At 72.1% G+C, this 57,671-nt stretch carries 49 protein-coding genes (1 of these 49 running past the window's edge); 27 read left to right on the top strand and 22 right to left on the bottom strand.

Features of this window, described 5'->3' with window-relative positions:
- Positions 1–375: the 3' portion of an SDR family oxidoreductase gene (locus tag ABZT12_RS32415; protein ID WP_356391200.1), read on the top strand. 510 nt of this gene lie to the left of the window's left edge; only the last 375 of its 885 coding nucleotides appear in the window; its start codon lies beyond the left edge, outside the window; it ends in the stop codon at positions 373–375.
- Positions 376–499: 124 nt separating this feature from the next.
- On the opposite strand, the gene ABZT12_RS32410 is transcribed toward ABZT12_RS32415, so the two are convergent.
- On the bottom strand, positions 500–1,462 hold the full coding sequence (locus ABZT12_RS32410) for a zinc-binding dehydrogenase (RefSeq protein WP_356391198.1): 963 nt from the start codon (positions 1,460–1,462) through the stop codon (positions 500–502).
- A 117-nt stretch (positions 1,463–1,579) separates the two neighbouring features.
- On the opposite strand from ABZT12_RS32410, the gene ABZT12_RS32405 reads away from it, so the two are divergent.
- Positions 1,580–2,209 carry a helix-turn-helix domain-containing protein gene (locus ABZT12_RS32405; RefSeq protein ID WP_356391196.1) on the top strand — a complete coding sequence of 210 codons (630 nt, stop codon included), beginning with the start codon at positions 1,580–1,582 and terminating at the stop codon, positions 2,207–2,209.
- A gap of 67 nt (positions 2,210–2,276) precedes the next feature.
- Here the strand turns inward: ABZT12_RS32405 and ABZT12_RS32400 are convergent, their stop codons facing one another.
- Complete coding sequence (locus ABZT12_RS32400) at positions 2,277–2,861, bottom strand: TetR family transcriptional regulator (protein ID WP_356391194.1); 585 nt, start codon at positions 2,859–2,861, stop codon at positions 2,277–2,279.
- A 105-nt stretch (positions 2,862–2,966) separates the two neighbouring features.
- Between ABZT12_RS32400 and ABZT12_RS32395 the strand changes: the two genes are divergently transcribed.
- Positions 2,967–4,163 carry an MFS transporter gene (locus tag ABZT12_RS32395; protein ID WP_356391192.1) on the top strand — a complete coding sequence of 399 codons (1,197 nt, stop codon included), beginning with the start codon at positions 2,967–2,969 and terminating at the stop codon, positions 4,161–4,163.
- A 29-nt stretch (positions 4,164–4,192) separates the two neighbouring features.
- On the opposite strand, the gene ABZT12_RS32390 is transcribed toward ABZT12_RS32395, so the two are convergent.
- Positions 4,193–6,121, bottom strand: a complete 1,929-nt coding sequence (locus tag ABZT12_RS32390; RefSeq protein WP_356391189.1) for a PAS domain S-box protein — start codon at positions 6,119–6,121, stop codon at positions 4,193–4,195.
- Between the two features lie 255 nt (positions 6,122–6,376).
- On the bottom strand, positions 6,377–7,006 hold the full coding sequence (locus ABZT12_RS32385; RefSeq protein ID WP_356391188.1) for a TetR/AcrR family transcriptional regulator: 630 nt from the start codon (positions 7,004–7,006) through the stop codon (positions 6,377–6,379).
- 105 nt (positions 7,007–7,111) lie between these two features.
- Here ABZT12_RS32385 and ABZT12_RS32380 point away from each other — a divergent pair, with 105 nt between their 5' ends.
- The 4 genes from ABZT12_RS32380 to ABZT12_RS32365 are packed head-to-tail and all read left to right on the top strand — an operon-like array spanning position 7,112 to position 11,152.
- Entirely contained in the window at positions 7,112–7,924 is an 813-nt protein-coding gene (locus ABZT12_RS32380; protein WP_356391186.1) for a sugar phosphate isomerase/epimerase, read from the top strand.
- The gene (locus ABZT12_RS32375; protein WP_356391184.1) at positions 7,924–9,042 is read left to right on the top strand and encodes a Gfo/Idh/MocA family oxidoreductase; all 1,119 of its coding nucleotides are present in this window, start codon (positions 7,924–7,926) and stop codon (positions 9,040–9,042) included. Before ABZT12_RS32380 ends, ABZT12_RS32375 begins: the two co-directional genes overlap by 1 nt.
- Positions 9,039–10,142, top strand: a complete 1,104-nt coding sequence (locus tag ABZT12_RS32370; protein ID WP_356391182.1) for a Gfo/Idh/MocA family oxidoreductase — start codon at positions 9,039–9,041, stop codon at positions 10,140–10,142. Before ABZT12_RS32375 ends, ABZT12_RS32370 begins: the two co-directional genes overlap by 4 nt.
- Positions 10,139–11,152: a sugar phosphate isomerase/epimerase gene (locus tag ABZT12_RS32365; RefSeq protein WP_356391180.1), complete on the top strand. Its 1,014-nt coding sequence runs from the start codon at positions 10,139–10,141 to the stop codon at positions 11,150–11,152. Before ABZT12_RS32370 ends, ABZT12_RS32365 begins: the two co-directional genes overlap by 4 nt.
- A 54-nt stretch (positions 11,153–11,206) precedes the next feature.
- Here ABZT12_RS32365 and ABZT12_RS32360 read toward each other — a convergent pair whose 3' ends face one another.
- The 10 genes from ABZT12_RS32360 to ABZT12_RS32315 form a co-directional block, all read right to left on the bottom strand.
- Positions 11,207–13,075: an arabinofuranosidase catalytic domain-containing protein gene (locus ABZT12_RS32360; RefSeq protein ID WP_356391178.1), complete on the bottom strand. Its 1,869-nt coding sequence runs from the start codon at positions 13,073–13,075 to the stop codon at positions 11,207–11,209.
- A gap of 251 nt (positions 13,076–13,326) precedes the next feature.
- Complete coding sequence (locus ABZT12_RS32355) at positions 13,327–14,664, bottom strand: condensation domain-containing protein (protein WP_356391176.1); 1,338 nt, start codon at positions 14,662–14,664, stop codon at positions 13,327–13,329.
- 58 nt (positions 14,665–14,722) lie between these two features.
- Entirely contained in the window at positions 14,723–15,739 is a 1,017-nt protein-coding gene (locus ABZT12_RS32350; RefSeq protein WP_356391174.1) for an aldo/keto reductase, read from the bottom strand.
- Positions 15,732–17,606, bottom strand: a complete 1,875-nt coding sequence (locus tag ABZT12_RS32345; RefSeq protein ID WP_356391172.1) for a thiamine pyrophosphate-dependent enzyme — start codon at positions 17,604–17,606, stop codon at positions 15,732–15,734. The genes ABZT12_RS32350 and ABZT12_RS32345 overlap by 8 nt, the downstream gene beginning before the upstream one ends.
- Before the next feature lie 40 nt (positions 17,607–17,646).
- Entirely contained in the window at positions 17,647–18,579 is a 933-nt protein-coding gene (locus tag ABZT12_RS32340; protein WP_356391170.1) for an isocitrate lyase/phosphoenolpyruvate mutase family protein, read from the bottom strand.
- 25 nt (positions 18,580–18,604) lie between these two features.
- A complete protein-coding gene (locus ABZT12_RS32335; protein ID WP_356391168.1) occupies positions 18,605–19,780 on the bottom strand; it encodes an aminotransferase class I/II-fold pyridoxal phosphate-dependent enzyme in 1,176 nt (391 codons plus the stop codon).
- Positions 19,777–20,910 (bottom strand): aminotransferase class V-fold PLP-dependent enzyme, encoded by a 1,134-nt coding sequence (locus ABZT12_RS32330; RefSeq protein ID WP_356391166.1) that lies wholly within the window; start codon positions 20,908–20,910, stop codon positions 19,777–19,779. Before ABZT12_RS32330 ends, ABZT12_RS32335 begins: the two co-directional genes overlap by 4 nt.
- The gene (gene asnB / locus ABZT12_RS32325; protein ID WP_356391164.1) at positions 20,907–22,835 is read right to left on the bottom strand and encodes an asparagine synthase (glutamine-hydrolyzing); all 1,929 of its coding nucleotides are present in this window, start codon (positions 22,833–22,835) and stop codon (positions 20,907–20,909) included. Before asnB ends, ABZT12_RS32330 begins: the two co-directional genes overlap by 4 nt.
- A gap of 3 nt (positions 22,836–22,838) precedes the next feature.
- Positions 22,839–24,047: an NTP transferase domain-containing protein gene (locus ABZT12_RS32320; protein WP_356391162.1), complete on the bottom strand. Its 1,209-nt coding sequence runs from the start codon at positions 24,045–24,047 to the stop codon at positions 22,839–22,841.
- Complete coding sequence (locus ABZT12_RS32315) at positions 24,044–24,961, bottom strand: phytanoyl-CoA dioxygenase family protein (protein ID WP_356391160.1); 918 nt, start codon at positions 24,959–24,961, stop codon at positions 24,044–24,046. Before ABZT12_RS32315 ends, ABZT12_RS32320 begins: the two co-directional genes overlap by 4 nt.
- Positions 24,962–25,364: 403 nt before the next feature.
- Between ABZT12_RS32315 and ABZT12_RS32310 the strand changes: the two genes are divergently transcribed.
- Positions 25,365–25,634: an acyl carrier protein gene (locus ABZT12_RS32310; RefSeq protein WP_356391158.1), complete on the top strand. Its 270-nt coding sequence runs from the start codon at positions 25,365–25,367 to the stop codon at positions 25,632–25,634.
- Between the two features lie 42 nt (positions 25,635–25,676).
- Here ABZT12_RS32310 and ABZT12_RS32305 read toward each other — a convergent pair whose 3' ends face one another.
- On the bottom strand, positions 25,677–26,966 hold the full coding sequence (locus ABZT12_RS32305) for an MFS transporter (RefSeq protein ID WP_356391156.1): 1,290 nt from the start codon (positions 26,964–26,966) through the stop codon (positions 25,677–25,679).
- Positions 26,947–28,551: an amino acid adenylation domain-containing protein gene (locus tag ABZT12_RS32300; protein WP_356391154.1), complete on the bottom strand. Its 1,605-nt coding sequence runs from the start codon at positions 28,549–28,551 to the stop codon at positions 26,947–26,949. The genes ABZT12_RS32305 and ABZT12_RS32300 overlap by 20 nt, the downstream gene beginning before the upstream one ends.
- Positions 28,552–28,859: 308 nt before the next feature.
- Between ABZT12_RS32300 and ABZT12_RS32295 the strand changes: the two genes are divergently transcribed.
- Positions 28,860–29,459, top strand: coding sequence for a GNAT family N-acetyltransferase (locus ABZT12_RS32295; RefSeq protein WP_356391151.1), 600 nt, complete (start codon positions 28,860–28,862; stop codon positions 29,457–29,459).
- A 25-nt stretch (positions 29,460–29,484) separates the two neighbouring features.
- Positions 29,485–30,492 (top strand): hypothetical protein, encoded by a 1,008-nt coding sequence (locus ABZT12_RS32290; protein ID WP_356391149.1) that lies wholly within the window; start codon positions 29,485–29,487, stop codon positions 30,490–30,492.
- Positions 30,493–30,552: 60 nt separating this feature from the next.
- On the opposite strand, the gene ABZT12_RS32285 is transcribed toward ABZT12_RS32290, so the two are convergent.
- From ABZT12_RS32285 to ribA, 6 genes are read right to left on the bottom strand one after another with little or no spacing between them, the layout of a single operon-like run.
- On the bottom strand, positions 30,553–31,071 hold the full coding sequence (locus ABZT12_RS32285; RefSeq protein WP_356391147.1) for a hypothetical protein: 519 nt from the start codon (positions 31,069–31,071) through the stop codon (positions 30,553–30,555).
- Positions 31,072–31,082: 11 nt separating this feature from the next.
- Positions 31,083–32,264: a galactosyltransferase-related protein gene (locus tag ABZT12_RS32280; protein ID WP_356391146.1), complete on the bottom strand. Its 1,182-nt coding sequence runs from the start codon at positions 32,262–32,264 to the stop codon at positions 31,083–31,085.
- 12 nt (positions 32,265–32,276) lie between these two features.
- Positions 32,277–33,584 carry an MFS transporter gene (locus tag ABZT12_RS32275; protein ID WP_356391144.1) on the bottom strand — a complete coding sequence of 436 codons (1,308 nt, stop codon included), beginning with the start codon at positions 33,582–33,584 and terminating at the stop codon, positions 32,277–32,279.
- Positions 33,585–33,589: 5 nt separating this feature from the next.
- Positions 33,590–34,450, bottom strand: a complete 861-nt coding sequence (locus ABZT12_RS32270; protein ID WP_356391142.1) for a class I SAM-dependent methyltransferase — start codon at positions 34,448–34,450, stop codon at positions 33,590–33,592.
- Complete coding sequence (locus tag ABZT12_RS32265) at positions 34,447–35,301, bottom strand: 3-keto-5-aminohexanoate cleavage protein (protein ID WP_356391140.1); 855 nt, start codon at positions 35,299–35,301, stop codon at positions 34,447–34,449. The genes ABZT12_RS32270 and ABZT12_RS32265 overlap by 4 nt, the downstream gene beginning before the upstream one ends.
- 46 nt (positions 35,302–35,347) lie before the next feature.
- A complete protein-coding gene (gene ribA / locus ABZT12_RS32260; RefSeq protein ID WP_356391138.1) occupies positions 35,348–35,989 on the bottom strand; it encodes a GTP cyclohydrolase II RibA in 642 nt (213 codons plus the stop codon).
- Positions 35,990–36,397: 408 nt separating this feature from the next.
- Between ribA and ABZT12_RS32255 the strand changes: the two genes are divergently transcribed.
- The 17 genes from ABZT12_RS32255 (at position 36,398) to ABZT12_RS32175 (ending at position 57,545) form a co-directional block, all read left to right on the top strand.
- On the top strand, positions 36,398–37,999 hold the full coding sequence (locus tag ABZT12_RS32255; RefSeq protein ID WP_356391136.1) for a gamma-glutamyltransferase: 1,602 nt from the start codon (positions 36,398–36,400) through the stop codon (positions 37,997–37,999).
- Between the two features lie 63 nt (positions 38,000–38,062).
- Positions 38,063–38,539 (top strand): riboflavin synthase, encoded by a 477-nt coding sequence (ribC, locus tag ABZT12_RS32250; RefSeq protein WP_356391134.1) that lies wholly within the window; start codon positions 38,063–38,065, stop codon positions 38,537–38,539.
- A gap of 646 nt (positions 38,540–39,185) precedes the next feature.
- Positions 39,186–39,746, top strand: coding sequence for a riboflavin ABC transporter permease RibX (ribX, locus tag ABZT12_RS32245; RefSeq protein WP_356391226.1), 561 nt, complete (start codon positions 39,186–39,188; stop codon positions 39,744–39,746).
- A gap of 103 nt (positions 39,747–39,849) precedes the next feature.
- Entirely contained in the window at positions 39,850–40,899 is a 1,050-nt protein-coding gene (locus ABZT12_RS32240; protein WP_356391132.1) for an ABC transporter substrate-binding protein, read from the top strand.
- A gap of 534 nt (positions 40,900–41,433) precedes the next feature.
- A complete protein-coding gene (locus ABZT12_RS32235) occupies positions 41,434–42,741 on the top strand; it encodes a radical SAM protein (protein WP_356391129.1) in 1,308 nt (435 codons plus the stop codon).
- On the top strand, positions 42,738–44,264 hold the full coding sequence (locus ABZT12_RS32230) for a radical SAM protein (protein ID WP_356391127.1): 1,527 nt from the start codon (positions 42,738–42,740) through the stop codon (positions 44,262–44,264). Before ABZT12_RS32235 ends, ABZT12_RS32230 begins: the two co-directional genes overlap by 4 nt.
- Positions 44,261–46,036: an AMP-binding protein gene (locus ABZT12_RS32225; RefSeq protein WP_356391125.1), complete on the top strand. Its 1,776-nt coding sequence runs from the start codon at positions 44,261–44,263 to the stop codon at positions 46,034–46,036. The genes ABZT12_RS32230 and ABZT12_RS32225 overlap by 4 nt, the downstream gene beginning before the upstream one ends.
- 25 nt (positions 46,037–46,061) lie before the next feature.
- Positions 46,062–46,337: an acyl carrier protein gene (locus ABZT12_RS32220; RefSeq protein ID WP_356391123.1), complete on the top strand. Its 276-nt coding sequence runs from the start codon at positions 46,062–46,064 to the stop codon at positions 46,335–46,337.
- A gap of 13 nt (positions 46,338–46,350) precedes the next feature.
- Positions 46,351–47,634, top strand: coding sequence for a beta-ketoacyl-[acyl-carrier-protein] synthase family protein (locus ABZT12_RS32215; RefSeq protein WP_356391121.1), 1,284 nt, complete (start codon positions 46,351–46,353; stop codon positions 47,632–47,634).
- 40 nt (positions 47,635–47,674) lie between these two features.
- Positions 47,675–48,118: a PaaI family thioesterase gene (locus ABZT12_RS32210; RefSeq protein ID WP_356391119.1), complete on the top strand. Its 444-nt coding sequence runs from the start codon at positions 47,675–47,677 to the stop codon at positions 48,116–48,118.
- Positions 48,119–48,262: 144 nt separating this feature from the next.
- Positions 48,263–49,438, top strand: a complete 1,176-nt coding sequence (locus tag ABZT12_RS32205) for a GNAT family N-acetyltransferase (protein ID WP_356391117.1) — start codon at positions 48,263–48,265, stop codon at positions 49,436–49,438.
- A complete protein-coding gene (locus ABZT12_RS32200; protein ID WP_356391115.1) occupies positions 49,423–50,658 on the top strand; it encodes an ATP-grasp domain-containing protein in 1,236 nt (411 codons plus the stop codon). The genes ABZT12_RS32205 and ABZT12_RS32200 overlap by 16 nt, the downstream gene beginning before the upstream one ends.
- A 91-nt stretch (positions 50,659–50,749) precedes the next feature.
- Positions 50,750–52,099 carry a hypothetical protein gene (locus tag ABZT12_RS32195; RefSeq protein WP_356391112.1) on the top strand — a complete coding sequence of 450 codons (1,350 nt, stop codon included), beginning with the start codon at positions 50,750–50,752 and terminating at the stop codon, positions 52,097–52,099.
- Between the two features lie 187 nt (positions 52,100–52,286).
- The gene (locus ABZT12_RS32190; protein ID WP_356391110.1) at positions 52,287–53,588 is read left to right on the top strand and encodes an MFS transporter; all 1,302 of its coding nucleotides are present in this window, start codon (positions 52,287–52,289) and stop codon (positions 53,586–53,588) included.
- Entirely contained in the window at positions 53,581–54,774 is a 1,194-nt protein-coding gene (locus tag ABZT12_RS32185) for an ATP-grasp domain-containing protein (RefSeq protein ID WP_356391108.1), read from the top strand. The genes ABZT12_RS32190 and ABZT12_RS32185 overlap by 8 nt, the downstream gene beginning before the upstream one ends.
- Before the next feature lie 27 nt (positions 54,775–54,801).
- Positions 54,802–56,217, top strand: coding sequence for a TldD/PmbA family protein (locus ABZT12_RS32180; RefSeq protein ID WP_356391106.1), 1,416 nt, complete (start codon positions 54,802–54,804; stop codon positions 56,215–56,217).
- The gene (locus ABZT12_RS32175) at positions 56,214–57,545 is read left to right on the top strand and encodes a metallopeptidase TldD-related protein (protein ID WP_356391104.1); all 1,332 of its coding nucleotides are present in this window, start codon (positions 56,214–56,216) and stop codon (positions 57,543–57,545) included. The genes ABZT12_RS32180 and ABZT12_RS32175 overlap by 4 nt, the downstream gene beginning before the upstream one ends.
- Positions 57,546–57,671 lie beyond the last annotated feature (126 nt).

The following is a 57,671-nucleotide window of genomic DNA, read 5'->3' as shown; positions in this document are numbered from 1 at the left end:
AGGATCGCCCGCGACACCGGCGTCTCCGGCTACCTCGGCGACGGCGCCAACCGCTGGCCCGCCGGTCACGTCCTTGACGTCGGCCGCCTCTACCGACTGGCGCTGGAGAAGGCCCCGGCCGGCTCCCAGCTCTGCGCGGCGGCGGAAGAGGGCGTCACGGTGCGCGAGATCGCCGAGACCATCGGCCGCCGACTCGGCCTCCCGGCCGTCAGCGTCCCGGCGGAACGGGCGGCGGAGCACTTCAAGGGCTTCCCGTTCATAGGGCTCGACATCACCATGTCCAGCGCCGACACCCGGCGGTCGCTGGGCTGGGAGCCGGTCCGTCCCGGCCTGGTCGCGGACCTGGAGGACGGCCACTACTTCACCACGGGCTGACCCGGAGCGGTTCCGCGGGCAGAGGTCGGTGCCCCGGCCGTCGCGCTCGCCCGCCTCCCGGGCTCGACCCGCTGCCCCGGGAGGCCCCGTACGTCAGGGCGCGATCTCCGGCGGGGAGCGCGGGCTACGGTGTCAGCACGATCCTGCCGAACACCTCACCCGCGTCCATCTTCCGGTGCGCCAGCACGGCCGCGTCCAGCGGCAGCAGCTCGTGCACCACCGTCTCGATCTCGCCGCGACCGGCCGCCGCGAACTGCTCCTCGCGCACGGCGCGCCGGTCGGCCGGGGCGACGGTGGCCGCGCTGAAAGTGGCGAAGGACAGCGACTTCTGGAACGCCGCCATGATCTTCGCGCCGAAGTCGGCGGGCGGCTGCCCCGCGACAGCGCCCACGGCCACCAGACGGCCGTTGGGGTCGAGCCTGTCGAAGAACGACGGCATGTCCGCACCGGCCACGACGTCGATGATGACGTCGTAGCCCGCGGGAGCACCGTCCCCTCCCTCGCCGGAGCGGTCCAGCACGTGGGTCGCGCCGAGACGGCGCAGCCGCTCGCCGCGCTCGGCCGACGAGGTCGTGACCGCCACGGCGGCGGCACCGCCGCGAGCCGCGAGCTGCACCGCCATGATCCCGATGCTGCCGGCCGCGCCACGCACCAACACCCGTTCCCCGGAGGCGAATTGGGCGTGGCGGAGTCCGAAGTGGGCCACCGTACCGGAACTGCCGAGCGTCACCGCGTCGACGGCGGACAGGCCACTGGGCAGGGGGAGGATCTCCTCGACCGGCACGACGGCCTGTTCGACGTAGCCCCCGCCGGTGCCGGTGAAGCCCCACACCCGCCGGCCGATCCACGACGCGTCGACGCCGTCACCGACCGCGGTCACGGTGCCCGACACCTCGCTGCCCGGGATGAAGCCCTCTTTGAAGCCGTAGGCGGCCAGCGCCCCGCTGCGGATCACGGTGTCGACGCCGCCGACGCCCACCGCCTCGGTGGCGACCAGCACCTGCCCGGCGGCGGGTACGGGAGTCGGCAGGTCGACGACGGCCAGGCCCTCAGGGCCTCCGTACGTCCTGATCGCGATTGCCTTCATGGTCGTCTCCACGTTCTCGGACCGATCGAGCACGATCCTGCTGCCGAGGGTCTCGGTGACCTTCGATCGTGCTGGACGGTAACGGACGCCCCCGTCCACTTGAGTAAAGTGAGAGTGGTGACCGACCCTTTGCCTCGTACGCTGCGTTCCGACGCGCTGGACAACCGCGAACGCATCCTCGACGCGGCCCGGGCGCTGTTCTCCGCCCGTGGCCTGGACGTGCCGATGCGGGAGATCGCGCGCCATGCCGGGGTCGGACCCGCCACCCTGTACCGCCGCTTCCCGACCAAGCAGGCGCTGGTCGCCGACGCCTTCGCGGACCAGCTGCACGCCTGTCGCGCCATCGTCGACGAGGGATGCGCGGACCCTGATCCATGGCGCGGCCTCTGTCTGGTGATCGAGAGGATCTGCGAACTGCACGCGCGTGACCGGGGCTTCACCGAAGCCTTCCTGTCGGCCTTCCCGGGGGTGACCGACGTCGCCGAGGGACGTGAGTACACGCTGGGAGCGGTCGCCGAACTGGCCCGGCGGGCCAAGGAAGCGGGGCACCTGCGGCCCGACTTCGTCCTCGACGACCTGATTCTCGTACTCATGGCCAACAAGGGGGTCCGCGCCACGGCCGCCGCCACCCAGGTCATGGCATCGCGACGCTTCGCGGGGCTGGTCATCCAGGCGTTCGCGGCCTGCCCGCACCACGCACCCCTGCCGCCGGCCCCACGCCTGGCCACCGCGGCACCGCACAGCTGACCGAGTCAAGTACCAGCGGCCGTACGGCAGTTGAAGCCGGACGGCGTGCAGCGCACGGCCGACGGTCTCAGGACTCCCCGCCGCCGGGAAGGTGCGCCGAAGCGCTGACGATCGCGTGCACGGTCCCGGCGACGAGCCGCCGGTCCAGCGGGGCGTCGGCGAAGGCACGGTGCATGGGCCAGCCCTCGATCAGCGCGTCGAGGGCGCGGGAGACACCGGGCGTGAAGTGCAGGGTGAGGCTGTCCCGGCTCCGTTCGAGCCAGCTTCGCGTGGTGGCCGACACCGCCGCGTTGTGGTTGGCGTAGGCGTACATCTCGAAGATGAGCGTCATGTCGCGGTCGGTGGCGTAGGCGGGTCCGCAGATCAGGTCGACGACCGCCTCCTCGGCCTCGGCCCGCGACCCGGCGGCCTGTACGGTCTGCCGGTACAGCAGGGACATCGTGTCCGCCAGCCGCGCGAAGGCCTGGGCGAGCAGGTCGTCCATGCCGTCGAAGTAGTACGTCAGGGAGCCGAGGGGTACTTCGGCGCGGGCCGCGATCTTGCGATGGGTGGTGCTGTGCACACCACCCTCCGCGATCACGTCGAGGGCGGCGTCAAGGATGCGCTCCTTGCGGCCGGGGTCGTTCGGGATCTCGCGCCGGGTGCCACTCACGCCCCCAAATGTGTCACGGGGCGGGCCACCCCGAGTGTGTACACACGTACATTCTAGTGTGTACGCTCGTACTCACTCGTACGAACGGACTTGGAGCCACCCCCTGTGACCGCCCGACCCACCCAGCGCCGCACCGCCGTCTTCGCCCTGTTCTTCGCGCCGGGGCTGACCATGTCCTCCTGGGTGACCCGCACCCCCGACGTACGCGACCTGCTCGCGGCCTCCACGGCGCGGATGGGTCTCATCCTCTTCGGGCTCTCGGTCGGCTCGATGATCGGCATCCTGTGTTCCGGCGCCCTCGTGGCCCGCTGGGGCGTCCGCCGCGTGATCATGCTCGGCACGGCCTCCGTGGCGACCGCCGCCGCGGTGATCGGAGTCGGAGCGGGCGTCGGCTCCGGGGCGGTGGTGGCCCTGGGGCTGGCCGTCTTCGGCTTCGGGATGGGCGGCGGCGAGGTGGCCCTCAACGTCGAGGGCGCGGAGGTGGAACGGCTGCTGGGCCGCTCCACCCTGCCCGCCATGCACGGCTTCTTCAGCCTCGGCACCGTCATCGGGGCGATCGGCGGCATGGTCCTGACGGCCGTCGAGGTCCCGGTGCTCGTGCACCTCGCCGTCGTCGCCGTCCTGGTGCTGGCGATGCTCTGTCTGGTCATCCGGTACGTCCCCTCGGGGGGCGGCCGGCGGACGGTCACCGAGCGGCGGGAGACCGGCGGTGCGCGCGCCACGGTCTGGAAGGACCCGATGCTGCTGCTCATCGGCTGTGTCATCCTCGCCCTCGCCATGGCGGAGGGGACCGCCAACGACTGGCTCCCGCTGGTCATGGTCGACGGCCACGGCTTCGACCCGGCCCTCGGCTCGGCGGTGTACGCCGTGTTCGCCGCGGCGATGACCGTCGGCCGTTTCGCGGGCGGTCGCTTCGTCGACCGTTTCGGGCGGGCGGCCGTGCTCTGCGCCAGCGCGCTCGTCGGGGCGGCCGGACTGGCGCTCGTGATCTTCGTGGACAACCAGGTCGTCGCGGCCCTCGCCGCGATCCTGTGGGGACTCGGGGCGTCCCTGGGGTTCCCCGTCGCGCTCTCCGCGGCGAGCGACTCCGGCGGAGACCCGGCCGCACGCGTCGCGTTGGCCGCGACCGTCGGCTATGTCGCCTTCCTCGTCGGTCCGCCCGCGCTCGGCTACCTGGGCCAGCACTTCGGGCTGCGCCATGCCCTGATCCTGGTGCTCGTCCTGGTGGTGGCGGCCTCTTTCGCCACCTCCGGCGCCCGCTCGCCCCGGACGGAACACGAGGTCACCTCGGTCCATGGGTGAGGAGGCGCGCCGGGTGAGCGGGGCCGCTCTCACCCCGGGGAGCGGGCCGCGGGGTGCCGGGCGGCGTCGGGCAGAGTGAGGGAGAACCACACGGCCTTGCCCTCCCGGGTGAGCAACGTGCCCCAAGTGGAAGCCAGTTGGTCGAGAAGGACCAGTCCGCGGCCCGACTCCTCATCGGGGCCCGCGGCTCTGGCGTGCGGCAGGACCGGACTGCCGTCACAGACCTCGACATGCAGTTCGCTCCTGGTGAGGCGCAGCCGCAGCCGCAGCGGATCGCAGGCGTGGCGGACCGAGTTGGAGAGCAGCTCGGAGGCCAACAGGCAGGCCGTGTCGGTGAGTTCACCGCACTGCCAGTCCCGCAGCGTGCGGCGCAGGAAGCGGCGCCCCTCGCCCACACTGACCGGCCGCGCCGACAGCCGTGCGGACACGGCGGTCACCGGAGCGGGTGGGATACGGGCCAGCAGCAACGTCACGTCGTCGGTGTAGTCCTGCGGGTCGGGCAGCAGGGCGGCGAGGACCGCGTCGGCGGCCCGCTCCAGGCACAGGGCCGAGGCGACCGCCTTCTCCAGCGCGACGGCCAGGGCGTCGATCTGCAACTCGATGTCACTGGTGGGAGTCTCCACCAGGCCGTCGGTGTACAGGGCCAGCACCGACGCGGGCGGCACGGTCAGCCGGGTCTCCTGGTGGGGCACCTCACCGACACCGAGGGGCACGCTCACCGCGACGGGCAGTCGGTGGACCTGCCCGGTGGGGTCGACCAGCAGGACGGGCAGGTGCCCGGCGGAGCACACCGTCACGGCGCTTTCGTCGGGGTCCAGCACCAGGTAGCAGCAGGTGACCAGTTGGTCGGGCAGCTCGCTGACGACCGCGTCCAGTGCCCGCATGAGCTGCCAGGGCGGCATCCCGGTCTTCGCCAACGCGTGGGAGGCGGAGCGCAGTTGGCCCATGACGGCGGCGGCCTCCAGGCCCCGGCCCATGACGTCGCCTATCAGGACGCCCATACGGCCGCCGCCCAGCGCGATCAGGTCGAACCAGTCCCCGCCCACCCCGGGTCCCTGCCGCGCCGGGAAGTAACGGCTGGAGGTGTCCATGCCGGGGAGGGGGCTGGGGGAGCCCATCAGACTGCGTTGCAGCGTCAGGGCGACATGGCGCTGCTGTTCGTAGAGTTCGGCGAGCTTGGCCTCGGCCTCCTTGCGCTCGCTGACGTCACGGACGGCGGCGGAGACCAGCGTGCCTTCCGGGGTCTCCAGCGGGCTCAGGCTGATCTCGACCGGGAACTCGACGCCGTCCTTGCGGAGCCCGTACAGATCGAGACCGGCGCCCATCGGGCGGACCCGGTGGTTGTCGACGTAGCCGTGCCGGTGGCCGGGATGGTGGTGGTGGAACCGCTGCGGGACGAGGATCTCCACCGGGTGTCCCAGGAGTTCCTCGCGCCGGTAGCCGAACAGGGCCTCGGTCTGGGCGTTGACCAACTGGATGACGCCGATGTCGTCCACGATGACGATGGCGTCGGGCGCCGCCTCCAGCAGGGCGCGGAAGCGTGCCTCGGCGGCCTTGCGTTCGCTGACGTCCCGCACGGCGGCGGAGATCAGCAGTCCGTCAGGGGTCTGCAGCGGACTGATGCTGATCTCGACCGGGAACTCGGCCCCGTCGCGGCGCAGTCCGTACAGTTCGAGACCGGCGCCCATCGGACGGACCTGCTGGTTGCCGGAGTAGCCGAGCCGGTGCCCCGGGTGCTGGGCACGGAAGCGCTGCGGGACCAGCATCTCGATGGAGCGGCCGAGCAGTTCGTGCCGGGGGTGGCCGAACAACGCCTCGGTCTGTGCGTTGACCAGACGGATCACTCCGGCGTCGTCCACGATGACCATCGCGTCCGGAGCCGCCTCCAGCAGTGCGCGGAACGGCTCCTCCGTCACCGGGATCACGCGGGGTCGTGCCTTGTTCTTCGCTGGTGCCATAAATCATCTCAGCACCAACCGGACCGGAACGGGGCACCTTGTCGTCACCTGTCCTTCTGTGACAGTTCCAGGCCGGAACGAAGGCGCATGCCGGTCGCCGGGGCCGTGACCGGTGGTGCCGCCCGGCAACCCCGTTCTTGCGTAGGGGTATTGGGTCCTTTGGTCCCGAGCGGCGGGACTGCCGGTGGCTGTGCGCATCCCCAACAGGGCCGCGGTGCGCGTCCGTTGCCCACCCGGAGCGGGACGTGCGGTTCCCTACGGCAGTTCGGCGCCGATCAGGCCGCGCAGCAGCGTGCGCAGATGGCCCGGCATGTCGATGGCCTCCGGGCTGAGCAGCCACTGGACCTGAAGGCCGTCGATGAAGGCGATGAGGTCCGTCGCGAGGGTGGCGGCGTCCACGTGGGGGCGGAGCAGGCCGCGCCGGGCCAGGTCGTCGACGGCCGACTGCATCTGTCCGCGGGCCCGTTCGTAGCGGGTGACGAAGTAGGGGCGTGCCGGGTGGTCGGCCGCCGTCGCCTCGCTCGACAGCACCGCGAAGAGGCTGACGATCAACGGGTTGGCCTGGTTGTGCGCGACGAGCCGGATCATGCTCGCGAAGTACTCCAGACCGTCCTGGCCGACCGCGCCCGGCTGGAAGAAGTGCTCGTCGTCCTGGCGCTCACGTTCCTCCAGGACCGCCTCCAGCAGGGACTCCTTCGTGGGGAAGTGGTGCAGCAGGCCGGCGCGTGAGACGCCGCAAGCCGCCGCGAGCCGGACCATGCTCGCGTTGCGGTAGCCCACCTGCCCGAACGCGGTGAACGCGGCCTCGATGATCTGCGCGCGCCGACGCTCGCCCTTGGGGTAGTTCCGCGGGGCCGAGCCCTGCCGCGTTGTCGCCCGTGTCATGCGGAGATGCTAACGACCCTTGGTACCGCAACCTGCCGCGGCACTAGAAACCATCAGCCCTGTCGGTATTCTGTTCTCGGCCGCTCACGTCGAGAGGAACTCGCCATGCAGACACCGCAGTTGTCGCTCCAGCTCTACTCGGTCCGCCAGGCCCTGGACGCGGACGAGGACGGAACCCTCGCCCGCCTCGCCGCGCTGGGGGTGCGCACCGTCGAGGTGTTCGGGTTCGTGCACCGCGCCCAGGCGCTGGCGGACGCGCTCAGCAGGCACGGGCTGTCCGCCCGCACCGGCCACGCCGGCTTCCTCTCGCCCGGCGCCGCCGCACCGGGCGGTGGACCCGTGCCCACGCTGGACGAGACGTTCCGCGCCGCCCAAGTGCTGGGCCTGGAGATGGTGTTCGACCCGTTCGTGCCCGCGTCCCGATGGGCGGACGAGAAGGAGATCGCCCGGACGGCGACCCTCCTCAACGAGGCCGCCGGCCGCGCGGCCGGACACGGTCTGCGCCTCGGCTACCACAACCACTCGCAGGAGTTCGTCCACACCGTCGCCGGGGTCAACGCCTTCGACTTCTTCGCGGACCAACTGGATCCTCAAGTGGTCCTGGAAATAGACCTGTTCTGGGCCTCGGCCGGCGGCAACGACGCCGTGGCGCTGCTGCGGCGCCTCGGCCCACGGGTGCGCGCACTGCACATCAAGGACGGCCCCCTCATCGACGACCCGTTCACCTCGGGCGCCCCCTTCGACCCGGCCGACACCCGTCAGGTCGCACCCGGCCGGGGCCAGGTGCCGCTGGACGCGGCGCTGGACGCGGCACCGCACGCCGAGTACGCCGTCATCGAGTTCGACCACTACGCCGGCGACATCTTCGAAGGCGTCGAGGCGGGCATCGGCTACCTGAACGGGAAGGGCGTCGCCTGATGGCCGCGCGGAACCCGGTCGGCGTCGGCGTCATAGGCGCCGGCAACATCAGCGCCCAGTACCTCACCAGTCTCACCGGCTTTCCCGACGTGCGCGTGGTCGTCGTGGGCGATCTCGACACCGGACGTGCCGGGGCGCGGGCCCGCGAGTACGGCGTCGAGGAGTGGGGCACCGCGGCGGACGTGCTCGCCCACCCGGACGCCGAGATCGTCGTCAACCTGACCGTCCCCGCCGTACACGCGGAGGTCAGCTCCGCGATCGTCGCCGCGGGCAGACACGTCTGGTCCGAGAAACCCCTCGCCGTCGACCGGGCCGCCGGGCGGGCCCTCCTGAAGCAGGCCGCCGCGGCCGGTCTGCGGGTGGGCGTCGCCCCCGACACCGTGCTCGGCCCCGGGTTCCAGACCGCGCTCAGGGCCGTCGCGCGCGGGGACATCGGAACGCCGCTCTCCGCGCAGACCGTGATGCAGTACGCGGGACCCGACCAGTGGCACCCCGACCCCGAGTTCCTGTTCGCCCGGGGCGCCGGCCCGCTCTTCGACATGGGGCCCTACTACCTCACCGCCCTGGTCGGCCTGTTCGGCTCCGTCGGCCGCGTCGCCGCGGCCGGTTCGACCGCCCGCGCCGTCCGTACCGTCGGCAGCGGCGACCGGGCGGGCACGGAGTTCGCCGTCGCCGTCCCCACCCATGTGTCGGCGCTCGCGCGGTTCGCGGGCGGCGGTGTGAGCCAGAGCGTCTTCAGCTTCGACTCCCCGCTCACCCGTACCGGCTTCGTGGAGGTCACCGGCGCCGAGGGCACACTGGTCGTGCCCGACCCCAACGCCTTCGCCGGGGAGGTCAGGATCACGGGCGTCCAGCGCCGGGGCGAGGACGCCGAGTGGCGCACCGTCCCGCAGGTCGGCGTGGCGGCAGGCCGCGGAGTGGGGGTCCTCGACATGGCACGGGCGATCCGCGCCGGACGGCCGCACATCGCCACCGGCGAACTCGGCTACCACGTCCTGGACGCGCTGCTGTCCATCGACGAGTCGGTCACCTCCGGCGAGACGGTGCGCGTGGACAGCGAGGCCGGCCCGACACCCCTCCTCCCCGACGACCACGATCCCTACGGAGCCACCCTGTGAACCCGCCCGTCCGGGCCGGGTTCATCGGGGGCGGCTTCATGGCGGCCGTGCACACACGCGCCGCGAGGGCGGCCCGCGGCCACCTCGCCGCGCTGGCCGGCTCGACACCCGAGCGCGGCCGGGAGGCCGCGGACCGGCTCGGCGTCGAGCGCTGCGAACCCGACGCCGAGGCCCTCGCCGCCGCCGCCGACCTCGATGTCGTCCATGTGTGCAGCCCCAACCGGTTCCACACCGCGCACGCGCTCGCCGCGCTGGCCGCCGGCACCCATGTCATCTGCGAGAAACCTCTCGCCACCACCGTCGCCGACGCCGAACGGCTGGTGCGTGCCGCGCGGGAGAGCGGCCGGGTGGCGGCGGTGCCCTTCGTCTACCGCTACCACCCCATGGCCCGGCAGGCCCGGAACCTCGTCGCGGACGGGCAGTTGGGCACGGTCCTCACCCTGGACGCCTGCTACCTCCAGGACTGGATGCTCGACCCGGACGACACCGACTGGCGCGCTGACACCGCATCCGGCGGTGCCTCCCGGGCCTTCGCCGACATCGGCTCCCACCTGTGCGACCTCGTCGAGTTCGTCTCCGGACAGCGTGTCCACCGTCTCGCGGCCCGCACCCGGACCGTCTTCACGCGGCGCGGCGGCACGGAGGTGGCGAACGAGGACGTGGTGGCCCTCCTCGTCGAGCTGGGCAACGGCGCGCTCGGCACCCTCCTGGTCAGCCAGCTCGCCCCCGGCCGGAAGAACAGCCTCACCCTCGAACTCCACGGCACCCGGCGGTCCGTACGGTTCGAGCAGGAGCGTCCCGAGGAACTGTGGATCGGCTCGCGCCACGGCTCCCGGCAGCTGCTGCGCGACCCCGGCACGGACGCGCCGGACTCCGCGCGGGTGTCACCGCTGCCGGCCGGACACCCGCTCGGCTACCAGGACGCCTTCACGGCGTTCGTCACCGATGTCTACGACGCCGTACGGGGCGGAGAACCCGAGGGCATGCCTACGTTCGCCGACGGACTGCGCGCCGCCCGGCTCACCGAGGCCGTCCTCGCCTCCGCCGGAGCCGGCGGCGTCTGGACGGACACCGCACCCGCGACGGAGGAACCGACATGACCGCGACCACCCACCCCGTCACCCTCTTCACCGGACAGTGGGCCGACCTCCCGTTCGAGGAGGTCGCCCGCCTGGCGGCGCGGTGGGGCTACGACGGACTGGAGATCGCCGCCTCCGGGGACCATCTCGATCTCCGGCGCGCCGACGAGGACGACGCCTACGCGGCATCGCGTCTGGAGATCCTCCACCGGCACGGCCTGAAGGTGTACGCCCTCTCCAACCACCTCGCGGGGCAGGCCGTCTGCGACGCGCCCATCGACTTCCGCCACCAGGCGATCCTGCGCCCGTACGTGTGGGGCGACGGTGAGGCGGAAGGCGTACGGCAGCGGGCGGCCGAGGACATGAAGCGCTCCGCGCGGGTCGCCCGCAAACTGGGCGTCGACACCGTGGTCGGCTTCACGGGCTCGTCGATCTGGCCCTACGTCGCCATGTTCCCGCCGGTACCGGCCTCGGTCATCGACGCCGGCTACGAGGACTTCGCCGCGCGCTGGAACCCGATCCTCGACGTGTTCGACGCGGAGGGAGTCCGCTTCGCCCACGAGGTCCACCCCGGGGAGATCGCCTACGACTACTGGACCGGCGTCCGCGCGCTGGAGGCGATCGGCCACCGGGAGGCCTTCGGGTTCAACTGGGACCCCAGCCACATGATGTGGCAGAACATCGACCCGGTCGGCTTCATCACCGACTTCAAGGACCGCATCTACCACGTCGACTGCAAGGACACCCGCGTCCGTCCGCGCAACGGCCGGGCCGGTGTCCTCGGTTCGCACCAGCCGTGGGGGGATCCGCGCCGCGGCTGGGACTTCGTCTCCACCGGCCACGGAGACGTCCCCTGGGAGGACGCCTTCCGTGCCCTTGAGGCGATCGGCTACGCCGGGCCCATCTCCATCGAGTGGGAGGACGCCGGCATGGACCGGCTGCACGGCGCGGCCGAAGCACTGCGTTTCGTACGCTCCCTGCTGTGGCCGGCGCCGGGAAACTCCTTCGACGCCGCGTTCAGCAATCAGTAGCCCGACGCCCGCGCCGGGCCCGGTGAAGAGGCCGCCGGGCCCGGCGTCGCGGGGTCAGCTCAGGCTGAACTTCTGCGCCGCGGAGCCGTTGCAGTCGTAGATCTGGAGTCGGGTGCCGTTGGCGGTGGCGCCGCTGGGGGAGTCGAGGCAGCGGCCGGACTGGGGGTTGAGGAGGGAGCCGTCGGCCTGCTGTACCCACTTCTGGCCGCCGACCCCGTTGCAGTCCCACAGCTCCAACTGGGCGCCGTTGGCGGTGCCGTTGCCCACGATGTCCAGGCAACGACCCAGCGTGGAAAGCGAGTTGTCGGCCCCGTGGTACCAGTGCTGGTCCATCGCGTACGACTGGCAGCTCCACAGCTGTACGGCGGTGCCGTTGCCGCCGGTGTCGTCGGCCGCCACATCCGCACAGGTGGCGCCGGGGCCCTTGACCGCGCCGCCGCCGTTCGCCGAGAACTTCTGCGCCGCGGAGCCGTTGCAGTCGTAGATCTGGAGTCGGGTGCCGTTGGCGGTGGCGCCGCTGGGGGAGTCGAGGCAGCGGCCGGACTGGGGGTTGAGGAGGGAGCCGTCGGCCCGCTGCACCCACTTCTGGCCGCCGACCCCGTCGCAGTCCCACAGCTCCAGCTTGGCGCCGTTGGCCGTGCCGTTGTTCTCGATGTCCAGGCACCGCCCGAGCGTGGAGAGCGACCCGTCCGGGTTGTGCGTCCAGTGCTGGTCCTCCGCGTAGGACTGGCAGTCCCACAGCTGTACGGCGGTCCCGTCGGCGCCGGTGTCGTCGGCGGCGGCGTCCACGCACTTGCCGCCGGGGCCCGTGATCGTCCCCTGCGGCCCGTTCGGCACGTCCGTCGCGCCGCCGTAGCCGACGGAGACGATGTTGGCCTGGACCGCGTTCTCGGCGGCGTCGGTGGGATAGCCGGAGACCATGACGCCCTCGAAGAAGGTGCCCCGGTTCCAGTTGCTGTTGTCGCCGCCGATGCCCAGGATGATGCCGCCCTCCTGGTGCATCGGCTGGTAGCCGCCCCTGGTGGGCAGGGCGCCGTCCCACCAGGTGGACAGCGCGCCGGACTGGGAGTTGCCGCCCTTGAGCGCGTAACGGGTCTGCCCGTTGTTCTTCAGCACGGCCGTGACGAAGGCGCTCTTGTTGCCCTGGTTGGCGGTGTTGGAGCCGTTGTCGCCCTGGAACATGCCGTTCTCCAGGTCGGCTTCGACCCAGGGGCCGGTTCCCGTGCACGGCGCGAAGTAGCAGGTGGTCGCGATCGAGACGGCGTCCATGTGTCCGTTGCCGGTGTCGGCCGGGGTGCTCTCGGCGTTGCCGTAGTCGAAGCAGCAGGCGGAGCCCACGTGGGTGCCGCTGGCCACCATGTAGGCGCCCTCGGCCTGGCCGCCCACGGCCACGCCGGAGGCGACCCCGGTGTAGCGGTAACCGACGTCCGGGGAGATCCACACCCCGTAGACCTTGTGTCCGCCCGCGGTGACGGCGATCTCGGAGGCGTCCGCGCCCCGGTCGGCTCCGGTGCCCGCGGTGCCGGCGGGACCGGGGGTGAGGTCGTTGTGGCGGCCGCTCTGGTCGTAGATCCGCGTGATGCGGCACCCGCCGCTGTTCGCGCAGAAGGTGTCCTGCGCCGCCGCGTTGGCGTAACCGCCCTGGGCCAGCACGCCGATGTCGCTGGTGGCACCGTCCGAGACCCGGGTGACCTGGTAGAGCGGGCCGTTGTAGGAGGAGAGCAGCGCGCGGGTGACGCTGTGCGCCGCCACACACGGGGTGCCCGCCGAGGCGTAGATGTCGCAGGGCAGCGAGCCGGCGGCCTGGGAGACGGCGGGGAAACCGAGCAGGACGCCGAGCGCGAGGCCGAGCGCGGTGAGTACCGCCGCAGCGCGTCGCCCTGGTCTGCGGACCGCTCGCGCGGGTGGTCTTGGCGAGCGCATGACATTCCGGAGAGCGGGGGAACAGTGCATGGCAGGTCCCTTCGGTGCCCGAGTGGGGGGGAAGGCCGGGCCGGCGGTGCGACGGCGCGGCTCTTCGATCGGCTCGGCCGGGAACCTACGCACCCTGTTCGGGGACGTCAATATTTGTTTCCTTTTTTGGTACAGACCACGAGTTGAGGTGTGTACCTCTGTCCGTCCCTGGGGGATTCGGGCGCGGACGGCGTTCGACGTCAACGGCCCTGCGAAGAGCGTCAGTTCGGTGCCGTGCTGGCCCAGGCTCGGAGGGTGTCGTGGATCGTGTCCCACAGCCGCTGGATGGAGCGTTCGCCGTACCAGTCCGTCTTCCAGTGCAGACTGACCCGCGTCCCGTCCAGGTCCTCGTTCCAGAACGTGGCGATGGACGCGTCGTGCCAGCCGACCGACACCGGCAACGTGGTGGTGGCGAGGTTCTCGAACTCCACCGGGCCCAGCAGGCGCCGCATGCCGATGGTCTGCGCGTTGAAGGTGACATAGGGCTCGGTGGTGTGGTGGCCCAGCGCTGAGGGCGTCAACTCCGCGATGAGCCGGGGCCAGGGCACCCGGGCCAGGTCGTAACCGGTCAGCACCTCCGCGTTGAACGCGGCCAGAAAGGCGTCGAGACCGGCCGCCCGGCCCGGCTCGCTGGCCACCACGACCTTGCTGGACAGCCACCCCACCATGCGGTCGGCTCCGGCCGCCTCCCGGTTGGCGGTGGAGAGGGTGGTGGCCACCCGGTCGCCGTCGGAGAGCCGCCACAGCGCGTGGTGCAGGGCCGCGTGCGTCAACGTCGACCGGCTCAGCCGCGACGCCCGGGCGCGCCGGGCCAGCGCCTGGCACAGGGCCGCGTCGAGCCGCCCGACCATGCTGCCGCGTTTCTCGTAGCGGATGGTGCGGCGACCGCTGAAGCCCTCGATACGGGTGCCGGGCACCGGGCCGAGGTCACCCGCCCGGTCGGCCAGGGCGCGCAGCGCGGCCCGCCCGGCCGTGGACTCCAGCCACTGGTTCTGCTCGCTCACGAAATCCGTGAACGCCGGTGCGCTGGGCGGCAGTCGGGGTGTGTCGTCCTTGAGCGCCGCGTTGTACAGCACCGCCAGTTCGCGCAGCAGGGTGTTCAGCGACCACGCGTCGCTGATCAGGTGTTCCACGGTCAGCTGGAACACGACACGGGAACCGGTCAGGGGCAGTACGAGCAGCCGGGCCAGCGGCCCCCGCTCCAGGTCGAACGGCTGGGCCGCCGCCTCCGTCAGCAGGGCCCGCAGCGCACCCTCGTCCACCGGTCCCCCGGGCCGGCCGTCGCACACCGCCGGAGGCGGCGGCAGCACGGTCGGCCCGGTGGGCTCCGGCCGGTCCGGCACCGTCCAGCGGGCCGACGGGAGGTCGAACCCGCCGGTGAGCACGGGGTGGCGCAGTTGCAGGCCCCGCCAGGCGGCCTCCAGGGCGGACAGGTCGTAACCGCCGTCGGCGGCGAGCGCCACCACGGTGTGATGGGGGTTGTACACCCCCCGCCCCGCATCGGACAGGGTCTGTCCGAGGCGGTGGCGGTGGTTCCAGGACGCCGTCAGCACGCTCACCCGTACGCGTCTCCTCTCCGTCTCGTGGTGGTGCCCGGGTCCTGTATCTGACGCCTCGTCAGCCGTCTATCGTGGCCCGGCTCGCGTACCGGTCGCCGGCGGCGGCGCCCGGTGGGAACGCCGCGTCCAGTTCGGCCAGTTGGCCGCTGGTGAGGGTGACCGTGGCGGCACGGAGGTTCTCGGCCAGATGGACGCGCCGGGTCGTGCCGCTCAGCGCGACCACGTCCGGCCCCCGCGAAAGCACCCACGCCAGGGCGAGTTGGGCGGGTGCCAGCTCCCAGGCGTCGGCCAGTCGCACCAGCCGGGAGAGCAACTCCTGGTTGTGGCCCAGGTTCTCCGGCCGCAGCCGGGGCAGACCGCGCCGGTAGTCGTCACCGTCCAGGCGGCTCACGTCCAGCCGCCCGGTGAGGAAGCCACGGCCCATCGGCGCGTAGCCGACCAGCCCGGCGCCGAGTTCACGCAGCGCCGGCAGCACCTCCTCCTCGACCTCCCGGGACCACAGCGAGTACTCGCTCTGCACCAGCGCCACCGGATGGACCGCCGCCGCGCGCCGCAGGGTCGACGCCCGGACCTCCGACAGCCCGATGGCGCGTACCTTGCCCGCCGTCACCAGGTCGGCCATGGCCCCCACGGTCTCCTCCACGGGCACCTCGCGGTCGACGCGGTGCAGCACGTACACGTCGATGGTCGACACGCCCAGCCGCTCCAGGCTGGCGTCACAGGCCCGGCGGATGTGTTCCGGGCTGCCGTCAAGGCCGCGGAAGGCGGGGTCGTCGGCCCGGCGCAACTGACCGGCCTTGGTGCTGATCAGCACCTGGTCCCGTCTGCCGCGCAGGGCCCGGCCCAGCAGCTTCTCGTTGGTGAACGGCCCGTAGACGTCGGCGGTGTCGAACAACGTGATGCCGGCGTCCACCGCCGCCTGGACGGTGCGGACCGACTCGGCCTGGTCGGCGGCCCCGTAGAACTCGCTCATGCCCATACAGCCGAGGCCGAGGGCGGAGGCGCCGAGGGCCGGACCGAGCCGGCGCCTCGGCAGCGACGGGGCCACCGCCCTGTCCGTGGGTGCCTCAGCCATCGGCGAGGAGCTTCCGGGACGCCGCCACGATGTCCGCCACGCCGAGCCCGCAGGCGTCGTACAGGGCGCTGACCGGCTTGCCGTGCATGCCGTAGTCGGTCAGTCCCAGCGCGGTGGACAGGGGGGACAGGAACTGCGCCAGTACGGACGGCGGCCCGTTGTGGACGCTCAGTGAGGGCACCGCGGGCGGCACCACCGAGTGCCGGAAGGCCCGGTCCTGGTCGGCGAACCGGGTGGCGGAGAAGACGTTGACCACCCGTACCCGGGTACCGGTCTCCTCGGTGAGCCGGTCGGCGGCGGCCAGCGACTGCGGCACCATCGAGCCGGCGGTCAGCACGACGAGCTCCGGGTCGGCCTCCTCGCGCACCGTCCACACCCCGGTGGCGGTCTCCCGGGCCAGCACCTCGGAGAGGTCGGCGAGGACCGGCAGCGCCTCGTGCGGCAGCCGCAGGTAGACGGGCTCGCCCAGTTCGAGCGCCTCGTTGAACAGCACCTTGGCCTCGTTGATGTCGTTGGCCTCCAGCACGGTCAGCCCCGGCAGGTTGCGTACGGCGGCGAAGCAGGCGTCGGACTGCACCATCTGGCCCAGTTCGTCGCCCAGTCCGGCGGAGGTGCCGACCACGATGACGGGAAGCCCGGGGTAACAGATGGACTGCCGCAGCGAGTCGACCATCCGCCACACGAACCCCTCCATCAGGAAGACCACCGTGCGCAGTCCGGCCGCGGTCGCGCCGGCCGCCAGGGAGGCCACGTCCTGCTCGGCGATCTGGTGCTCCAGCACCGGGCTGGCGGGGTTGGACCAGTGCCAGGAGGAGTGCGCGTCCAGCATCGGCAGCAGCCCGGAGTTGCGGATCGCGTCCGGCGAGACGACCAGCAGGTCCCCGCCGGGAGCGATGTGGTCCACCAGCTCCTCCGCGAACTTCTTGGTCCCCGCCTTCTGGCCGGCCGGGTGCCGGTCCGCCGCCCAGGGCAGGCCCGGGGTCGCGCGGGTCGGCACCACCGGTTCGGGCAGTGGTTCGTCGCGGGCCGCGACCGACGCCGGGTAGTGCTCGGCCGTCAGCCGCAGGGCCTCGTCGATGTCGGCCCCGAGGTCGTACTCCGGGCGGTACTCCTCCGGCACCTCGCCGCCGGCGTTCGGGCTGTCGCAGTACGGCGGCAGCAGCCCGTGGCCCTTGGTGGTGTGCAGCAGCAGCAGCGCCGGGTCGGTCTCCTGCCGGGTCTGGGCCAGCCCCTGCCGGACGGCGGCCAGGTCGTGGCCGTCGACGTCGATGACCCGCCAGCCGAACCCCTTCCACCAGGAGCCGATCCGGTCGCGCGGGGTGCTCATGTGGCTTCCGTAGCCGTTGGCGTCCACCACCGCCGTGACCCGTTCCAGGCCCAGCCGTACGGTGGTCTGCGCCGACTCCCACACCTGGCCCTCGCTCAGTTCGGCGTCGCCGAGGAGCACCACGGTCTGGGTGTCGCGCCCGGCCCGCCGGTCCGCGAGCGCCAGGCCGTTGGCGAACGACAGGCCCTGGCCGAGGGCGCCGGTCGTCATCTCCAGTCCGCGCGCCTGCTGCATCTGCGGAATGCGGGGCAGCCGGTGGCCGACGTCCCCGAAGGTCAGCAGCTCCTCCAGAGGCAGGTCGCCGAGGTAGCCGTGCAGCCAGAGCGCGAAGTAGTGCGCCGCGGCGGCGTGGCCTTTGGAGTGCACGTACTTGTCGCGGTCGGGGGAGAGGCGGTGCGTGACGTCGAGGTGGTAGTCGCCCGAGAAGTAGAGCGTCGTGAGGAAGTCCACGGGTGACAGGCTGCCGCCCACGTGGTGGTTGGCCGACATGACGAAGTGGCGCATGGCCTGTGCTGTCGCGGAGAGGTGTTTCTCGTCCATAACGATCGCCCTGCTTCCCTGTGAGTCGGAAGTACGTTGGTCAGGCACGTGCGGTCGTGGTGCGGAGCGTCTGCGTGGTCTCCTCGAACCAGCCGCTGTTGGCGGAGACCGCCTCGGTGCCGATCAGGTCGAGCACCTGGCGGACGTCGACCAGACCGGTGTCGGCGCCGCCGGCGCCGTGGTCGGCGAGGATCCTGCTCAGCACGGTGTCGGCGGCCCCCACGAAGGCCCGCAGTATCTGGTTGGCGTAGATGACGAGGGAGATCCCCGCGCGGGCCAGTTCCTCCTCGGTGACCACCGGATAGGTGGTGGGGATGACCACGAGCGGGAGCCCCGGGTGAGCCGGGCGGAACCGGTGGGCGAAGGTCAGCACCTCGTCCGGAGTCTTGGCCTTGGAGTGGATGACGATGGCGTCGGCGCCCGCCTCGGCGTAGAGACGGGCGCGGTACAGCGCCTCGTCCTGGTCGGCGCCGGCCACCAGGGACTCCACCCGGGCGAAGACGGTGAAGTCGGCGGTCCGCTGCGCCCGCTTGGCCGCCGCGATCTTCGCCGCGAACTCGTGTGGGTCGGCGAGCAGTTGGCCCTCGCTGAAGCTGTTGCGCTTGGGGAACTGCTTGTCCTCGATACAGACGGCGGCGATGCCCGCCTGCTCGTACTCGCGCACCATGTGCACGATGTTGTTGACGTCTCCGAAGCCGCTGTCGCAGTCGGCGATCACGGGCAGCGTCGTGGCGCGGTCGGCGATCCGGGCGGCCGACAGGAAGTCGGTCATGGACAGGATGCTCGCGTCGGGTACGCCGTGCGCGGCGGAGACGCCCAGACCGCTCAGCCAGAGGGCGTCCACGGGATGGCGGCCGGCCAGCAGCGCGGTGAAGCCGTCGTGGACGCCGATCGCCCGGAGCAGGCGGTCGCCCAGCAGGCCTTGCCGCAACTGGCGCGGTTTGTCCCCGCGTTGTTCGGAGGGTAAGTGCAAGGTGGTCACGGTGGTGATCCGATCTTCAATGCCGGAAGTGTCCGATCATGCGATGCAGTGCGCGTTCGAAGGCGTCCGCCGGTTCGACGAACGACAGGCGAACGTGGTCGGGTGCGCCGAAGGAACCGCCCGGTACGACGGCCACCCCGGCTTCGTCCAGGAGTTCCCGGGCCACGGCGCCCGCGTCCGGCAGGTCGGGTCTGCGCCGCAACAGGGGTGCCAGGGAGGGGAAGGCGTAGAAGGTGCCCTCGGGTTCGTGGTGGTCGACGAGGTCGGGTACGGCGGCGAACGCGCGGCCGAGCCGTTCCCGGTTGGCGAGGAGGTGGCGCCGCAGCTCCGCCACCGGTTCCTGGTCACCCCGGAGTGCCGCCAGGGCCGCGACCTGGGCGACGCGGTTGGGGTGGTTGGCGATGTGCGACACGACGGCGGTGACGGCCGCGGCGACGGGCGGCGCGGCGACCAGCCAGCCGATCCGCCAGCCGGTCATCGCGTACGTCTTGGAGACGCCGTCGACCACGATGGTCTCCGCGCCCGCGCTCCGCAGCACCTGGGCGGCCGGTTCGGTCTCCTCGACCCAGCTGAGCCGCCCGTACACCTGGTCCAGCACCACCGTGACCCCGCGCCGGGCGCACCATGCGCCGATCTCCCGCAGCCGCCGCGGTGCGAGCACCGCGCCGGTCGGGTTGGACGGCACGCAGAGCACCAACAGCCGTATGCCGTCGTCGTGTTGGCGCTCCAGCAACTCCTCGGTGGGCTGGTGGCCGGTGGCCGCGGTGGTGGGCACGGTGACGGTACGGCCCCCGGCCAGCCGGACGGAGTGGCCGTAGGTGGGCCAGGCCGGCGTCGGCACCAGGACGCCGTCGCCCGGTGCCAGCAGGGCCAGGAAGGTGGCGAACAGTGCCGCCTTGGCGCCCCCGGTGACCACGACGTTCTCGGCGCCGACCCGGTCGCCGTCGGCCGCTCCGGCCGCCGCCACCCACTCCCGCAGCTCCGGCAGGCCGGCCGGCGGTCCGTAGCCGTGCCCGTCCGGCGCCCGGGCGGCCCGGGCCGCGGCCTCGCGGACGTGCTCGGGCGGCGGTCCCGGGGGCTCCCCGGCGGTGAGGACACTGATGTCGCGGCCCTGTGCCACCAGTTCGCGCACCCGGGCATTGAGCCCGGAGGTGGGAGACAGCTCCGTCTTGGCGGCCGGCTCGGCCTTCATACGGCCGCTTCCGCGGTCGCCTCGTACCGTGCCGGGGCCAGGGGGCCGCCGGGCGGGCACCCCTGGCGGGCGCAGGCCGCGGTGAAGGCGTCGAGACAGGCCGCTATGTCGGCGTGACCGACCTGGCCCATGACGGCGAGGAAGAAGTAGCCGGCGGTGACCGCGTCGGGCGGCGTGTAGATCTCGATGCCCAGTGAGTCCAGCTCGGCGCGGACCCGTTCGTAGTCCAGACCGGCGGGGAGCCGGACGGGCACGACCACCGAGGAGCGCCGCTCCGCGGGCAGCTCCACCAGCCGGAAGCCGCGCTCCTCCAGCCCGGTCCGCAGGATGCCGGCGGACAGGGCGTACCGTGCCGCGCGCCCCGCCGGTGTCTCCCGCTCGTAGTGGCCGAGCGCCTCGGCCAGGGCGCAGACGACCTGCACCGGTACGGTGAAGGGCACCTCGGCGTCGCGCTGGGCGTGCAGTTGGCGCGCGATGTCGAAGTAGTAGCTCTGGCCCGGCCGGGCGTTCTCCAGCACCTGGCGCCGCCCGACCACGAACGACACCCCGGGTACCGCTTCGAGCCCCTTGTTCGCGGTCACCGTCACCACGTCCGGCCCCTCGGTGTCCAGAGCCAGCGGGTGGGCGCCCACGCTGCTGATGGTGTCCGCCAGGGTGAGCACGCCCCGCTCGGCCGCCAGCCGGCTGAGCTCGGCCAGCGGGGTGAGCACGCCGGTGGCCGTCTCGTGGTGGACGAAGACCAGCGAACGGAGCTCCGGCGAGGCGTCCAACCGGGCCGCCACCGCCTCGGGATCGACACCCTCGAAGGTGCCGAACCGCATGCGCTGTACCGGGAGTTGGGCGCGTTCGGCGATCTGTGCCATGCGCTCGGAGTAGTAGCCGGTGACCAGCGCGAGCACCGGGCCGTGCAGACAGTTCACCGCCGCCTCGATCGCGCCGGTGCCGGAGCAGGCGAACAGGACGGCTTCGTACTCCCGCGCTCCGCCCAGCAGCCGGGGCACCGCCTCACGCACCTGGGCGAGCACCGCGCGGAAACCCGGCGCGCGATGTGACATGTCGTCAACCACAAGTGCCTGTTTGGTACTTGCCCGGGTATTGGTCGGACCGGGATTGAACAGTACGCGGCTCATACGACCTCTCTGGTGATGCCGTCACGCACGGGCTCCGGCTGCGGGCAGTAGACCCGCAGCCAGACTTCGAGGTTCATCAGCAGCCAGGCCTGCCGCCCGAACGACGGATGGTCCCCGCCTCGTGAGGCCCACCACCGGCGCAGCCGGCCGGCGTCGAAGAACTCGTGCAGGCGGGCTCCGTCGTCCAGCACCAGGCCGGCCGTCCGGGCCGCCTCGGGCCGGGCCAGCCACTCGTTGAGGGGCGCGGGGAACGGCAGTTTGCCCCGGGTCAGCACCTCGGCCGGCACCCGGTCGGCGAAGGCACGGCGCAGCAGCCACTTGGTGGTGTCGCGCCGCTCGCTGTAGGCGGCGGGCGGTTCGGCGAGGGCCCGGACCATGGCGAGCGGCCCGTGCCAGCGCAGTTTGGCCCGCTGCGGCAGCCGGTACGCCCAGGTCACCAGGTGGTGGTCGAGGAACGGCACGCGTGCCTCGACCCCGGCGGCCATCGCCGTGCCGTCCAGTACGTGCAGCAGGCCCGGCAGATGCACGGTGACCATGAAGTGCGTCAGTCTGCGGTGCAGTCCCGCCCGGCGTGGCCGGTCCCAGGCGCGCCGCAACGTGCCCACCAGCTCGGCGTCGTCGTCCAGCCGGGCGGCCACGTCCTCGCGCAGCAGCCGGTGCTTCACCTCCAGCGGGAAGTAGCAGTAGTCGGCGAGCAGTTGGGCGAAGACCGCGGAGCCGGCGTGGCGGCGCCAGCCGTCCGCCGCGCGCCGGCGGGGACGCAGCCGCCGCTTGGCGGCCTCGAAGGGCAGCCGGTAGAGCCGCCCGTACCCCGCGAACAACTCGTCGGCGCCCTCACCGCACAGCACCACACGGGCACGGGCGCGCACCCGTTCCGACAGCCGGATGAGGGCGACCTCGTTGTGCATGCCGAGCGGATGGTCGCGGATGCGCACCATGTCGGCCAACTGCTCCGGTGTGACCGCCACTTGGGTACCCACCACCTCCAGCGGCAGGCCGAGCCCCGCCGCCGTCGAGGCGGCGGCGGCCGCCTCGGAGTAGCCCGGTACGTCGTACTCGGCGGTGTACGCGCGCACGCACCGGCCCAGCCGGCAGAGTTCACCGGTCAGCACGGTGGAGTCCAGACCGCCCGACAGATACGCCGACACCGGCACGTCCGACCGGCTCCACGTCTCGACCGCCTCCTCGACGGTACGGCGGAGCGTGGCCGCGCGCCGCCACGGCGGCGGTCGCCTGGTGGTCCGCCGGGCCAGGTCCCACCACGTACCCGTGCGCACGCGACCGGCCCGCCACCGCAGCCAGCTTCCCGGCGGAAGCTGCCTCAGCTCCGCGAAGAGCGTCCGCGGCGCCGGCACATGACGCAGCGTCAGGAAGGCGGACATGCCGAGCAGATCGGGTGTGGGCGGGCCCGGCAGCAGCGGCAGCAGACCCTTGGGCTCGGAGCAGAAGGCGAACCGTCCCTCCTGCTCCAGGTAGTACAGCGGCTTGATACCGAACCGGTCGCGCACCAGCGTCAGGCTGGCGTCCCTCCCGTCCCACACCGCCAGCGCGAACATGCCGTTCAGCCGGTCCAGGCACTCCAGCTCCCACTCCTGGTACGCGGCGAGCAGCACCTCGGTGTCCCCGGTACCGCGGAAGGAGTGGCCGAGGGACTCCAACTCCTCCCGCAGTTCGGCCTGGTTGTAGATCTCACCGTTGAACGTCAGGACCAGCCGGCCGTCCGCTCCCGTCATCGGCTGGTCGGCGCGGTGCGAGGTGTCGAAGATGGCGAGCCGGGTGTGGCCGAGCACCGCTTCGGGCGTCCACCACAGCCCCTCGCCGTCCGGACCCCGATGCGCCAGCAGCCGGACGCACTCCCGCGCCGCAGGGCGGCCGAGGCCGTGACCGGCGGCGTCCGCGCCCACCGCGCCCCAGATCCCGCACACCGCCTACCGTCCCTCGGTCCGGGCCGCGGCCGGGGCGAACAGCCGTTCCGCGACGGCGAGATCGGCGGTGTCGTCCACCTCGTACCAGCGCAGACCCGCGACGTCCACGGCCGCCAGCGACAGGCCGGCGTCGATGCAGTCCCGCAGCAGATGTTCGACATGCGCGTCGGGCTGCCGCTCGGTGAGCCGCGCCAGGGCCGGCGCCACGGTGCCGAGCAGGTCGGCGTGCGAGAACACGTGCGCGTTCACCGTCTTGTACGCCCCGCTCACGTCGGCGTCCGGTTCGCGCCAGTCGGCCCGGCTGATCGCGGTGGCCCGCTGCCGGGAGTCAAGCGTCATGAACGAGCCCGACAGACCCGGCCGGTACGCCGCCACGGCCGTGCTGCTCCCCGGCCGGGCCAGCAGCCGGTCCAGTACGGCGCTGTCGAGTACGACGTCGCCCTCGATCACCACCGGTACGTCCAGCGGGTCCAGCGCGGCCAGCCCGGTCCGCAGCGACACGGCGGTGCCCGTGGTGGCGTACTCCTCGTTCACGACGAACCGCACGTCGTAGTCGGGCCGCAGGCCGCGCACGGTGCTGGTCAGCACCTCACGCAGATGACCGGTCACGATGACGGACCGCCGGATCCCGGCCCGGTGCAGTGCGTCGAGGGTGCGGACCACCAGGGGCGTGCCGCCGACCGGTACGCACGCCTTGGGCAACGGGCCGGTGTGCGGGGCCAGTCGGCTGCCCAGCCCGGCGGCGAGGATCACCGCCGTGTGCGCGGGACACTCGGCCGGACCGGCCGGCCGGCCCGTGGGCAGTTGCCGCACACGGGAGTTGAGGAAGTCCGCGTCGGCGGGATGGGTCAACAGCCGTGCCGCCGCGGCCGGTTCGGCCCAGACGGCGAGCGGGTTGTCCGGATCCTTGGGGACGAGCGGGCCACCGCCCGTGCTGTACAGGTACATCTCGATCGTCTTCAGCCGGTCCGGGAGAATCGTGCCGGTGCCGCTGATGGAGGAGCGTGTGTAGGAGCCCAGGGCGCCGACGTACCGCAGGTCCGTCAGACCGCTCTCCTCGGTGATCTCCCGCTCGGCGGCCTGGCGCGGTTCCTCGCCGTCCTCCAGGTGCCCCTTCGGCAAGGACCACGACCGGCCCTGCTGGCACACCACCACGACTCGGCCGTCGGGTCCGGCCACGACACCCCCGGCCGCGCGCGCGGGCGGCGTCACCGCCCGCCCGCCGACGCGCCCTGGGCCATGACGCGCTGCTGGGCGGGGGGCTTGTAGAAGTCCGTCGGGTGCGGGTCGTCACCGAAGTCGCCGAACATGCGGCGCAGTCGCGGTGACATCCGGGCGAGCACCTCCGGTGGCTGCTGGAGGTAGTCGTGCGGACGGTGCCACAGCTGGCCGTAGCGGAAGATGAAGGTCTGGCGGGGCTGCCGGGTGTTCCTGGCCACCGCGTGCCAGAGGGAGTACGGGAACAGCAGGACGTCCCCGGGCGCGGCTCGCACGGTCACCGCGTCGGAGGGCAGCTCACCGCGCTCGAAGGGGCCGTTGAGCTCCTCGATATAGCAATTGGGGACCGTTTTGCGTGGCATCCGGTGGTGGCTTCCGGGGATCATCAGGAAATTCCCGGAGTCGTCCTCGGAGGTGTCGCTGAGGAATACCTGCGCCTTGACCTGGAGATCCGAACTGGCACCTGAGAGCCGTACGCGCTGAAGGTACTCGCCGCCGTCGGTGTGCCATGACTCCAGCGGTTCCTCGTGCAACCCGCGGATGAAGATCTCGGTACCGAGTACCTGCACGCTCATCCCGAGTACCGACGCCAACGGGCCTATGAGACCGGGGTGATCGAGAAACTCGGCCAATTCCGGATGGTGTGCTATCGCGTCACGGACACGTAAGGTATGCGCGCGGTCGGTGAAGCTCTCGTGGTGCTCGATGGTGGGGGTGGCGCGCTCCTGGGCCGTCCGCAGGATCTCCCGGCCGCGCTCCACCGCCCCGGCGTCGAACAGCCCGCGTAAGTGCAGGTAGCCGTTGGCGCGGTAGGACCGTAACTCGTCGTCGGAGAGGGGCTTCCAGTCCGGAACCGGAGTCTCCTCGGTCCCCTCGGCGCGCTGAGCGTCCGCCGCCTGCTGGTGCATGTCTCCTCCATCGTTCTTGGTGCGGGTGGAGATGTTGGCGCGCGGGCAAGCCATTCCGTGTCCGCCGCTCCGGAAGTCGGGTTCCGCGGATCTCACGCAGGACGTACCGGAACCGCGCGCCTGACCGCCCCGTCTCACTCCGGTAGCCAATTCCGCCGGAGGTTCCCTGCGGAGCCATCGTCAAGTCGCCGTGCGTTCAACCTTTTATCAGCGTTCGACCGGTGTCAAGTACATGTTCTCGGGCCCGTTCGGCAGCCTTCCGGCGCATTACCGACTGTCGGTTTTCGGACTCGCCGTGAACTGGTACTCCCGGCTCGACCGCAGTTGGAACAGGGGGACGGCGGAGCCGAGGGCGGCCAAAAGTCCCATGGTCGCCCGGCGGCGGACGGGGCAGAGTTCATCCATGCCCTCTGCGCCCGGCGCCAGCCCGAACGATCTGCACCCGACGCTGAGCCGCATCTGGCAACAGGTGCTGGGCACAACGGAGATCGAGGTGGACGACGACTTCCAGGACCTGGGCGGCGATTCACTGCAGGCGCTCGTGGTGGCCCGCCGCATCGGCGAGGAAGGCTTCGAGGTGCCTCCCTCCGCCGTCATGCGCCGGCCGACGATCCGACTGCTGGCGGAGGCCATCGCCGACCCCCGGCTCTTCGCCGAACAGGGTTCGCTCTGAGCGCGCCGGTCCGCCGCGCACACACCACCACCCCTCCGACGGTCAGGACCGGGCCTGGGCCTCGCGTCGGGCCAGGGCCCAGCGGGCCGCGGCCGGTACCGGCGCGCCGGCGGCCAGGAACAGACCGCCCAGCAGCACACAGCCGCCCCAGCCCCAGCCGGTCATGGCGGACGAGGCCACCACCGGGGTCAGCAGCTGCCCGAGGCTGCGCCCGACCCCGTACACACCCTGGTACTGGCCCACCGCGTGGACGGGCGCCAACTCGTACGACAGCCCCCAGGAACCCGCCGCCTGGAGCAGCTCGCCGTAGACGTGCACCGCGGCCCCGGCCGACAGCAGCAGGCAGGCGGCCTCCGCGCCCCGGCCGTCCGCCAGCGCGAACAGCCCGCACGCCACCGCGAGCAGCACACCCGCGCGCCACTGCGCGGTCGCGGCACCCGGCACCGAACCGGTGCTCCGGCTCGCCCGCTGCTGCCACAGCGCCGCCGCCGTCGTGTTGAGCAGGACCAGACCCGCGTACAGCACCAGCGGCGCGCCGGTGCGGTCCGCGATGTACAACGGCAGCGCCACGGTGAACATCCCGACGTTCATGCTGAGCACCGCGTTCAGCAGCGTCAGCACCGCGTAGGGGCCGTCCCGCAGCGCGGCCCACTGGGGCCGGCCCGGAGGCCGGCGGACCGGCGCGGGCGGCGGGACCCGGCGGGTGGCCAGCGCGGAGACGAGATAGCAGCCGGCCGCCGCGAAGACCGCTCCCCGGTAGACCGGGCGGCTGTCGGCCGCCAGCGCCACCGCGGCCGTCGCCGCGCCCAGCCCCCATCCGACGTTGGTCACGGCGCGCAGGTAGGCCCGCCCCCGCACCCGCTGTGCCGGAGGCAGCGAGCCGCCGATCAGCGCGCCCTCGGCCGCCTCCCCGGCCGACTCGCACACCGCGACGGCGCCGGCCGCGACCAGGAACCCGCCGAACCCGCCCACCAGCACGTACCCGCACAGCACCGTCGCCTCGGCCAGCCGGACGGCCACCCGCAGTCCGCGCGGTCCCAGCACGTCCGCCAGGTGTCCCGCCGGGATCCCCACGGCCATGCCGAGCAGCGCGGCCGACGTCAGTCCCAGACCCACCTGCCCCGCGGACAGACCCACGACCCGGGTCAGGTACAGCGGCAGGATCGTGTAGAGCAGGCCCCGGCCGACACGGCTGGCGAGCGTGGCGGCCGCCAGGGGACGCAGCGGTCCCGCCTCGGGCAGCGCACCGGCCCAGTACCGGACGCGTGTCCCGGCCGGCAGGCCCGGCTCCGGGGGAGCCGGTACCTGTGGCCTACCGGGGCTGTGCGGCATCGCCGTCCCGCAGGGACGCGGTCAGTGCGGCACGGTCGGTCTTGCCGTTGGCGGTACGGGGCAGCCCGGCCACCAGCCGCATCACCTGCGGCACGAGGTAGGCGGGCAGCACCTCGGCGAGCGAGCGCCGCAGCTCGGTGGGCCGTGGCACCCCCTGGCCCGCTTCCCCGGTCGCGCCCGCTCCGGCACCGGTGTAGAACAGCGCGAGCCGCGAGCCCCGGGCGTCGTCCGCGCCCGGTGCCGCTACGACCGCGCACTCGCCGACGCCGGGCAGCCGGCCGGCGGCGGCCTCCACCTCGCCCGGCTCGACCCGGTGCCCCAGCACCTTCAACTGCCGGTCCAGGCGCCCGAGGAAGTGCAGGACGCCGTCGGCGTCCCGGCGGCCGACATCACCCGTGCGGTACAGCCGCAGGGGCCCTTCTCCGAGGTCGACGGTGACGAACTTCTCGGCTGTGGCGTCCGGTTGGCCCAGATAGCCCAGGGCCAGGCCGTCCCCCGACACACAGATCTCGCCCTGGGAAGCGGGCGACCCGTCGTCGCCCAGGAGGTGCACCCCGGTCGCCGCGACGGGGCGGCCGATGGGGATGCCGCCGGGGAGCGCGCAGTCGGCGGGGTGTACGCGGTGGGTGGTGGCGAAGACACAACTCTCCACCGGACCATAGCCGTTGACGAGGCGGACGTCGGGATGCCGGGCGAGGAAGCGGCCGACGTGCGGGGGCGACAGCCGCTCCCCGCCGGTGAACACCTGCCGCATGCCCAGGAAGCAGTCGACGTCCTCGTCGACGAAGAAGTTGAACAGCGAGGAGGTGAACCACGCGGTGTCCACCCCGTGCGCGCGCACCATGTCCCGCAGTCCCTCGGGGAGGAGGTAGTCGTCGTCGGCGATCACCGAGGTACCGCCGGTGGTGAGCATGCCCCACAGCTCCAGGCCGAACGCGTCCCAGGGCACCGGCGCCAGCAGCGGCATCGCCCGTCCCGCGCCCAGCCCCGGCAGACCGCCGGCGCCGAACAACCGTGTCGTCGCGCGGTGCGGTGACACAACTCCCTTGGGAACACCGGTGGTTCCGGAGGTGAAGAAGACAGTGGCAGGGGCGGAACCAGCCAACTCGTCCGCCGGCTCGGGTGTACGGGCCGCTCCGTCGGCGCACATCGCCTCCCACGGCGGCGGCTGCCAGACGGCCACCTCGCGACCGGGCGTGGACCGCCCCGTCACCACCACCCGGGGCGCGAGCGCGTCCACCACCGACTCGATCCGCCGAGCGGGCCACCGCTGGTCCAGCGCGCTGTAGGCGGCGCCGCACTTCAGCACCCCGAGCAGCACCGCCACGAGCGCGGGGGAGCGCGGCAGCAGGACCGGGACGAAGTCCCCGGGGCCGACGCCGAGGGCGGCGAGTTCCCCCGCGCAGACGTCGGCGGCACGGTCCAGCAGGCCGTACGCCGTGGTCTCCCCCCGGTGCACGAGGGCGGGGGCCGCCGGGTTCCGCCGGGCCTGCCGTTCCACCGCCCGGTGGATCAGCGGTTCGTCCGCGCCCGCCGACCGCGACCGCGGCTCGTGCTGCCCGGCACCGGTGTCGGTCCGTGCCATGCGTCAGTCCTTCCGGAGGAGGAGTCGGAGTCGGTTCCCGCGCGCCGGTGGGGGTGCTGTCCACGGGCGGTGCCGGGCACTCCGTTGAGCCCCGGGAGCAGAGCCTACGCAACCGTACTGACGCCCCGTCAAGATCAGTTCTCGGCAGCTCCGTAGAAGTGACCGGAACCAGCCGCACCACGCAACTCAGCGCGCACTTGAGCGCGTTCGGACGCATCCGACCCGGGCGCGTCGGTGAACCGTTGTTCGGGCGGACCCGTTGTGCTCGGGCCGGCGTTCGGCCGTACCGCTCAGCAGAGGAAGAGTGCATGGAGTTCCAGCAGAAGCTCGAAGAGACACGCGACCTGTTCTTCCCGGCACGGTTGCCGGGGGAGGCGGGGATGACGGCGCGCAACGTCGACGCGGACACCTTCCGGAAGGAGGTGACGGAGATCTACGCGGCGGTCTTCACCGATCGCGACGCCCACCCGTACAACCCGAACGAGGAACTGGCCGCGGAGTACCGGACCCTGCACCGGGAACACATCCTGATCGAGAACTCCAGGGGTGAGGTCGTCGGCTGGGTGCGAGGACGGATGGAGGACCCCGACACCTTCTACCTGGGCACCAGCGGCCTGCTGCCGGAGTACCGCGCGCAGGGCCTCGCCGCCACCGGGATGCCCCGCTTCTTCGAGTACCTGCACACCCTGGGGTACGAGCGGGTCACCTCCCAGCACCACCCGCACAACCGGGCCGCGATGATCCTCCAGCTCAAGTGCGGATTCAGCTTCGAGGGCATCAACCTGGACGAGCGGTGGGGGCCCATGGTCAAGATGGTCTTCTTCTTCGGGGACGGCCGCCGGGCCGAGTTCGAGCGGCGGTTCGGGTTCGAGCAGTACCCGAAGACGCCGCAGCCCGCCGGCCGGTGAAACAGCCCGACCTTCACGAGGAAACGTGCACATCACTTATCTGATCGCCGCCGACGGCAATCCGCTCTACGACGGAAAACACCGTGAAGGGGGCCGCTATCACACCTACGGCCAGCACACCTTCGTCCTGGACCTGGTCAGGGCGCTGTGCAGAGGCGGACACGAGGTCCGGCTCGTCGTCGACGACGTCGACTGCTTTCCCCTCACCTCCGCACTCCGGGAGCTGAGTTCGGCCTCCGTGACGCAGGACACCGGCAGCCGTACGGACACCGATCTCCTGCTGGTCGACGAGGCCGCCGACGAGATGCTGGCCCGCTTCCCCGAGGAGATCCCCGCGTTCCGGATCGTCCACCACGCGGGGCGCCGTTCCTCGCCCGGTGTCGTCGGGCGCTGCGCGCGCTTCCTCTGCATGACGGAGAACTCCCTTTCCTTGCAGGGGGCTTACCTGCCACCGGACCGGCCGGTACTGATCCATCAGGGTGTCGATCTGTACCGCTTTCCCCCCGTGCCCGCGCGGCCGGTCGGTGACCGCCCGCGGGTGCTCGTGCACGGCCGGATGGACTCCGGGCGCGAAGCGGTGCTGGGCCAGGTCATGGAACACCTCGACCGCAAGGCGCTGTTGGTCTACGCGCTGGGCGACGGTCCCGGCTTCTGGGCGGCCAGTGATCGCTTCGGCGCCGAGATGATCCTCATCAACCACGTGCCGTGCCACTCCATGCCCAACCTGCTGAGCGACATGGACGTCGTGATCTCGCTCGGGCGCGGCGCGATGGAGGCCATGGCGACGGGGATCCCGACGCTCTGCGCGGGTTACGGATACGCCGGCCTCATCACCGAGGACACCATCGGCGTCCTCATGCGGCACAACCTCACCGGCGCCCACTGCCGCCGGGACCCGGCCCGGGTGATGGAGGACGTCCACGACGCCCTCGACACCGACCGCCACGAGGTGCGCGCGCTCGCCGAACGCTGGCTGTCGGCCGACGCCTTCGTGGAGCGCGTGTGCGAGCTGTACGCGGACGTCGTCGGGTAACCGCCCATCGGCGACCGGGCGCACCGCGAGCCGCCGGGGTGCGGGTACGCGCCGTCTGGCTCAGAGCCGTTCCGAGGCCGGCCGTTGCCAGAGGGCGGTCCACGCGGCGGGTTCGGCCGGTTCCGTCGGTGGCCGGCAGCGCAGAGCGGCGCCCGTGTCGACGTCCAGGAGCCAGGGGTCCGCACCCTCGGACGAGAGGGGGGTGGCGGGCGGGGGCGGGCCCTCTTCCAGGAGTACGGCGGTTCCCGGCGGGCACAGGTCCCGGTCCGCGGCCGGCTGCCAGCGGAAGCGGCGGACCCCCGGCTCGGCGGCCCACAGCGGGCGGGCCGCGGCCCAGAAGTCCGTCAGGTCGGCCGGCGGGGCGTCCCAGACGGTGTCCCGGTCGGCGAGATCGCGCCACAGCCAGTACACGCACAGTTCGGTGACGTCACCGGTGCGCACCAGAACCTGGAAGCGCAGCAGCCCGTCGACGTCGAGCGCCTTGCCCAACTCGATGTTCAGGTCGGCGAGTTGTGGGCCCGCGTCAGCGCGAGCCGTCTGGACGCCCAGAATCGCGCAGGAGGGAGGGTTCTTCGGCATGCGTACCTTCCTCAGCCGGTGAAGCGTTCGAGCCGGCCGATGGGCTTCGTCGGTGCCCAGGACAGCAGGGGAAGATGACTGTTCACGGTCTGACCGTCCTTCAGCTGGGCCGAACTCGGGTGGTGGAGATGGAGCATCCGGTCGTCGTACTGGTCGAAGGCGGTGGCGAGTTGGAGCCGCAGTACGAGATCGATGTCCTCCCGCCCCCAGCCCTCGAACCGTTCGTCCATGCCGTTGACGGACTGGAAGACCTCGCGTGTCACCCAGACACAGAGCCCCGGTGCCCGCTGCACGGCGAACCAGCGCAGCGCGTCCGGGTCCGGTGCGGCCTGACCGTCGGTACATCGCTGCCGTACCGCCGCCGCCGAAGCGGCCGGGTCCAGGTACGACAGGTCCCGGAAGCACATGAAGCCGCCGGTCCCGGGGCGCAGGAACCGCTCGGTGTTCCGGCGCACGAAGTCCCGGTCCACGAGCGCGTCGCCGTCGAGCACGCAGAGGTACGGCGCCCGTCTACGGGCGTGCGCCACCCCGCAGTTGACGGTCCAGCACTTGTTGAAGGGGCGGTCGGAGAAGGCGAAGAGCCACTCGTCCGCGTACTTCAGTACCGTCTCGCGCCAGCGGGGCGCGCTGTCCGACTCCACCACGGTCACGTGGTAGCGGTCACGGGGCACGGTCTGGTCGCCGAGCGCGGCCAGACAGGCCACCAGGTTGCGGGCGCGTGTCCGCTCCTCGCTCCGGTCGCGGAACGGGATCACGATGTGGGCGAGCGGTTCGGTCTCCGTCGCCGCCGGTGGTCGCGCCGTCCAGTCCCGCCACTCGGGATCGGGCCGGAGCTCACGGTCGTAGCCCTCGCCGACGTGGTAGCCGAGCCGGGACTTCGTCACCACGTGCCAGGCGGCGCCGGCGAGGGCGGCCGTCCCGTCCTCGGACGCGCCGACCGCGGCGGAGGCGAGGTCCCCGAGCCGCTGCCATGCGCCGCGGCTCCCCGGGTCATCGAGCAACTCGGCGGTCGCTGCCGACAGTTGAGGATCCCCGTAGGACTGGATCTCCTTCAGCAGCCGGGCTGTTCCCTCCTGGGCGCGGTGCCAGTAGTACGGGTTCGCCTCACGTGCTCCGCGGTCGGCGTGGAGGACGAGCGCGTCGGCGACGGCGCGTCCGGTGGCGGTGGGGCCGAGCAGACGGTGGGGCAGCATGAGCGGGGCTCCTTACGGTGACGGTGGCGCGGCCGGTGACTTGCGGTCGACGTGCGCGGGGAACCGCGAACGCAGCGTCGAGAAGACGAGCACGGCGCCCAGCATCAGCCCGGCGAAGGAGCCCCACAGCGCGAGCGGCGACGTGTCGAGCAGGTACCCCACCATGGCCGGCCCGGAGACCGCCGACAGGGTCCAGGAGAGCTGGAACACGGAGACGTAGCGGCCCTGGGCACCGCTCGGCGCGGCGGCGACGGCCAGACTGGTCGTCGCCGGTGCGGCGAGCATCTCGCCCAGCGCCAGGAAGACGACGCCGGCGGTGACCGTCGTCATCGCGGCGACGGCCGAGCCGGGAACCGAGGCGAAGGCCAGCAGGACGACCGCCACCACGAAGGAGGCGGCGCCCGCGAGCGCGGTCGAGGTGCGGCGCAGGTGTTCCAGCCGCGCCGCGACCGCCGTCTGGAAGAGCATGGTGAGGAACATCTTGAACGTCAGCACGGACGCGGCGGTCCAACTGGGCAGCCCGATGTGCCGGACGACGTAGACCGGCAGGACGAGGGTGGAGATCAGCCAGCCGTAGGTGAGCAGCGTGTTGCCGAAGGCGAGTGCCAGGTAGGGGCGGTCGGAGCGCAGGGCCCGCCAGGCACCCGCCGTCGCGGGCGGTCGCTCGCGTCCGCCGTCGTCGGCGGTGACCGGGTTGCCGAGCGAGACGAAGAGCAGGCCGGCGGCGACGGAGGTGGCGATGTTCAGCGCCAGCATGGCCCGCAGACCGCCGGTGCCGGCGAGCGCGAGGGCCACGGAGGCGATGCCGGCACCGGCGGCGAGGCTGGCGCTCTTGGCGGCGTTGACGACGGCGTACCAGCGGTCGAGCCCCACCCCGTCGGAGACCTGCTCGCTGACGAAGACGGGCCACGCCGCCCAGTAGGTCCGGTCGGCGACGGTGACGACGACGATGCCGACGACCAGCGGCCAGAGGGCGTGCGCACAGAGGTAGAGCGAGTACCCGACCGCAGCCGCCACCGTCTGCGCCACCAGGACGACCCTGGCGCCGTAGCGGTCGACGAGCTGTCCGGCGAACAGGGGGACGGGCAGTCCGACGAGGCTCGCCGCCGTGATCACCGCGCCGAGTTCCCCGATGGGCACGTCGGTCGTGGTGGACAGATACAGGAACGTGAGCGGGAGGAACGCCCCGTAGCCCGCCGTGTCCACCACGACCGCGGTGACCAGCCGACGGTTCATCCGGACCCCCGACAGGCCGGCGGTCCGCCGCAGCGCGGTGGTCCAACGCCGGTCCGGCCGGCCCGCGGGGAGGTCCACGTCCACCGGAACTAGGCGGGCCGGCGCAGTACGGCGACCACACTGGCGTGCACCATCTCCAGATCGGCCCCGGGCCCGCCGAGCGCACCGGCGAGCAGCTCCACGGCACGCTCCTCCCGCGGAGGATCGGCCTGCCAGGGGCCGCCGCTGGCGAGCCACCAGGTGGCGTAGGCGGCGACGGACACCACGTACCGGCGTTCGACGAGGAAGACGTCGTCCACCGTCAGTCCGCTCCGCCGGGCCACGGCGGTGACGTCGTCCGCGGTCATCCTGCGGCGGGTGAAGTCGTCGCCGTCGTCCGGCAGGACGCGCTCGGTCGCCGCGCCCACCCGGCGGTCGAACGCGTCGGTCGCCGCGCTGCGTCCGGCCGAGGCGACGCAGAGCAGGCCGCCCGGCAGGAGCAGCCGGCGCACCTGCGCGAAACAGTCGTCGTAGCGCGGGTACATCCAGTGCACGGCCGCGTTGCTGAAGACCGCGTCGAACCGTTCGTCGGCGGTGCTCGCGCCCTCCTGGCGGGCCGGGAACACCTCGGGGTCCAGGAATGAGCCGAGCCTGAACTCGACCCGGGCGGCGCTCCGTTGGGGTTGTTCGGCGGCTCGGGCGCGGGCGCGGTCGAGCATGTCGGCGGACACGTCGAGCGCCGTGATCCGGGCCGCCGGCAGTCTGCCGAGCAGTTCCTCGGTGAGCGCGCCGGTGCCGCACCCCAGGTCCAGGGCGCGGTGGACGGTCTCCGGGGCGGGGTGCAGCCCGGCCACCAGTGCGGCGTTGCGTCGCTGGATCGCGGCGGTGGCCTCGTCGTAGGAGGCGGCCGTGTGCCAGCGGTGCCGGTGGATCGTCGCGGTCGCCGGCTGCGGCGAAGCGTCGCGGGTCACTCGCGGGTCACCGGCTTGAGGCCGATGACGGCCCTGGCCTCCTCGGGAGTGGCCGGTTCTCGGCCCAGTTCCCGGCCGATGCGTACCGCGCGCTCCACGAGCCGGGGGTTGGTGGCCGGGGACTTGGTCTCCCAGTCGTCGTACGGATTGTCCTCCAGCCCGACCCGCACATGGCCGCCGAGCGCGGTGGCGAGGGTGTTCGCCCGGGTCTGGTAGCGGCCGATTCCGGCCAGGGCCCAGGTGGTGCCCCGCGGCAGGGCGGCCAGTACGGCGGCGAGGTTCGCCGCGCTGACCGCGGCGGTGCCGAGCGAGCCGAGCAGCACGTTGGCGTAGAACGGCGGGTGCAGGACGCCCTTGTCGGCCAGGAAGGACGCGTAGTCGGCCATGCCGACGTCGAACACCTCCAGCTCCGGGACCACCTCGTGCTCCCGCATCGCCTCGGCCAACTCCTTGATGGTCTGCGGGGAGTTGACGGAGGGGCCGGTGGGGAAGTTCATCGAGCCGAGGGTCAGGGACGCCATCTCGGGCGTCCCCCGGCCGGTCACCGTGAGCGAGGCCGCCCGCTTCTCGGTCTCGGACCAGTTGCGGCCGCTCGTCGTCACCACCACGACGATGTCGGGAGCCTCCGACACGACGGCGTCGCAGATCTCCTGGAACCGTTCCGGCCGCCAGGTGGGTTCCTCGTCGGCGTCGCGTGCGTGCAGGTGGACCATGGAGGCGCCCGCGTCGCGGCAGCGGCGGACGTCGGCGGCGATCTCCGCCGGTTCCACGGGGACGGCGGGGACCTTCGAGCGGCGCGGGATCATTCCGGTGGGGCAGAGGTTCACAATGAGCTTGTCGCCTAAACTCACGCGGTGCCTGCTTTCAGAGGTGTGGGGGTGGGTCGCCGGGCGCCGGTCACCGGCCGTCGGCCGTGCCGACCGCCGGTTCCGTCAGAGGGCCGATGCTGTTCAGGTGACCCAGTACGTAGTCCTTGGTCTCCAGGTAACCGGAGTTGTGCGGTGTGACGAAGCCGCCCCAGGGCACGCGCTCGACCTCCATGCCGGCCGTTTCGAGCGCCGCGATCTTGAGCGGGTTGTTGGTGGCCAGCCGGAGCTGGAAGATGTCGAACGCGCGCAGCACCTCGATCGCGTCCGTGTAGTCGCGGTCGTCGACCGGAAGGCCGAGTGCCACATTGGCCTCGACGGTGTCGAGGCCCTGCTCCTGGAGGGCGTAGGCCCTGATCTTGTTGGCGAGGCCGATGCCCCGCCCCTCGTGGCCGAGCAGGTACAGCAGGATCCCGTAGTCGCTGCCGAGTACCGCGTCGAGTGCGGCGGAGAGTTGGCTCCCGCAGTCGCAGCGCAGCGATCCGAGGATGTCCCCGGTCGCGCACGCGCTGTGCAGACGGACGAGCGGCGGGGAGCTTTCGGAGTGCGCGGTCCGGTGCACGGCCGCCATGACGCGTTCCGGTCCGTCCTTCTCCCGGCCGAATACGTGCAGCTCCACCTCCCCGCCGGATATGGGTAAAGAGCAGCTGGCCTGACTGACAATATGCGACATCGGCTTCCCTCAAGGGCATGCGAAAGGGCACACGGCGTTCTGAGAGCTCCACGTCGTTCACGCGTGAGCGGCGCCGATACATCGTGGAAAAGTGTTGGTAACCAGGTTACAAGCCGTTTCTCCCAAATGAATGTTGAAGGCATCTCTGACGCGAAACCGATTCCCCGAGACAATGACAAAATGGACATGTCGGGCGTCCTGGGGCTCTCTGTTCGAGTTGTTCTCCGAAGGGGGGAGCCATGTTCGGCCAAACCTGGACGAGCCTCTTACCCGGAGGGCCCACGGCCCGGCATGGTCCTCTTCTAAGATCGTGTCGGCGACCGTCTTTCGACCGAAGAAGGTGAGCGTGGTCGGGATTCTCCTGCGGCTCGTCGCAGAAGCGGATTCTCCGTTATTCGGGGTGCGGTCATGCGGGTAGTTCTGCGCGACCGGCAGCAGTGGGGAAACCGGGGAGTGGTCTCCACCGGCTCCTCGGCGGCCACCCTCGCCGCGCTGCGTGTCCTGGAAGAGGGCGGTACGGCGTTCGACGCGGCGATCACCGCGTCCGCCATGATGACCGTCTGCATGCCGATGGCCTCCGGACCCGGGGGCGACGCCACGGCCCTCCTGCACGTACGGGGAGAGCCCACCGCGCACGCCCTGGTCGGCCTCGGCCGCACCCCGCGGGCGGCGGACCCGGCGGCGTTCCGGGAGCGAGGCCTGAACGACGTACCCCGCACCGGCGTCCTGTCCGCGACCACGCCCGCCCTGCTGGACGCCTGGTTCGAGGTCCACGAGCGCTTCGGCACCCTGCCGCTGGAGCGGCTGCTCGACCCGGCCCTGCGCACCGCCGCGGAGGGCGCCGTCATCACCGGCCAGTTCCAGCGGTGGACCAGGGAGAACCTCCACGTACTCGAACAGCCCGAGTTCCACGGCCTCTACCGGCGCGCCGCCGAGCCGCACTCGGTCGGCGAGGCGCTGCCCCAGCCCGGGCTGGCCCGCCTCTACGACCGGGCCGGCCGCCTCGGCCGGGAAGGAGTGCGCGGCTGGCTCGCCGAACTGGCCGACGACCTCGGCGCGCACAGCGGGGGCCTGCTGCGGGGCGACGACGTGACCGCCACCGGCGCCCGGCTCGTACCCGCCGTGGTCACGGAGGTCGCCGGCCGCCAGGTGGCCGTCCCGCCCGCGCCCACCCAGGGCCCGCTCATGCTGCAGAACCTCGCCCTCTACGAGGCGCTCCGCCCCGAGGGCGCCGAGAGCGGCTCGGCCGCCGGTGTCCACCTCCTCGCCGAGGCCGTCCACCAGACCTTCGGCTGGCGCCTCGACCACCTGCGGGACCCCGAGTCCGACGGCCCGCCGCTGCCCGATCCCCTCGGCCCGGACACCCTGGCCGCCCTCCGCGAGGGCATCGACCCCGACAAGCGCACGCCCTGCCGGTACGCCGGCCACTACTCGCACGGAGACACGACGCACCTGGTCGTCGCGGACAGCGCGGGCAACGCGGTGACCTGGGTGCAGAGCCTCGGGCTGGGGTTCGGCGCCGGCGTGGGGCTGCCCGAGGCGGGACTGCTGCTCTGCAACCGGCTCGGCCGCAGCGCGACCCTCGATCCCCGGCACGCCAACCGGGTGACGCCCGGCGCGCGGCCCGTCAACACCATCTTCCCCTGGTCGATCAGTGACGGACCGGCCGTCCGGTGGCTGGGCGGGACGCCCGGCGGTGATGGTCAGTGCCAGTGGAACACCCAGGTCGCGGCCGCGTTGCTGTTCGACGACAACACCCCCCTGCGCACCCTCTCCGGGCCGCGCTGGACGTACTTCCCGGGCAGCGACCGGACCGAGGCGGGCCGCCCCGAGCAACTGCACGTCGACGACACGATGGAGGCGGCGACCGTGGCCGAGCTGACGCGCCGCGGGCACGACGTCGTCCGCAAGGCGAGCGTCGGCGGCGTCAACCGCGTGGTGTCCTTGCGGAGCGGCTCGCTGTACGGCCTCGACGACGGCCGGCAGGAGGGCCTGACGGCGGCCCGATGAGGAGCCGCCGGCACCCGGGTCGCCGTGGCGGTGTCCCGTGGCACAGCGAGTGAAGGAGGGACCGTGGACCGGATCGGAGTCGTGGACACCATGTTCGCGCGGATCGACATGGGGTCGATCGCCGAGAGCAGACTGGCCGGCCTGGAGGGATACGGCGAACGGTTCGAGGTGGTGCGAGCGACCGTACCGGGCTTCAAGGACCTCGCCGTGGCGGCCCGGCGGCTGATCGAGAAGGAGTCCTGCGCCATCGTCGTCGCCTGTGGCATGCCCGGCGGCGCCGAACTCGACCAGGCGTGCGCGCACGAGGCCGCCCAGGGCATCATGCTCGCCCAGGTGCTGACGGGCACGCACATCCTGGAGGTCTTCGTGCACGCGCGGGAGGAGTCGGATCCGGTCAAGTTCGAGGAGCTGTGCCGCAACCGGGTCGGCTCCCACGCCGTGAACGCGTACTGGATGCTCTACGCGCCCGACGAACTGCGCAAGCGGGCCGGCCAGGGAATCCGCCAGGGCAGCGGGGACGCCGGACCGCTGCTCGGCTGACTGCGGAGCATCTGATTCCGTACATTCCTGCCGACTGGCCATTTCCCGCCATGACGGAAACGGGAGTGTGGCCGGTCGTTATCGCCTGCGTGTCATGCGGAGCCATGCTCAAGGGAAAATTCCGCTGAGCCGGCGCTCGCGCACGGCGCGCACGCGGAACACGGAACAGGGAGCGCGACCGGTTCCTGGCCCGAATATCTCGTTGCGAGCGTCCGAAACTTGTACTAGCTTGCCGGACGGGGCGCAACTCGAACAGAATTACCCCGCGCGGCCCATCCGCAGGGCATGTTCGAAGCTATACGCCAGGGACGGTTGAGTGTTCCCAGCAGGTGTTACACACGACAGGTCGCGACCGGAAGCGGAGGATCAGGAGATCACCGCAGGTGGCTCCCTCGGAAAGACGTCGTCCGCGGGGAAAGGGGAAGCCGCCGGGAGAAACGGCGGCGGGCGCCGGAGAGCGTCCGGGCACGGCGGCCTCGGAATTCTGGCACCGGCCGGGCTGGGAATCCTGCTGTTCGGAGTCTGGGACGCGGCGACCCGTTTCGGATTCGTCTCCACATTCTTCCTGCCCACTCCCTATTCCATCGCCGACGAGCTGGTGAGCCAGGTCCGGGACGGTTCCCTCCTCGACTACACGGCGCGGACCCTGACCGAGAGCGCCGCGGGCAGTGGACTCGGCCTGGCCGTCGCCCTCCCGCTCGCCTACCTCATCGCGCGCAACAAGGTGGCCGCGGCGGCCCTGCAACCGTATGTGGCGGCCTCCCAGGCGGTGCCGGCGGTGGCGCTCGCGCCGCTGCTCGCCCTGTGGCTGGGGTACGGCCTGCTCCCCGTCGCCGTGCTCTGCGCCCTGCTGGTCTTCTTCCCGATCGTCGTCAGCGCACTGGTGGGACTTGGCTCGATCGACCCCGACATCATGAACGCGGCACGCGTCGACGGTGTGAACCGTCTACAGATGCTGCGGTACATCGAATGGCCGCTCGCCCTGCCCGCGACCCTCGCGGGCATCCGGGCCGGACTCACCCTCTCCATCACCGGCGCCGTCGTGGGCGAGTTCGTCGTGGGCGGCGACGGGCTGGGCCAGTTGCTCACCATCGAACGCAGTGCCGCGGACACCGTCGGCCTCTTCGCGACGCTGCTGGTCCTCACCACGCTGGCGGCCTGCCTCTACGGCCTGATGCTGCTGATCGAGCGCTGGGCACGGTGGTGACCGCCCCTCCCGTCCGCCCGCGCCTTTTCCTTCTCGCTCCCATTCCAGTCAACCACCCACCTGACACGGACAGTTCACCGTGCTGCCGGAGAGAGCCTTGTCGATGAGAGTTGTCACCCGACCGTCCGCCCGGCGCTCCGGGGGAACCCGCAGAGCGCAGGCCGTGCTCGTGGCCGCCGCACTGGCGGCGACCCTCACGTCCTGCGCGGACCATCCGAAGGCGTCCGACAAGGGCACCGCCAAGCTCACGCTCGGACTGACCTACATACCGAACATCCAGTTCGCGCCCTTCTACGTGGCCGAGGAGAAGGGGTACTACAAGGACGCCGGGCTCGATGTCTCCCTGCACCACCACACCGCCAGCGAGGACCTGTTCGGCGGCCTGAAGGCGGGCAAGGAGGACCTGGTCCTGGCGGGCGGCGACGAGATGGTGCAGGGCCGGGCCGGCGCGATCCCGGTGGTCGACGTCATGACGCTCTACAAGCGTTACCCTGTCGCCCTGTTGGTGCCCACCGACTCCTCCATCCACGCCGCCTCCGACCTGCGCGGCCGTACCATCGGCGTGCCGGGGCCGTACGGCGAGACCTACTTCGCCCTGCTGTCGCTGATCGCGGAGGGCGGCCTCACCACCAAGTCCGTCTCGGTCAAGTCCATCGGCTACACCCAGCAGGCGGCCCTGGCCGGCAAGCGGGTCGACGGGGTCATGGGCTTCGTCAACAACGACCAGATCAACTTCGAACAGGCGGGCCTGCACGTACGTGCCGTCGACCTCGCGGGGCAGGGTGACGCCGCGTCGCTGGTGTCGTCGGGCATCGGAGCGACCGAGAACCTCCTGGCGAAACGGCCCGAAGACGTACGGAAGTTCGTCCAAGCCACCCTGCGCGGCGTCGAGTTCACCCTCGCCCACCCGAAACAGGCGGTCGAACTCAGCCGCAGTCACATCCCCGGCCTGGCGGGCGCCAAGAGCGAGGCCCTGGCGTTGAAGGTACTTCAGGCATCGGCCCCCCTCATCCGCGGCTCCGGGGGGCAGTTGGGGAGGAACGACCCGCAGGCCTGGCTCCGCATGGCGAGCTTCATGAAGGACAAGGGGCTGATCAAGAAGGAGACCCCGGCCGACAAGGCGTACAGCAACGACTACCTGCCCAAGGGATGACAGCCGGCCACCCACGACACAACCGGCGCCGGTACCCACCGCCGGCCCGGAGGGTGCGCACAGGACGTTGCGGCTGACGGACCCGCCGGTGTGCGGAGGGCCCCGGACCCAACAGCCGCATCAGCGACCACACTTCGCGCCGTTCACGAGCCGGCGGACGGCCGGGGGTGCGACTGGGCGTGCGACGGGGGCCGGCAGCAGGCGAAACCCTCCGACTTCGAGCAGCGCTGCCCCGACCAGGGCTCCGGTGCCGCCGAGCCGGCGCGTCCGCCGCGACGGAGTGACACCACGTGCCTTCCCCCAGTTCAATCCCCGTGCACGACCCACCCACCTGCTCCGCCGGTGCCTGCCGTTGCACCCCGCCCGGGTGGCCTGATTGCGATGGCGGCCCTACCACAGCGAGGCGGCCGGGTTGACGCAGAAGATGAGCCGATCCTAGGGTCGAAAAACCCGGAGCACACTCAATTCATATCCATTCTGCCGATTATGCGCGCCGCACACGGAACGAAAGAGTCCAGGCGAAGGGGACGGCAAGTGAAGAAAGTGCTCCTGACAACTGCGCCCAAAGAGGCGCTGGTCGAGGCCGACGGCATAGGCGGGAACTGGTACGACCGGACCGATACCTATATGGCCTGGACGTGCGCCGTGGATATCGAGGACCGGCTCTCGGTGACCTGCCCGCCGACCGGCCTCCGCTTCATCAAGCACAATGTGCCCGACGTCGAAATCCTTGAGTACCCGACCTGGCAGGAATATCTCGACGCCCTGAATTCCGAGACCTGGGACATGGTGGGCGTCAGCTTCTACACGTGGTCCACGCCGGTGGCCATCGAGATGGCGCAGGCCGCGCGCGCGGCCGGCGTGCCGGAGATCTGGGGCGGCAACTACGGCATCCTCACGCCCGGCATCGACCAGTACTTCACCCGGCTGGTCAAGGGCGCGGGCGAGGCGCCGATCCACCAGTACGTGTACGACAAGCCCCTGCCGCGGGTCCGCCACCCCGCGATGATCGGGCAGAGCGGATTCCGCGGGATCAGCTCTCCGGTCGGCTACCTGTACTCGAAGCGTGGCTGCAACATCGGCTGCACCTTCTGCTCGACGCCGATCTTCAATCCCAAAGAAGAAGCCATCTTCATGGAGGACACGTACCAGGCGCTCGACGAGTACCGGGACGCCAATGTCGCTCACGTCATCATCTACGACGAGAGTTTCTTCCTCACCAACCAACTGGCCGAGCAGGTCGTCGACGCCCTGGCGGAACGCGAACTGCCCTGGATCTGTCTGACCCGCGCGGACCTCATCCGGGGCCGTATCCCCGAACTCACCGACCGCTACATGGACGGCGCCATTGTCGGCATCGAGTCCTACCGGGACAAGAACATCGCCGACGTGAAGAAACGCGACGACGTCTACAACGTCCGGCAGACCGTCCGCGAACTGATCGACAACGGGCGCCGCGCACTGGGCACCTTCATGGTCGGGTTCGCCGAGGACAGCATCGAGGACATGCGGTACGACATCGAGCAGCTCAGCGACGAGGGGCTGTTCGCCTGCCAGTTGACCCTGCTGACCCCGTTCCACGGCACCCGGCTGTACCGGCAGATGGAGCATCTGGTCGACGAGCCGGACCTCAGCAAGCACGACCTGTACAACCTGGTGTGGAAGCACCCGAAGATGAACCGCAGCGAGGCGCGCGACCTGCTGGCCTGGGCCCAGCGGCGGGTCAACGATCCCGAGCGCATAGCCGAGCGGCTCAAGCAGGAGATGAAGGCGAAGGTGCGCGCGGAGTTCGCCCGCCGGCACGCCTCGAAGCAGGCCGCCCCGTCGAGGTCCGCCTCATGACGAGCCCCAACATCCTCTGCGTACAACTCGGTTTCCACGAGGCATACCCCGACGCGTCGACCCTGGCGACCACCTACAACGACGGGCTGTACTACGTCGCCTCGTTCGTCCAGAGCGAGTACCCCGACGCCCGGGTCGAGATGTGCCAGATGTTCTGGGGAGAGAAACCCGAGGACTTCCCGCTCGCCGACTACGACTACATCCTGATCTCCGCGCTCGCGACCCACTTCTGGTCCAACATCGAGGCCCTGGAGCGGATCCAGCGCGGCAAGCGCCCCGGCTGCGTCGTCGTCATGGGCGGCCCGCACGCCGCCTTCGCCCCCTACGAGGCGCTGCGCTACGCCGACTACGCGGTGATCGCCGAGGGCGAGATCCCGACCGTCCAGCTGATCCGGGCACTGGAGGCCGGCGACCCCGTCACCGAGGTCGACAACCTGGCCTACATCGGCGCGGACGGCGAACTGACCCTCAACAAGATCACCCGCTACGGCAACTTCGCCAACGCGATCAACCCGAAGTTACTGGAGCGGGCGCCGAAGCTGCACTGGGCCACGGTCTCCATGTCGCGCGGCTGCCCGTTCGACTGCTCGTTCTGCTACGCGATCCGTCTGCTCGGACGCCGGTTCCGGACCAAGACGCCGGAGGACGTACGCACGGAACTGGACGGGATCCACCAGCAGACCGGCTGCAGCCGGTTCTATGTCACGGACCTGAACTTCACGACCCGCAAGAGCTACTGCCGCGAGATCGCCGAGACCTTCCGCGACCGCGACTACAAGTTCATCGCCATGAGCCGGGTCAACCACGCCGACGACCTCGACCTCCTCCTCGACCTCAAACGCTCCGGTTTCGAGGAGTACTGCCTGGGAGTGGAGTCGGAGGACCCCAGCGTCCTGCGGGCCTTCAACAAGCGGGTCGACCCCTCCGAACAGACCCGGCGCCTGCTCCGCTTCGCCGAGCACGACATCGCGATCCACTCCGCGATCATCTTCGGGCTGGAGGTCCAGGACCGCCAGGCGATCGAGGCCACCGCGTACTGGTGTGCCGAGGCGCGCATCATGCACCCCGTCTTCGTCTGCCTCGCGGAGTACCCCTTCCAGGACCTGCTGTACGGGGCCCGCCAGGACATCGAGGACCACCGGATCATCATGGAGGTCCCGACCTACCAGCACTACTCGTTCGTCGGCATCTTCCCCCGCCACATGCGCCCCAGCACCCTGCAGCAGGGCATCCTGGACAGCTACGGCATCTTCTTCAAGCGGGCGTTCGAGATCGAGCGGCGACCGCAGCGCCGGGCCCGTCTCAAGTCCTACGCCCGCAGTGTCGAGCGCGGCCGGGCCGGCATGGAGCAGCACATCCGCTTCCTGGAAGAGCTGGAGAAGCCGTACTACACCCCGGCCGGGACGCTGAAGGAGGACCTGCTCAAGGCCGACTTCGACGGACGGCACGGCGAGCTGCGCAGCTGGCTGGCGCGGTCGTCCAAGCGCTCGGACATCGAGTTCGTGAAGGGGTACGCCCGATGACGGAACCGCACCGGGCGGGAACCGTCGTCGACGCGCTGCTCGACAGCGCCCGGCGCACCCCCGACCGGCCGGCGTTCCACCTCATCGAGCGATCCGAGGAGGAGGTGGCACTCAGCTGCGCCGACGTGCACCGGCTGGTCGCGGAGGCCGTCTCCGGGCTCGCCGGGCACGGGATCGGCGCGGGCGAGCGGGTGGTCGTCGTCCTGCCCACCTCGCGGGAGTTCCTCGCGGTCTACCTCGGCTGCCTGTACGCCGGTGTCGTCCCGGTCGTCGCGGCCGAACCCACGGGCCACGACACGGCGCGGTACGCCGAGAACCTCCGCCTGCTCGCGGCCCACGCGCAGGCCACCGCCGTCATCACCACCCCACAACTCGCCGACACCCTCGGGCCGGCCCTGCCGCTGCCCGTGACCACGGTGGGCGCCCTGCGCGGCGCGCCCGCCGCACTCGACGCACCCCGGGCGACACCGGGGTCGCTCGCCCATCTCCAGGCCACCTCCGGCTCGACCGGCGCGCCCAAGCTCGCCATGGTCCGGCACGGCAACATCGTGGCCAACGTCGGGGCGATCGCCGAGGCCATCCACGGCACGGCCGACGACACACTTGTCAGCTGGCTGCCCCTCTTCCACGACATGGGCCTCATCGGGATCTCGTACGCGCTGAACGCGCGCATCCCGATGGTGCTCTCGGACCCCGTCAACTTCCTGCGCAACCCGCTGTCCTGGCTGCGCTGGATCAGCCGCTTCCGGGGCACCCTGTCACCGGCGCCCAGCTCCGCGTTCCACATCTGCGCACGGGTCGCGCGCCGGCGCCCCCCGAAGGACCTCGACCTGTCGGCCTGGCGGGTCGCGCTGTGCGGGGCGGAACCCGTGCACGAGGGCACGCTGCGCGACTTCCAGGCGACGTTCGGCCCCTTCGGCCTCCCCGAGACGACACTCAGACCGGTCTACGGCCTGGCCGAGGCCACCCTCGCGGTCACCATCTCCGATGTCGGACGGCCGTACGGTGTCGACCGCGTCGATGCCGAGGCCGTCGTCGCCCGCGGGTACGCCGAGCCGTCGCCGGGCGGCGGCCGGCACACGACCGGCATGATGTGCGTCGGCCCCGTACTGCCCGGCCATCAGCTGCGGGTGGTCGGCGCGGACGGGCGGCCGCTGCCTGACCGCGCGATCGGCGAGATAGAGGTGTCCGGTCCCAGCGTGATCGACGGCTATCTCCCGGAGCCGGACGGAACCGCGGCCGGTGCCACCGACGAGCGGCTCAAGCGGGCCGACGGCCACCTCCGCACCGGTGACCTCGGCTACCGGCTCGACGGTGAGCTGTATGTCACCGGCCGCACCAAGGACATTGTGATCATCGCGGGCCGCAACCACATCCCCGACCAACTGGAGCGGTTCGTCGAGGCGGTCACCGAGAGCCCGCGCACACCGGCGGTCGTCGCGGTCGGTGTCCGTGACGCGACGCTCCCGACCGAGCAGCTCCACCTCCTGCTCGACGAGCGGCTCGCCGCCGGCCGCGACCGGCAGGACGTCGTCCTGCGGGTGAAACGCGCGCTCGACGAGGTGTTCGGGATCAGCGGTGTCGTCTTCCACTGGGTCACCCGGGCCCAGCTGCCGCGGACCACCAGCGGCAAGATCCAGCGCCATCTGTGCCGGCGGATGATCGAGGACGGCACCGTTCCGGCCGGCACCCCACCGGGGGCCGACGCTCCGCACCGCGCGCCCGACGACGGCACCGACCGCGCCGCCGCACCACTGAGCCGACAGCCCTGACACCTCATCAGGAGGGGTACACCCGATGCAGGACGCCACACCCGACAAGGAACTCTTCGACAAGATCGTCGGCCACATAGGCGAGTTCATGGAGAGCGACGTCTCCTACCTCACCCCGCAGTCGAACCTCGGCGACTCCATCGACGGGATGAGCTCGCTCAAGATGATCGAGCTGCTCCTCTACCTGGAGGAGTGCTTCTCGGTGGACTTCGACGACTCGGTCATGGAGCGGCTGGAGACGATGGAGGACCTGGAGAAGTACATCAGGGGCACCCAGGACGTGTCCCGGCAGCAGGCCTGAGCCGGCTGCCCGGGTGTCGCACCGGAGCGTGGTGGTCACCGGTGCGGGCGTGGTCTGCCCGCTCGGTACGACGGTCGACGAGCTGTGGGAGGGCCTTCTCGCCGGCCGCTCGGGGATCGCCCCCCTGACGCGCTTCGACCCGGCCCGCTTCCACAGCCGTTTCGCCGGACAGGTCGACGACAGCGCCGTGCGCCTCTCGCCCGGCCCGTTCCGGTTCGAGTTCGGGCGGATGAGCGCGTTCGTCCGCTACGCGCTCTTCGCCGCCGACCGCGCGGTCGCGGACAGCGGCCTGGGAGCGGGAGCGGGAGCGGGAACAGAACGTGAGGTCGCGGACGGCCGGCAGGCGCCGACGGCGCTGCCACCGGGCGGAGCGGTGTACCTGGGCGTCGCCATGGGAGGTCTGCCCAGCATCGAGACGGGTGTCCTGCGGCAGGAGCGGCAGGGGGTGCGGAAGACCAGCCCGTTCCTGATCCCCTCGCTCATCCCCAACATGGCGGCGAGCGCGGTCGCCCTGCGCCACGGCATCACGGACGAACAGGTGACGATCGCCGGCGCCTGCGCGAGCGGCTGTCAGGCGCTGGGCCAGGCGATGCGCGCGATCCGCTCCGGCGCCCGCACCTGGGCGCTGGCCGGCGGAGCCGAGGCGGTGACCACGCCGATCACCTACTCCGGCTTCCAGGCCATGCGGGCCCTCAGCCGGTACGACGACCCGGAGCGGACACCCCGCCCCTTCGACCGGGACCGGGACGGGATGGTCGTCGGCGAGGCGGCCGCCGTCTTCGTGCTGGAGGACCGCGCCCACGCCGAGGCCCGCGGCGCGCGGCTGTACGGCGAACTCTCCGGCTACGCCTCCAACAGCGGCTGCGACGACCTCACCGGCATCTCGGCGCGCCATGTCACCCGGTGCATGAACAGCGCGTTGGCCGACGCGGCGGTGGCACCGGACGACGTCGACTGCGTCTTCGCGCAGGCGTCCGGGATGGTCCAGGGCGACGCGGCAGAACTCGCGGCCGTACGTGACGTGACGTCAACTGTGCGGCGGCGGCCCGTCGTCACCTCCGTGAAGGGACACACGGGATACACGTTCGCGGCGAACGGCCCGCTGAACCTGGCCGCCGCCCTGCTGGCCCTCCGGGACCAGACCGTCCCCCCGACGCTCAAACTCGACCGGCCCGACCCGGAGTTCACCGACATCGACATCGCTCGGGACATCCGCAAGACCGAGCTGCGCCGTTGTCTGATCAACGCCTTCGGTTTCGGCGGTATCAATGCCAGTCTCGTGGTGTCGCGGGCGTAGCCGCGTACCGCACTGCCAACACGCCTGGAAGGGAACGGTCTTGGGCTCCGCCTCGACACACTTCGAGAGACTCACCCGCTGCTGTCTCAACTGCCGGATCTCCCGGTTCCTGAACAAGACGATCGAGATCCAGAAGCCGGGGGTGGCCCGGGTCGCCATCCCCTTCCACGGCGACCTGACGCAGAACGCCGACTTCCTGCACGCGGCCATGCTCTTCGAGGTGGGGGACACCGCCGGGTTCATGGCGGCCAACTCGCTGGAGGAGACCTACAGCGTCCTCACCGTCGACTACCACATCAACCTGATCCGGCCGGTGCGCGCGGAGGGCATCTACGCGGTCGGCGAGGTGATCACCGCGGGGAAGACCATCTATGTCGCCCGCAGCGACGTCTACAGCGACAGCGGCAAGCTGGTGGCGGCCGGCCAGGGCACGTACACGGTCTCCAAGATCCTCCTCACCGACCTCGACGGCTACGCCGACTGAGCCTCGGCCGTGCGTCTCCGTGCGGCCCGCCGACGGTGCCGGAAAGGACCGGCGGGACGGCTGATCATCGTCTGTCGCCACCGCCCCCGCGTGGATATCGTCGGCCGGGTGCCGGTCCGCGCACGGCAGGAGGGAGCGGGGGCCTTGGGAACCACCTGTCCGGTGATCTCGCGGATCTCGGGAGTCAGGTCACTGGACCCGGCGGTGTGGCGGCAACTGGCCGCCCACGGCTCGGACTTCTACGCCGGCCTGCCCTGGCTCGCCGCGCAGGAGGACTTCAGCGGGGAGCCGCAGCGCCTGCTCGTCGCCGAGCGGAACGGAGCGGTTTCAGCCGTCCTGCCGTACGCCGTCCCGGACCGCGAGTTCAACCCGTTCTACGAGCCGAGCGCCCTGTGGGGCGAACAGGCCCCCGCAGCAGCGGAGTTGGTACACCTCGGCGTCGGCCGCGGCTACGACAACCCCGTCCTGCTGGAGCCCGCCACCCGACCGGACGGCGAGCGGGCCGCACTCGTGGCCGCCCTCGCGGCGGAGGTCGCCCGGCTGGTGGCCGAGACCGGCCGTCCGGCCGTGGCCCAGTACGTCCGCGCCCCCCGCCTCGACACCGCCGCCGCGCTCCTGGGCGGTACGGCCGCCGTGCTGCCCGTCGCGCTCAACGCGGTGATCCCGCTGCAAGGCACCGGCTTCGACGACTACCTGCGGACCTTCACCGGCCCCCGGGCGTCCCGCCGCCGCAAGATCGGTTACGAGCGGCGCCGGTTCGAGGCCGCCGGATACCAGGTGGGCACCGAGGAACTCCGCGACTGCCGGGACGAACTCGCGCCGCTGCTGGTGCAGTTGCAGCACCGGCACGGGCAGAGCGCGAGCGCTCCGTCCACCGCCCGCCTGATCCTCTCCCAGGCCGAACACCTCGACGGCACCGTCTTCACCTGCCGGCGCGACGGCGACCTCCTCGGCTTCTGCCTGGTCTACCGCTGGCACGACGCGCTTCATGTGCGGATGGCCGGGTTCGACTACCCGCGCCTGGCGGGCGCGTTCGAGTACTTCAACCTCACCACCTACCTGCCGATCGACCACGCCTACCGGTACGGCCTGCGCGAGGTCCACCTCGGCATGGAGAGCTACCGGGCGAAGGTGCTGCGCGGCGCCGAACTGGTGCCGATGGTCACGGCGTTGGGCCCGGGAGCGGTCGCCGACCCGACCGCGCTGCGGGCCGCCGCCTGGCGGCGGGTCGCCGGCTGGCAGGACGAAGTACCCGACCCGGCCGGGGCGTTCGACATCCCGGAACTGTCCAAGGAGGCCACCGCATGCCCGACCGGCTGAAGTTGCTGGTACTCGGCGCAGGCAACCAGCGGGAGCGGGCCTTCCACCGCTGGGCCGCCGACGGCCTGGAGGTGACCCTGGTGGACGGCTTCTCCTACGCGCGCTACGACCACCTCGTGGAGGAGTCGCTGCCCGAGGACGTCCGGGACGGCGCCCGGCCCGATCTGGCGGCACTGTGCGGCCTCGCCGCCGGGTACCACGGCGTCACCACGCTCTCCGACGACTGCCAGATCACCGCGGCCGAGGTCGCCGAACGGCTCGGCCTGCCCGGCCCGGGGCCGGACGCGGCCAGGCTGGCGCGGGACAAACGGCGCCAGCGCGAGGTGGCGGCCGAGCACGGCCTGCCCACCGCGGCCCACCACGCCTCCGAAGTACCGCGGGAGATCGCCGAGTTCGCCGCCGCGCGCAGCGGACCCTGCGTGGTGAAACCCGTGGGCGCGGGCGGCTCCGCCTCGGTGACCCGGGTGACGGGCGCCGACGAGGCGCTGGCCGCCTGCGAGACGATCCGCGCGCGCGGCCACGGCACCTTCCTGGTCGAGGAGTTCCTCACCGGCCCCGAGATCAGCTACGAGGCCGTCGTGCGGGGCGGGCAGCTGGTGCACTCCGCCGTCACGGAGAAGGAGGTGGTCGGCGACGACTGCTTCCTGGAGCGCCGGCACCTGGTCACCGCCCCGGGGCGGGAGACACCGGGTTCGGTCGCCGAACGGGCCCGGCGCGAGGAGGTTCCGGCCCTCGCGGCCGGTCTGGTCAAGGCCTTCGGGGTGGCGGACGCGGTGATCCATCTGGAGGTCAAACTCACCGGCCGCGGCCCGGTGCCGGTCGAGATGGCGGTACGCCCGGCCGGCGACTGCATCCCCGAACTCGTCGAACGCACCCACGGCCGGGACCTCTACCGCGAACTCGCGGCCCTGACCACCGGCCGTGAGATGCCCACGGGGGAGCGCACCGAGGAGGACGCGACGGTCGCCGGCGTCCGCTTCTCGCTGGGCACCGGCCGGGTCACCGGCTACGCGCGGCCCGTCGACGTCCTCCGCGGGCTGGGGTCGGTGCGCATCGCCGTACAGACCGGGCAGGTCGGCCGGGTCTACGCCGAACCGGCGGGCAACTGGGACCGGATCGGCCATGTACTCGGCTGGGGCCCCGACCGCTCCGTCCTGGAGCGCGAACTGGACCTCGCCGCCGACCGCCAGCTCACGCTCACGGGCCTCACGGGACGGTGACGGCGATGCCCGGCGGCGAGAGCCGGAACGCGCGCTCCGGCGGGCCGTCGGGTTCAGGCCATCGCCCGACCCCCGCCCACGGGGCCGTGACATGGTCGAGCACAGCGACAACCTGTACGAGGAGACTGTGGTGACCGAGGTAGTCCTGTTACGCAGCGGCAACCCCCGGCGGCTGACCGAGCCCGCGTGGCGCGGCACCGTCGAACTGTGTGCGGAGGCGGGCGTTCAGATCCTCAGCACGCCGCCCGATCCGCCGGGCGGCCCCGAAGACGCCCTGCCGCCCGGCCTGTTCACGCCGGTACCGGAGGACGCCACCGCCGACGAGGTCGCCGCCCTGCTCGCCGAACGCGGCCCCGAGCACGTCGTGCACTGCGCCGACCCGGACACACTGGTCCGCCGCGACTCCGCCGCCGCGCGCCGCTACGGACACGCCCGCGGCCGGGCCGCCGAGGCGGACCGGGCCGCCGCCGCCTTCGACACCCTGCTGCACAAGGGCCGCACCCGGGACCTGTGCGCGAACCTGGACATCGATGTCGCCGACGGGGCGTGGGGCCCGGCCTCCGACGACCGGCTCCGGCAGCGGGCGGCCCGGCTCCTCGCCGCGTACGGCCGGGTGCTGGTGAAGGACCCCGAAGGCTGGGCGGGCCGGGGCCAGAGCCGGCCCCGTACCCCGGACGAGCTGAGCGCGGCACTCGACACACACGGCCGACGCCCGGTCGTCGTAGAGGCGTTCGTGCCCGGTGAGGAGATCAGCGTCGAGGTGCTGACACGGCACGGGCAGGGGCTGGCCCTCGGCTGGGCGGTGAAGGGCGGCACGGAGGAGGCCGGGCACCCGCTGCACCGGCTGCGCCTGGCACCGGCCGGCCCCGTACCGGCCCCGCTCGCCGACCGCGCCCTGCGGCTGTGCGCCGCGGCCGGCTACGAGGGCATCGCGGAGCTGGAGTTCGTCGTCGGCGCCGACGGCCGGGCCCGGGTCCTGGAGTGCAACCCCCGGGTCAGCGCCATCTCCCGGATCTTCGCCGCCGGCAACGGCCACTCCTCCACCGAACTGGCCGTACGCGCCGCACTCGCCGGAGTCGCCGCCCTGCCAGAACCGGCCCGCAAGGAGACCGTGGACCGCGCCCTTCCGGCCGAACTGCGGCCCGAGCTGCTCGCCTCGCTCGCCGCCGCGCCCGGTGTCGCCTGGGTCCACCCGGTCACCGACGGCTTCCAGCCCCGCGTACTGATGGGCGGAGTCGCCGGCGGCGGCCGGACCGACGAGGCCGTACGGCAGGTCGCGTCCCTCACCGGCATCGACCTCATGGAGGCGCTGGAGCAGCGCCGCGCCACCGTCCGACGGCTCGCCGCCGAATGGAACCGGCCACGTCCCGAGAAGCCGGCCCTTCCGCACTCCGGCGCGGGGCGCGGAGCGTCGGGGCGGATCGGACTGGAGGTGCGGTGAGGGGTCGGGGAGCCGGGGCTCCGCGGGCCGCACGCCATGCGACGGTCGCCGCACCGGCCTCCGCGGTGCGCCAACTACCGTGCGCGCAAGCGCTGTTGGCGGCCGGTGCCATCGGTTCGTGTCGTGGTCCCGCGACCGACGGTGTGCGGAAGAACTGACCGCTGCTTCTCGGAAGGGGTATCGCTGGATGGCCGACACACCGTCCTCCGGCCTGGACGAGCCGGCGGCGGAGACCGCGCCCGGCCCCGACACCGGGGCCGCCTACCGCGCCCTGCTGGTCTTCTTCGGAGTCTCCAGCTTCGGCAGCGGGATGGTGCTGCCGCTCACCGCCGTCTATATCACGGCGCAACTGGGACTCGGCGCCTCGGTCGCGGGGCGCTACTACGTACTGATCGCGGTCGCCACGTTCGCCCTCACCCTGGCGGGCGGCCGGCTGACGGACAGGTGGCGGCCGGCGACCGTGGCCGCGTGCGGGCTGTCCCTGCTGACCGCCGCCTACGTCCTGCTCTCCCTGGCCGGATCCGCGCTGTCGGTGACGCTCTGCGCGGTGGTCGTCGGCGCGGGCAACGCCCTGGTCTACCCCTCCCTCGCCCCGGCCATCGGCGCCGTGGTCCCCGAGGAGCAGCGGCGACGCGCGTTCTCGCAGCGCTACACGGCCATGAACGTGGGCATCGGCCTCGGCGCGGCCGTCGGCGGCGCCGTCATCGGCCAGGTGCACGGCCTCACCGGCTACCGCGTCCTGTACCTGGCGGACTCGGCCACCTTCCTGCCCCTGGCCCTCGCACTGCTGCGGATCCGTCCCCCCGAGCGGACGGCCGGCCAGGACGCCGGCGACGACAGCCCGCCCCAGGACCAGCCCGCCGGCGGCTACCGCACCCTGCTCCGGTCCCGGCCGATCCTGCTGCTCACCCTGGTGCAGTGCGCCGCCACCCTGTTCGGATACGCGCAGTTCGAGACGGCCGCCCCCCTGCTGATCCACCGCGCCATGGCCGGAGACCTGTGGCTGCTGGGCACCGTCGTGGCCGTCAACACCGCGGCCGTGGTCCTTCTTCAGTCCCCGCTGCGCCGCTGGTTCAGCCGGCGCACGGAGAGCTCCGCGCTGCTGGTCGGAGGGCTGTTCTGGGCCGGTGCCTACGGGTGCGGCGCGCTGGCCGCCGCGGTGCCCGGCACGGCCGGGCCGCCGGCGATGATCGCCTTCGCGGTGCTCTTCGCCGTGGGGGAGAGCGCGTACGCGTGCTCCTTCTACCCCCTGATGCTCGGACTCGCCCCGGACGGCCTGCTCGGCCGGGTGAGCGGGCTGACCTCCATGGGAGCCAATGTGGGCTCCACCGTGGGTCCCGCCGTCGGGGTGGCGCTGGCGACGGCCCTGGACGTACGGGCCGGCTGGGCGGTGCTCGCGGCGGGCGCTCTCCTCTTCGCCGGTACCGCGCTGGCACTGGACCGCGCTGTGCGATCGGACGCCGCTGTCACGAAGGACGGGCATGACTGAGGAACTGTTGATGATCGGGGCCGGCTTCATGGGCGTCTCGTACGCCGAGGCCGCCCGCCGGCTCGGCCTGCGGGTCAGAGTGGTCGGAACCGCGCAGCACGCCGGTCAACTGGGCGCGCTGGCCGACGAGATGGTGCTCACCGACGGCGGTCCTGACGAGGTGTGGGCGCAGGCCGCCTGCGCGGCGGCACAGGACCGCCGCCCGGACGGGGTGCTGGCCTTCTCCGAACCCCAGGTACTGGCCGCGGCCCTCGTCCAGGAGCGCCACGACCTGCCAGGACCGTCCCTGTACGCCGCCACCGTCTCCCGCAACAAGGCGCTGCAACGGGCCTGTTTCGGCGCCCTGGGTCTGCCGCAGCCGCTGTACCTGGTCACCGACGACCTCGCCGCGGCGCGCGCATGGGCCCGCGCCCATCTCCCCGTGGTGGTCAAACCCCTTGCCGGTTCGGCCAGTTACGGAGTCGAACTCGTCGCGGACGAGGCGGCGTACGAGGACACCGTCCGGCGCCGGGCGGGCAGCGGCCGGCTGCTGGTGGAGTCGTTCGTCCCCGGCCCCGAGTACAGCTGGGAGGGGCTGCTGCACGACGGACACGTGCTGTTCGGGAACGTCACCGCCAAACAGACCAGCGGGGCACCGCAGTTCGTGGAGCGTGGCCACCGCCCCGCCCAGCGGCTGCCGCAACCGGCCGCCGACGCACTCCAGTTACTGGTCCCGCGTCTGGTGGACGCCCTCGGTATGCGGACCGGCATCGTGCACCTGGAGTTCCGGCTCACCGAGGACGGACCGTCCGTCATGGAGGTCGCGGTGCGCACGCCCGGCGACTACATCCCCGACGTCATCTCCATGGCGTACGGCTTCGACCTTTACGAGGCGGTGGTCCTGCTCGCCATGGGCCGGCCGTTGCGGGACGTCCCCCAGGGGCCGGCCGGCCGGGCGTCCGCGAGCTGGTTCCCGGTCGCCGAGGCGGGCACCGTGCTCGCCGTCGAGGGCCTCGCGGAGGTCCGGGCCCACCCCGCCGTCCGCCGGGCCGCCGTCTGGGCGAGCCCCGGCGACGTGGTCGGGCCGCTGTCGTCCTCCGCCGACCGGGTCGGCTGCGTCCTGCTCGACGGCGACGACGAGCACGAGGTGGAAGAGGCCGCCCGGTTCGTCCGGGAGCGGCTGCGCATCGTCACTCGCCAGAAGTGAAGTCAAGTCATGGTCGACGGGAGAGTCATGTCGGAACACCAATCGGCCGGCCGCGAGCGGGGCGGCCTCGTCTCCGCCGCCACCGGGGACCGGATGACCCAGGAGAGCGAGGCGCTGCTCGGCCGGCTGCGCCGCAGGCGCCGCCGCGACTGGCTGGGCGGCACCGTCCTGGCGGACAACTCGGTTCGCCGCAACGGCCGTTACGTGGACGGCAGGATCGCGGAGACCACACTCGTCGTCGACGCGGGCATGGCCGTACGCCTGCTCACCCCGGACGGGTTCCGCCACCGGTCGGCGTCGCTGCCCGCCGCCTCGCTCGTCGACGAACTGCTCGGCGAGCGCACTCCGGCGGACGGCCGCCACTGGGACGGTCCGGCCGAGGCGGGGACGGCGTGGGCCGACGCGGCGCGCGAGTCGGACCCCGCCGAACTCCTCGCACTGCTCGACGGGGTCGACGCCGCCGCGCGGGGACAGGACCCGCGGATCGTCCAGGTGCTGATCTTCTTCGACGTGGTGCGCCGGGCCGTGCACATCGGCTCCCTGGACGAGGAGCTGGTGCGGGACCGCCGGGACCTGGTGTATCTGACGGTCAGGGCGGTGGCGAAGAGCGGCGACCGGATGGCGGCCGGGTTCTACACCCCGGGCATCGCGGGTGCCCCGGGCTCGCTGGACGCGGCGGCCATCGGGCGGGAGTCCGCCGTACGGGCCCTGCACTCGCTGGAGGGCCGGCCCGCCCCGGTGGGGGACTTCCCGGTCGTGGTCGCGGGCGGGCGCGGGATCGTCCTGCTGCACGAGGCGTGCTGCCACCCGCTGGAGGGCGACGAGGTCCTCAAGGGAACGGTCTACGCCCAGCGGGTCGGGGAACGGATCGCCGCCCCGGGCGTCACCATCGTCGACGACGCCACCCTGACCGGGGCCGTCGGCTCCCACCGCTACGACGACGAGCGGACACCGGCCGCGGCGACCACCCTCGTCGAGGACGGCGTGCTCCGCTCGTTCCTCACCGACCGGGAGAGCGCCCACCGGCTGGGTACCGCCCCGACGGGCAACGGCCGCTGTCTGTCGTACCAGCAGCCGCCCATCCCCAGAATGACCAACACCTGCCTGCTCGCCGGGGACCGCACACCACAGGAGATCATCGCCGACACCCCGCGCGGGATCTACGCCGAGCACGTGGCCGGCGGCGAAGTCGTCGAAGCCACCGGGGAGTTCGTCTTCCGCGTCACCAACGGCCACTACATCGAGAACGGCCGGCTGACCGATCCGATCGCGGAGACCACCATCGCCGGGAACGGGGCCGACGTGCTCACCAGGATCGACGCGGTCGGCGACGACGTACAGCTCGGCGCCGCCAAGTGCGGCAAGTTCGGCCAGCTGATCCCGGTCGGCGTCAGCGGGCCGACGCTCCGGGTCGCCTCGATGCTGGTGGGAGGCACGAGTTGAGCTCCGGGGACGACTACCTGAAGCGGCTGATGGAGTGCGCCGAGAGCCGGGACGCGGTCGCCGAGGCCGGCCTCGTGCTCACCCGCAGCAGCGAACTCGTCGCGGTGAACGGCCGGTTGGACCGTTCCGGCGGCGCGCGTGTCGCCACCGTCGCGGTGTGGACCTGGCGGGACGGGCACGAGGGCTACCTCGTGTGCACGCCCGACGTCCCCCCGCAGGACGCCGTCGACCAGGCCCTGGGCCTGGGGGAGCGGCTGGCCGCCCGCGCGCCGCTGCCCGCCGCCGCGCCGACCGCGGGGCCGCCGGTCTCCGCACCGGGCCTGGACCCGACCCCGGCCGAGGCGTTGGAGGAGCCGCTGCGCGCGCTCTCCGTCGAGCCGGGCAGGCGCAGCGGCCTGCGCACCGAACTGCGCCTGCAGACCCAGCACCGGGAGGTGCTGATGCGGCACTCCCGCGGCTTCGCCGGCTCCTACCGGGACAGCACCGCGACGGTGCAGAGCCGGGTGGAGGCCCAGGGCAGCGGCGTCGGCTTCGGGGCGGACGAACGCTTCGGACGGTCCGCGCGGCGCCTGCTGGACGGCCCGGCGGCGGAGTCGCTGCGCGAGGCGGAGGAGGAGGCGCGGGCGCACTCCGGCGCCGGCGCGCTGGACGGCGCCCCGGCCGACGTGGTCCTGCACGGCCGGGTGGCGGCCGCACTGCTGGGCCTGCTCGCACCGACGCTGATGCTCGACACCGTACGCCAGCAGCGCTCCCGTTGGGGCGACCGGATCGGTGAACTCGTGGGCGTGCGCGGGCTGTCGGTCGTCGAGGACGTCACGCTCGACGACGCCCCGGTGTGGGCGCCCTTCGACGACGAGGGCACCCCGACCCGTACCGTGCGCCTCATCGCCGACGGCGTCCTGCGGGAGTTCCTCGCCGACCGGCGCACCGCGGTGGAGGCGGGCGCGACCTCCACCGGTTCGGGCCTGCGCGGACCGCGCGGCGAGATGCCCTCGGTGCGCGCCGGGTGCCTGCTGCTGTCGGGCGGGGACGGAGTGCCCGTGCAGGGCGACCGGCAGGGCGACGCGGGTGCGCTGTGGGTCACCCAGGCCCAGGGCATGCATATGGCGAACGAGGTGACGGGCGACTTCTCCTTCGGCGCCAGCGGTCTGCTCGTCGCGGCGAACGGCCGGGCGCGCCCGGTGCGCGGCTTCACCGTGGCGGGGAACGTGCACCGGATGATGGGCCGGATCGAGGCGGCCGGCCGGACACCCCGCTACAGCCGGGGCTGGGCCGGCTTCGTGGCCGCCCCCGACCTGCGGGTCACCGGCCTGAGCCTGGGCACCTGACACCGCCCGCGCCGCCGGCACCCACGAGGGGGCCGAGGGCCGCGTAGCAGTCGCGGACGGTGTCCACCAGGACGCGGATGCCCACCAGGTCGTAGATCTCGGCGAAGTCCCGGCCGCGGACGATCA

This window comes from Streptomyces sp. NPDC005423 (genome assembly GCF_040606415.1).
Taxonomy (GTDB): domain Bacteria; phylum Actinomycetota; class Actinomycetes; order Streptomycetales; family Streptomycetaceae; genus Streptomyces.
Note: the sequence above shows the minus strand (reverse complement) of the source record. Positions and strands in the feature narration are given on the sequence as shown.

Excerpts from the sequence above, each read along its gene's own strand:
- ABZT12_RS32410 (WP_356391198.1), bottom strand. The coding sequence starts at position 1,462 with ATGAAGGCAATCGCGATCAGGACGTACGGAGGCCCTGAGGGCCTGGCC.
- ABZT12_RS32390 (WP_356391189.1), bottom strand. The coding sequence starts at position 6,121 with ATGGCACCAGCGAAGAACAAGGCACGACCCCGCGTGATCCCGGTGACG.
- ABZT12_RS32385 (WP_356391188.1), bottom strand. The coding sequence starts at position 7,006 with ATGACACGGGCGACAACGCGGCAGGGCTCGGCCCCGCGGAACTACCCC.
- ABZT12_RS32380 (WP_356391186.1), top strand. The coding sequence starts at position 7,112 with ATGCAGACACCGCAGTTGTCGCTCCAGCTCTACTCGGTCCGCCAGGCC.
- ABZT12_RS32375 (WP_356391184.1), top strand. The coding sequence starts at position 7,924 with ATGGCCGCGCGGAACCCGGTCGGCGTCGGCGTCATAGGCGCCGGCAAC.
- ABZT12_RS32365 (WP_356391180.1), top strand. The coding sequence starts at position 10,139 with ATGACCGCGACCACCCACCCCGTCACCCTCTTCACCGGACAGTGGGCC.
- ABZT12_RS32360 (WP_356391178.1), bottom strand. The coding sequence starts at position 13,075 with ATGCGCTCGCCAAGACCACCCGCGCGAGCGGTCCGCAGACCAGGGCGA.
- ABZT12_RS32350 (WP_356391174.1), bottom strand. The coding sequence starts at position 15,739 with ATGGCTGAGGCACCCACGGACAGGGCGGTGGCCCCGTCGCTGCCGAGG.
- ABZT12_RS32345 (WP_356391172.1), bottom strand. The coding sequence starts at position 17,606 with ATGGACGAGAAACACCTCTCCGCGACAGCACAGGCCATGCGCCACTTC.
- ABZT12_RS32335 (WP_356391168.1), bottom strand. The coding sequence starts at position 19,780 with ATGAAGGCCGAGCCGGCCGCCAAGACGGAGCTGTCTCCCACCTCCGGG.
- ABZT12_RS32330 (WP_356391166.1), bottom strand. The coding sequence starts at position 20,910 with ATGAGCCGCGTACTGTTCAATCCCGGTCCGACCAATACCCGGGCAAGT.
- ABZT12_RS32315 (WP_356391160.1), bottom strand. The coding sequence starts at position 24,961 with ATGCACCAGCAGGCGGCGGACGCTCAGCGCGCCGAGGGGACCGAGGAG.
- ABZT12_RS32310 (WP_356391158.1), top strand. The coding sequence starts at position 25,365 with ATGCCCTCTGCGCCCGGCGCCAGCCCGAACGATCTGCACCCGACGCTG.
- ABZT12_RS32305 (WP_356391156.1), bottom strand. The coding sequence starts at position 26,966 with ATGCCGCACAGCCCCGGTAGGCCACAGGTACCGGCTCCCCCGGAGCCG.
- ABZT12_RS32300 (WP_356391154.1), bottom strand. The coding sequence starts at position 28,551 with ATGGCACGGACCGACACCGGTGCCGGGCAGCACGAGCCGCGGTCGCGG.
- ABZT12_RS32295 (WP_356391151.1), top strand. The coding sequence starts at position 28,860 with ATGGAGTTCCAGCAGAAGCTCGAAGAGACACGCGACCTGTTCTTCCCG.
- ABZT12_RS32285 (WP_356391147.1), bottom strand. The coding sequence starts at position 31,071 with ATGCCGAAGAACCCTCCCTCCTGCGCGATTCTGGGCGTCCAGACGGCT.
- ABZT12_RS32280 (WP_356391146.1), bottom strand. The coding sequence starts at position 32,264 with ATGCTGCCCCACCGTCTGCTCGGCCCCACCGCCACCGGACGCGCCGTC.
- ribA (WP_356391138.1), bottom strand. The coding sequence starts at position 35,989 with ATGTCGCATATTGTCAGTCAGGCCAGCTGCTCTTTACCCATATCCGGC.
- ABZT12_RS32255 (WP_356391136.1), top strand. The coding sequence starts at position 36,398 with ATGCGGGTAGTTCTGCGCGACCGGCAGCAGTGGGGAAACCGGGGAGTG.
- ABZT12_RS32240 (WP_356391132.1), top strand. The coding sequence starts at position 39,850 with ATGAGAGTTGTCACCCGACCGTCCGCCCGGCGCTCCGGGGGAACCCGC.
- ABZT12_RS32230 (WP_356391127.1), top strand. The coding sequence starts at position 42,738 with ATGACGAGCCCCAACATCCTCTGCGTACAACTCGGTTTCCACGAGGCA.
- ABZT12_RS32225 (WP_356391125.1), top strand. The coding sequence starts at position 44,261 with ATGACGGAACCGCACCGGGCGGGAACCGTCGTCGACGCGCTGCTCGAC.
- ABZT12_RS32220 (WP_356391123.1), top strand. The coding sequence starts at position 46,062 with ATGCAGGACGCCACACCCGACAAGGAACTCTTCGACAAGATCGTCGGC.
- ABZT12_RS32200 (WP_356391115.1), top strand. The coding sequence starts at position 49,423 with ATGCCCGACCGGCTGAAGTTGCTGGTACTCGGCGCAGGCAACCAGCGG.
- ABZT12_RS32195 (WP_356391112.1), top strand. The coding sequence starts at position 50,750 with ATGGTCGAGCACAGCGACAACCTGTACGAGGAGACTGTGGTGACCGAG.
- ABZT12_RS32190 (WP_356391110.1), top strand. The coding sequence starts at position 52,287 with ATGGCCGACACACCGTCCTCCGGCCTGGACGAGCCGGCGGCGGAGACC.
- ABZT12_RS32185 (WP_356391108.1), top strand. The coding sequence starts at position 53,581 with ATGACTGAGGAACTGTTGATGATCGGGGCCGGCTTCATGGGCGTCTCG.
- ABZT12_RS32180 (WP_356391106.1), top strand. The coding sequence starts at position 54,802 with ATGTCGGAACACCAATCGGCCGGCCGCGAGCGGGGCGGCCTCGTCTCC.